We start from the raw sequence: 57671 nt of genomic DNA, 5'->3' as shown, positions 1-57671 counted from the left end.
TCAGGTACTCGCCCCGCTTCGCATCAATGGCTGCCCCTTCTTCTGCCCAGACAGAATAGTTGGGCATGGCGAGCAATAACAAAAGCAGGGCTTTACACAAAGCCCGCCTGAAAGGAGGGCTTGAACCCATCGGCTATCGTCCTGTTTCTTCTATTTTTTCACCTGCCCCACTGCATTGGGACGACAGCTGCGATTCAACTCGCCACGATAAAGGCCACACACAGTGTCTGCAAGCCGGATAATATTAAAATGAACCTGCTAGTCTACTTTTAGCATTGAGGCCTTCTATTCAATGCTTATCCAAAACCTTTACGTATTGCTTACGTAACCCAGCTACCTGAATGCGTCACCCCGTACGGCTACGGATTATTACTGTCGCGCAGTAACAGCCCCTGACTAAACGTAGCTATACGAGACGCCTTGTTTATCCAGATATTATCGCTTGGGTACAAAGCCGTCTGGTTTACGTGACAGCCACTCCACAAACGTACGTATCCGCTCATCCTCCATGAGGCGCTCACGGTTGTTATAGGTAAGTGCCAGTTCTTTCTCATCAAACGTGGCATGAATGTGGTTATGGCACGGGCGACACACCCATAGCGTTGCCGTAATACGCTCCGTACGACCGAAGCGCTTTTGCACGTAAGGTTTGTCATGCAGAGACTTGGGAATCAAATGATGCCGAGTTAGCGAAGCCTTTCGCCTGCAAAGCTCGCAGGTGTCAGGCTGAGGCGGTAATCGAATAGCATCTGGCATGAACAGAGAGAAAAGTGTGTGTTTATATCAGATTCGACTCGCCTCTCTGGAGTTCAAAGCCCCTTGCTGAGATCAGAGGCGTCCTCCAGCAGAACTGCTGGCAAGGTTAGGTGCGACCAGTACACGTTTGGCATCAAGGTAAGATTTTTGCCAGTAATGGGTACTGAGGCTGTCCAGCCTGACTGTCCCCCCAGTACTGGGAGCATGCACGAAACGCCCTTCGCCTACATAGATACCGGCATGGCTGACCTGCTTGCCTCCGGCCGTTGCAAAGAAAATGAGATCACCGGGCTGCAAGGCTGACTGGGAAATGGACGGCGTATCCAGACTGATCATTTCCCGTGTAGACCGTGGCAAGCGGATTCCCATCACGTCACGGTACACAAAGTTGATCAGACCGCTGCAATCGAATCCGCTATCCGGTGTGTTGCCACCATAACGGTAAGGCGTTCCCACAAGTCCTAGCACACGAAATAAAACATCATCAGCCGCCTGAGCGTTGGCATCAAGCTGAACCCTGGAAACAGGTATTGGCGCAGGGGGTGACGGAGGTGGAGTGCCAGCACATGCGGCCAGCAGAATGGTAAGAGCAGTTAGTACGATACGAGCCAAAGCAGGCATAGGACAATCCATTCACTCTTGCATTCCGCCTGATCGCGCAGCGTTGATCGCACTACGCGATCAAAGCCCCGTTAGCGCAATATGCGCTTTCCTTCGAGGAAGCTGACCTTCCAGTAATGATCTTCAAGACTGTCGACACGAACGCCGCCGCTACGATGGCTGGAAGAGTGGATGAACTTCCCCTCACCCATGTAAATAGCCGTGTGGCTGACACGACCTCGGCCATTGCGATTGAACAGCAGGATATCGCCAGGCTGCAGGTCGTTCTTGCTTACAACCGGCACATCGAGATCAATGATCTGACGGGTAGAACGGGGCAGCTGGATACCGGCTTTTTCGCGGAAGACGTAATTGACGAAACCACTGCAATCAAAGCCCTTGAGAGAACTGCCGCCTGTACGATAAGGCGTTCCAACAAGCTCTTCGGCACGCGTGAGAATGCTATCGGCCAGGGTAGGCATCGGTTGCGTAGAACCGACTTCATGCTCCCAATTCAAAGGTTGGCGGGATGCATGAGTGCCACCTCGGATAGCTTTGGCAGAGAGCCAGTGAATCGGCTTACCCGATTGCTTACCCTCAACGGCGCCTGATTGCTCTTGGGCCGAGGCTAAAGGTTGTGCCTGTTCAGGCTTTTGTTGTTGTGGAGTGTTGGCGCAGGCCGCCAGTAACGCAATAAAACTTAGGGGCACGAGGGGTGCTAAGCGAGTCCGTAGCATGGGCACGACCGTGTCGAAATTCAAAAGTTGCGACACTTTGCCGGTTAGTCCGCGAACAGGCAAGATTTTTTTAATCGGGCATGTGACTTAAAATAATCGATAAAACGTCTACGGCCCTTTCCTGGAGCCTGACGGTTACCGATGCACTTAAATCGGTCATCGTTGGATTGATCTCAGCGACGAAACCGCCGTCGTTGAGTGTCTGCAAGGCCGGCTCGATGATGTAGGGAAAACTTGCCGTAGTCCCAATGAGCAAAACAACCTCATAGCCTATAGCATTCTGCTGTACCAAAGTGGATACCGCCTTAGCAGGTAACGCTTCTTCAAACAGCACGACAGGCGGTCGTAAAACGCCCCCGCAACGGTCACACCGGGGTGGCAGAGAATGCGTGAGTTTTTCAGCAACAGGAATATTGCCAATCTCACAGGCTGAGCAAACCAGTGGCCCCATCTCACCATGGATTTCTATTACCCGGTCCATGGGCGAGCCCGCACGACGGTGAAAGCCATCGATGTTCTGGGTTAACACCCAACAGTCGGGTTTGCGTCTTTGCAGCTCAGCAATAGCATCATGGCCTGCATTGGGCTGTGCATTCAAACAAGCCCTGCCCAACTCCGCCAGGTACTTCCAACAGACGTCCGGCCGATGTCGAAACATCGTACCGGAGAGCGCAGCCTCGATCGGAATACCCTCCTCGGTCTTTCCGTTATACAAACCATTCAAACCACGGTAGGTGGGCAGCCCAGAATCTGCCGAGAGTCCAGCGCCTGTAATCACAAGAATACGTCGGGCGCTTTTCAGCGCCTGGGCGATCTGCCTTACCTTATCCATCAATGATTTACCGTCTGCGCAAGCATGACTGACAACTGACACAACGGACGATTGCTTTCCGCTTGCCACTGATTGAAAGCGGCTTGCATGGCAGCTCGATCGCGCTGATTGGTTGGCTCCTTATCAAGGATCTTCTGAGCCTTGAGCGCCGCCACAACGTCCTGTGTGGCCACAAACGTATCCTTGCCCGCCATCCTTAGAAAGCGAGGCGCAGAAAGACCACCTAACTGACTGCCTCGTTTGAATAAAAGCTGCCACAGCCCCACGATATCATCCGCAGGCCAATCCGCCAGGAATTGGCCAAAGCCACCATGCTCACGCTGTATGTCCAGAATGAACTGAGCATTACGCGGCACGCTCTTCAGCTTGCCTAGATGCCGGATGAGGCGCGTGTCCTGCATGAGCCGCTCCAACCATTCGCCTCCCATCAAGACGACTTTCTCTGGATCAAAACCAAAGAAAACCTCTTCAAAGGCAGGCCATTTCGCGTCGACCAGGCTGTGCTTGAGACCTGCACGAAAAATTCGCCGAGTCATTAGGGACAGATAACGATCAGCCGACACTCCAGCCAGCGATTCAGCCGATGCAGGCTGAGGCAGTATCGCCTCGAGGGCTTGGGCGGATCCGAAGCGGTTCAGGCAGAACTCATGGAGCCAAGCATAATCACGCATGGAAAACAAACAACCTTAGAGATTCATAACGTCCAGAAAACGCGGCGTAGCGTCTTCATCAATGCGCAGGTTCACAAAATCGAACAAATTACGGTCAGCCAGCTGCGAAGGAACTACATTTTGCAGAGCCCTGAACATAATTTCAGTCCGTCCTGGCGTCTTGCGATCCCATTCCTGCAGCATCTCCTTCACGACTTTACGCTGCAAGTTTTCCTGGGAGCCGCATAGATTGCATGGAATGATCGGGAACTGTCTGAGTTCTGCGTAGGCCTCAATATCCTTTTCACTGCAATAGGCAAGCGGACGGATTACAACATTGCGCCCATCGTCTGCCAGCAATTTAGGCGGCATGGCCTTGAGGGTTCCGCCATGGAACAAATTAAGGAAAAAGGTTTCTACTATATCGTCCCTATGATGGCCAAGAGCCATCTTAGTCGCTCCAATTTCATCGGCATAGGTATAAAGCGTTCCGCGACGCAGACGCGAGCAAAGCGAGCACGTCGTTTTGCCTTCAGGAATCTTTTCCTTGACGATCGAATAGGTATCTTTTTCGATGATGTGATACGCAACACCGATAGATTCGAGATACGCCGGCAACACATGCTCGGGAAAACCCGGTTGCTTCTGGTCCATATTGACCGCAACGATCTCGAATTTGATAGGCGCGACCTTTTGCAGGTACAGCAATACGTCAAGCATGGTATAGCTGTCTTTACCACCAGACAGACAGACCATGACCTTGTCGCCATCTTCGATCATATTGAAATCGGCGATGGCTTCGCCAGCCAGACGTCGCAGACGTTTCTGGAGCTTGTTCTGATTGACAGAAAGGGTGCTCATGGATGAATCCAAATCAGGAAATGCACGAAAAGGACTATTTTACGCGTAAAGCTCGGTTTCCCCTACCCTGCTCTGCACAACCCGCTTATTGGTATGGGCCATGACTGCTTTTCACTCAGCCCCGAATGAAGCGCTCATTCAACAGCTACATGCATTACTCAAATCAGCGCCTGCGGGCCTGTCTGAATATGACGTCATCCAACGATTAAGAGCAAACAAATCGCCCTTTGTGCCTCAGGAGCCATTACTGGATAAGTTGGTGCTGTTTCGCACTCATTTTATCTTGTTCAATGCGCTGTATATCTTGCGTGACCGGCTCTGGGCTGACGCCAGCGCTCACTTAGAAATTCATGCCCTGCGCATCCAGCTGCAGGACTATCGCCGTGCCAAACCCGGTCTGATCGTAGCGGACCCGCTGCGTAGTTATTATCTGGATATTGAACAGCTCGATACAACAACACTGGAGGACGTAGAGGCATTACTGGAAAGCTTCTGGACGCGCCAGAATGATGAGGGTGGCATCAAGTCTGCGCTTGCGCTACTGGATCTGGATGAGTCCGCGTCGTACTCAGCCATTCGCCATCGATACCGGCAATTGGTTAGCCGTAACCATCCAGACCGGGGAGGCTGCACCGCAACGTTACAGTCTCTTAATGGCGCAATGGAGGCGCTCAGGCAACGCCATCAGCGCAATGAAACTGAAGCTCTCAGTAAGTAGGCCGCTTGCCTGTTAGCGGCTCGCTTGGGCAGCTAATATGCTTTGACGCATAATAGGCTTGATACGGAGAATGCGAATGTCTCAAGCCTTACTCGCTCGTGTCGAAGACTGCTATCAGCTGGCCGAGCATTTTTTCAAAAAATCGTTTATTCGTCCCGATGTAAGCCTTCGTCTGCGAGGACAGAAAGCCGGGGTTGCACACCTGCAGGAAAACCGGCTGCGCTTTAATGAAGCGCTTTACAAGCAGAATCAGGAGCACTTTCTAAAGCATACCGTTGCACATGAAGTAGCTCATTTGGTGGCGCACCAGCTATTTGGTAGCCGGATAACCCCACATGGCAAAGAATGGCAGCTGATCATGCAAGGGGTCTATGGTTTGCCGCCTAGCAGATGTCATACCTATGAAATCGAGCGCCCTGCGCGCAAGGTCTATCTTTACCGCTGTGGCTGCCCGGAAAGCACACTTTCCTTTACCGCACGCCGTCATAGCCTGGTTAAAAAAGGGTATCGCTACGCCTGCCGTCGCTGCCAGAGTCCATTAATTTATACAGGGCAGACACGGCTCGATAATAACTAGCAAAAAGCAATAAAAAGCCCCGCCTAGGCGGGGCTTTTTATTGGGACTGGAATCAGGCCACCTTGTGGGCTTCTTCTTCCTCGATACGCGTTGGGCCATTGGCCAGCTCGCGGTGCAGTTGGCCCTCATCCAGCTGGTTACACCATTTGGCAACCACAATGGAGGCGACACCATTACCTACCAGGTTGGTTAACGCACGCGCTTCAGACATGAAGCGATCGATACCTAGAATCAGAGCCAAACCTGCAACAGGCAAGTGACCTACCGCGGACAAGGTTGCAGCCAGAACAATAAAGCCACTGCCTGTTACACCTGCCGCACCCTTGGAGGAGATCAGGAGCACCAGCAACAGCGTAATCTGGTGCATGATGTCCATATGCGTATTGGTAGCCTGAGCGATGAACACAGCAGCCATGGTCAAGTAGATGGAAGTACCATCCAGGTTAAATGAGTAACCTGTGGGAATTACCAGACCGACTACCGACTTCTGCGCACCCAGCTTTTCCATCTTGGTCAACATGCGAGGCAGTGCAGACTCAGAGGAAGATGTGCCCAGCACGATCAGCAGCTCTTCACGAATGTATTTGATGAACTTGATAATGCTGAAACCGTGCGCGCGGCAAATGGCACCCAGCACGATGAGCACGAACAGTACGCAAGTGACGTAGAAACACAGCATCAGCTGACCAAGCTGAACGAGCGAGCCCACACCATACTTGCCGATAGTGAACGCCATGGCACCAAAGGCGCCAAGCGGAGCCAGCTTCATGATCACGTTGATGATGTTGAAGAAAACGTGAGAGATGCGGTCAATAAAGTTGAAGATCAGCTCGCCCTTCTCGCCCATGCGATGCAGTGCATAGCCGAATAAAACAGCAAAGAACAACACCTGTAGAATTTCACCCTGAGCAAAGGCATTAACAACTGTTGATGGAATGATATTCATCAGAAATTCAACAGTGCTTTGCTTCTCGCCCGCAGCGGCATAGGCAGCAATACTCTTGGTATCCAGGGTAGCAGGGTCAACGTTCATGCCGGCACCAGGCTGGACAACGTTCACGACAACCAAGCCAATGATCAATGCAATAGTCGACACAATTTCAAAATAGAGCAGCGCATAACCGCCGGTTTTACCAACGGCCTTCATGCTCTGCATGCCGGCAATTCCCGTTACTACGGTACAGAAGATAATCGGTGCGATCACCATCTTGATCAGCTTGACGAAACCATCACCTAGCGGCTTCAGAGCAGCACCGGTATCCGGGTAAAAGTGACCAATCAAGATACCGATAGCAATGGCTACCAGAACCTGAACATACAAGGACTTATACAACGGGGGTCTTGCAGCAGAAGGCACTGCAATCGTTTCCATTTTTGCTGTCATGGGAATCATTCCATGGTGCTTACGCTTACATCCATGCAACGCGTAAAGCCAATCGCGTTCTGCCCCTCATCCAGGGAGCTTTTGTTGTGGACTAAGGCCATGCCTAGATCTTGCAAGACATAATGCAAGCCATGTGCCACCTAAAACCAAAAAATAAAACCCTTTATTTTTCAAATAGATGCATTATAAATTTTTTAAAAAATGGATTTAAAGGGCGAATATTCGCCTGAGATGGCGGTTTTCCCCCAACACTGCTCGGGTGGAAAACCGCCACATTGTTATGGCTTCACTTATGATTAAAATTTTTGGCGAAGTCGTTACACCGTGCGCTGGGTTTAAAAGCCTGTGAGATTGGCCTTGCTCCCATAAAGAAGCCCACCGACGAGCACAGGCTATGTGTGAACAGTCATCAGGCACTGAAGACTAACGACGGCAACCCTTGGCGGATGGTCTACAGCGCGGCAGAATGCCGTTATGAATGAACACTACCCTGGCGATATTTTTCCCACTGCTTATTGGCCGTTTCCGATCGAGCGGCGGGGAATGGCGCTCTACTCCACTCGCTTTGTTCCTACCCCACTGGCTGCCGAGGATTTCGGTTGCCTAGACATGGCGTCACCCGCCTCACTGTTAAAAGCAATACCGAAGCGGCAGACAGAATTTCTGGCTGGCCGTTTGTGCGCCCGCGCGGCATTAGCCGAAATGACAGGCGCAGCGCAAACGCCTCTTGTTGGCAAGGATCGTGCGCCTGTCTGGCCAAGGGGTTTTTGCGGCTCCATTACTCATAGCCACGGTTGGGCAGGAGCAGTAGCGGCCACACTGGAGGATTGGCAAAGTATTGGACTGGATGCCGAAACGTTATTGGCCCCAAAACGGGCGGCAAGGCTAGCCAGTGAAATCCTGACTGCTCATGAACAGAAAAGCCATGAGGCTGAAACAGCCTTCTACATCACAGCGGTTTTTTCGCTCAAGGAAAGCCTGTTCAAAGCCCTGTATCCCCTGACAGGCATACGCTTCTACTTCCAGGATGCGGAGCTGGCAGAGTGGGACCCGTCAGGCTATGCCCGCCTGCGTATTATAAAGACGCTCTCACCTCAGTGGCAGCACGGCCAAGAGCTTGAAGCGGTACATATACTTGAAGAAGATCGCTTTCTAAGCATGATCCGGGTACCTGCACCATAATAAAAAAGCGGAGCTTAGCTCCGCTTTTTCATCGTGACTTGCCTTTCACATCATCATGCTACGGGCATCAGCCACAGGCGCCGGTGGAATGGGATCAGGCACCGTAGGCTCGCCAGGCTCAACGGGTTGCGATGGCGGGGATATCGGCTCAGTCGGCACACCGGGCTCAATAGGTTGATCGCCACCCATCCATACTGGAATGAATGCCAGAATGGTTTCGTCCTCCTCCACCTGTCGTACTACTTGGATACTCAAGGTCATAGCTTGCTCTCCTCCTCGACCGGTATTACCGGATTCATCCGGGCTGTAACAAATAGAGCCCTGCAAAACCTGGAAATTCAGAAATTCCGGTGAATGGTTGTTTTTTCACGCTGGGGGTTAGTGAGCCTACAAGCCTTGGACGGATTAGAGGCCTTGTTTGACAAGAGCATGCCTACGCAGGATGTCGGGCGCATGACAACCTAATGATGATGTCCCTTCAGTGCATGATTTTTTGCAAACACATCCTCACCCATCGCCTCTATCTGCCTCTCGATCAGCGTCTCGAAAGGCGCAAGTAATGTATCGAAGCACGTAGGCGGTTCTAGCGTGTTCAAAGCTGTCACAATGGCCTCGATGGTCGAAACTGCGCCAGGAGCGGGCGCCTTTCGGAGGCGATAACGCGACGACAGGCCACTAGGCAAACTAACCCGAGGTAACGCTGCCACCAGAGGATTGAGGTGTAACAGCTTGCGTGCCTTCCGCCATGTGCCATCAGGCACAACAAGCAGGGGCTTTCCAGATAACCCGTGCTTTTGTTTCACCTGTTCAAGGGTTCTGGCCTGATCACCAGGAAACAGCAGCCATGGGGCATAACCTGCCCAGTGAGTTTCGATATCATCAAAATGTTCGCCAATAAGCAACTCACTATTTATCAGTCCCAGGGCTGCCAGGCGCGCTGTATTCAGGGCGTGCCGGGTTTCATCGGGATGCTGCAGGATCAGTATGCGAGTCGCGCTGGAAAGTCTTGGAACAAGATGGCATAAACAATGGCTTTCTGGACGCTGGCATGCAACACAACGTGGACGGGGCATACAACCTCTAGGTAGACCGATAGCAGATACCAGTCTACCTCAAGCCCTCTTAGCGGTTGAAACGCTCAGCCAGATCGCTTAGATACACAGCCATTTGCTCAAGCTCACCACTCAACGCAGCACCTTGTTGTGACTGCTGGGTACTTTGATCAGACAGTTCAGCAATACGGGTAATCTGCTGATTGATATCCTCGGCCACATGGCTTTGTTCCTCTACCGCCGTGGACATCTGCTGACTCATGGCCGTGATCCGTATGACCGCCTGGCTGATTCCTTCAAGCGCCTCACGTACAGCCGCCGTATGCTCTTCGCTCTGCCGTGACGCCTCTTCACCTTTGGCTGCCGTAGCAACTGCACGCTGCGCACCTGAGCGCAGATTTTCAATAATCTGGTGAATCTGCTGGGTAGAATCGCGTGTACGCGACGCCAGGGAGCGGACCTCATCTGCAACAACGGCAAATCCACGACCCGCTTCACCTGCCCGGGCAGCCTCGATCGCAGCATTAAGCGCCAGCAAATTAGTCTGTTCGGCAATGGAGGTAATCACGTCAGCAACGCTGCCAATTGACTGCGTTGAATCAGCAAGCTCCCCGACTGCCTGTCCAATTTCGCTCACGGCGCCAGCCAATTGTCTCATTGAAGCCAAACTTTCGTCCGCCACGTCACGGCCATGCAGGGCTAACGACTCCGCTTCGCCAGCAGCCTGTGCTGTCTGGTTAACATTTTGCGAAACCTCCTGAATGGTGGCTGCCATTTCGTTGATTGCGGTAGCAGACTGGTCGGTCTCGCTACGCTGGCGTTCAAGAAGATCAGCCTGTGAACGTGCCAGGCGCAGCGACTCTTCTGCTTTGCCCTGTACGCTTTTACCTGTATCCACCAGACGTGTCAGTGCCGTTTGCAGGCGCGACTCCTGACTCTGCAAGGCAAGATCCATCTGACCCGCCGCACCGAATTGATTACTGTATGTGGGCGCTACAATAGCACTGGTGAACATCTTCGGATTGGCCCCGAAGATCTTCTCGATAGCCCAGCGTTGACGCTTGAACTGCCAAAAGGTAATACCCAGCGCACTAGCAACGATGACACTCGCCTGAGCGATATCATTAAAATAGAAATGCCCCCCAAGAATTACAGCGCCGCTAAACAGCGTCGGCCATGCAATCTTGCCTGCATGCTTTATGGCTTCAGTAACCGGTACTGCACGCTTGCCCTCACGCAGCCGCGCATACATAGCCTCAGCGCGTCGAATCTGCTCGGCTGAAGGTAGTACACGTACCGACTCGTAGCCTGCAATTTGACCGCTTTCCCAGATCGGCGTGACATAGGCGTTAACCCAGTAATAATCGCCATTCTTGCATCGATTCTTGACGATGCCCATCCAGGCCTTGCCTTGCTTGAGGGTATCCCACATATGGCCAAAAACGCTTTCTGGCATATCTGGATGACGCACCAGATTATGCGGACTGCCAATAAGCTCGTCACGAGTAAAACCACTTATTGCTATAAAAGCATCATTGCAATAAGTAATCTGTCCTTTGAGATTCGTCGTTGAAATAAGACGCTCACTTTCCTTGAATGTACGAGCTTGTTGTGTCACTGGCAGATTTTTGCGCATGGCAGAGAAGCCTTCTGAATCCTTAAATAAATGACGTCCTTTTCAAATGATGGCAATTGGCACCCATATATTAGTTGTCATCAATTTTAACGTCGTTTATTTATCGGCACGCCGCATATGAGCTTTAAGAATTCTTTGAAATGTTTGGATTAAACTTTCTCGACTTCGGCCCCGACGAAAAATAAGTGAGAACGGCGCTTGATAGCCGAACATTGCTGGTTGTAGGGCACGTAACCGACCCTGATTTACCCACGCATGAACATAATGCTCGGGCAAATAACCTATATAAGCCCCTGAAAGAATTAATATTAACTGAGCCTCCATACTTTCAACTGTGGCAGCACTCTCCTTAAATCCATGCCGAGCCAGTTCAGCCTGACTCCAATATCCTCTTCTTACCATTCTCTGTTGTGTAATAAGCTCTTCTGGGATATGCCGCTCCTTGAATAAAGGATGCCGGTCACTGCAATAAAGCCAATGTTGTTCGCGATAAAGCGGTTGATAAACCACACCGTTCATTCGGGCAGAAAACGCACCAATAGCAAGATCCAACCGGTTCTCAAGAATGGCTAGCTGAAGGTCATAGGGACTCATGACAGTCAGATGGATATGTACTGCGGGGTATTCTCCTGTGTAGGCGCCAATCACATCAGCTAGCGACACGGCAGGCTCGTTAGCTAATGAGTCCAGCATACCTAGCTTGAGCGTACCGCTCAGCTCCCCCTTGAGTGATGCGGCATATCGTTCGAAACCCTCCATCTCGCCCAGGATTCTTAGCGCTTCCTGATAGAACATCTCACCCTTGCTGGTCAGTCCAAACCCACCTCGCCCTCGATGGCACAACGAAATACCCAACTGGCTTTCCAGCTGACTCATGTAGGTGCTTATGGCTGACGTGGAGAGGTTCAATTCGCGCTGCGCTGCCGCGAACCCCTGGCTCTGGACGACAGTAGCGAAAATTTTAAGCAATCGAATATCGTGAAGGGCATTGGCCATGGACAGAATCCGTTGTCTTCTTTTATCCAGCCTATCCGATAGTTTAGAAATCCCTTAACTGATTTTGCATGTGCCGATTTTTCAGGCTGCATTTCCTTCACACCATCAGGCCATCGCTTCACAGGCAGGGTATCGATTGTGCAGAAAAAGCTTTATCGCCCTCTGGGTGGCAACGAGAGACCTCGCTTTGCAGGCGCCGCCTCTGTCACCTTGAATCGCTTGATAGACTTGACGCAGCCTCCGTTCACCTTACCCGAGCGGGTCAGAGCAATAGAGGCAAGCATAGAAATTATTCTGGCTCTTTGAAATAGCCATGGAGACGGCAGGAACAGCACACCGTTGCACTGCTGGGTATAGGCATTTATACGCAGACTTCATCAAGCTTGCCCAAGGTTTTGGGCTACGAGGCGTAAAGATATTTGATTATCAACATCCGAAGCCATTGCTTCCTAAAGCGCCACCAGGCAGGCCTTTTTCAGAATAGAAATTACTAAAGTCCCGCCTTTACTCCTTGCTGATCAGAGGCTCTCACAGCGGACTTTACCCACGGGCGAGATAACGCATCCCCTCCTCCAGACCTTCTAGAGTCAAAGGGTACATATGGTCCTCAACCAGCTCACGAGTGATCTGGATAGAAGACGTATACTCCCAGGCGCGGCGCGGATAAGGGTTGAGCCAGATAATCTTTCTGAACTTGTTCTTGAAGCGCTCCATCCAAATGGACCCAGCCTCCTCGTTCCAATGCTCCACACTGCCGCCGGGCTGAAGAATTTCATAAGGGGCCATGGAGGCATCACCTACAAATACAACCTTGTAGTCATCACCATAACGATGAAGAAGATCCAGCGTAGGTGTAAGTTCGCTCATACGGCGCTGATTATCCTTCCAGACAGCCTCATAAACGAAGTTATGAAAATAGAAATGCTCTAGATGCTTGAACTCGGTACGGCAGGCCGAAAACAGCTCTTCACAGACCTGAACGTGCATGTCCATCGAGCCGCCGATATCAAGCAGCAGCAGAAGCTTTACTGCGTTGTGGCGCTCGGGCCGCATGCGAATATTCAAAAGCCCTGCATCACGCGCGGTATGGTCAATAGTGCCTTCAATATCAAACTCATCTGCCGCTCCCTCCCGGGCAAACGTGCGTAGACGCCGCAGGGCGATATTGATATTCCGGCGTCCCAGTTCCGCCTGACCATCCAGATTACGATACTCACGTTGCTCCCAGACCTTGACAGCCCTCCCTTGTCGCTCGCCTGCATCACCTACTCGAATACCTTCAGGGTTGTACCCCCCTGAACCAAATGGGCTGGTACCGCCTGTACCAATCCATTTATTGCCTCCAGCATGCCTGCCTTTCTGTTCAGCCAATCGCTGCTTGAAGGTTTCGATCAGTGTATCCAAGCCACCTAGCGACTGAATCTGCGCACGCTCCTCTGGCGTAAGTGAGCGCTCGAATGCCTTACGTAGCCATTCCTCAGGAATCAGTACCTCCAGCGCCTCGTCAAGGGACTGCAACCCTTCAAAGTACATCGAAAAAGCCTTGTCGAAGCGATCGAAATGACGCTCGTCCTTGACCAGTATCGTACGGGCCAAAAAGTAAAAGGCATCCATATCCGCAAATACGATACCCTCCAGCAGCGCCTCATGCAGATCCAACAACTCACGCAGGGAAACAGGAATTCGCGCAGAACGCAGCTCATGGAAGAGATTTAGCAGCATTGGATATCCCCGTCTGAAGCAAAGCTACTCATGACGAGCCGGATCTCGATACCATGCCGCCTGGACCTCGGTATAGATCTCGTCGACAGGCAAGGCACCCAGTGCAGAGTCCAACGAGCCTAACGCCAATCCCAAGGTTTCCCGTCCATCCCTCAAAAATTGCAGATTTGATCCGCACCGCCTGCAAAACGTCCGGACCACTTCAGGAGAAGAGCGATAAGCCGCAACATCGGTCTCCCCGGACGTAAAGCGAAAGCTGTTTTTAGGCACCGTCGTATAGGTGGCAAAAGCTGCTCCGTGGGCTTTGCGACACATAGAACAGTGGCAATGCGTGGCTTTCTCAAGCAAGGTGTCGACTTCATAAGTCACCGCACCGCATAGGCAGCTACCCTTGAGCATAAGGCCTCCTTATCGATAGCCATTTCGTCGTGTCATGAAGGCCAGACGCTCTAGCAGCTGAACATCCTGCTCGTTCTTGACCAAGGCCCCCGCCAGAGGCGGGATAGCCTTTCGAGGGTCTCGCTCATGCAGGACCGCCTCACCCACGTCATCGGCCATCAGCAGCTTCAACCAATCAACCAGTTCTGACGTAGAGGGTTTTTTCTTAAGTCCAGGTACCTGCCGGATATCAAAGAAGATCTCCAGGGCCTCATTAACTAACGTCTGGCTGATGCTTGGGAAGTGCACGTCTACAATACGCTTCAAGGTATCGCGATCAGGGAACGCAATATAATGAAAGAAGCAACGACGCAGGAATGCATCAGGTAGCTCCTTCTCATTATTGGACGTAATAATGATTATGGGACGGTGCCGGGCACGAACCGTTTCGCCGGTTTCGTACACATAAAACTCCATACGATCCAGCTCCTGCAGCAAATCGTTTGGAAATTCAATGTCCGCCTTGTCGATCTCATCGATCAGCAGAACGACACGCTCCTGCGCATCAAATGCTTCCCAGAGCTTACCTTTCTTGATGTAGTTAGCGATATCATGGACTTTATCGACACCAAGCTGGGAGTCACGCAAGCGGCTGACGGCATCGTACTCGTATAGCCCCTGATGCGCTTTCGTAGTGGACTTGATATGCCAAGTGATCAAACGTGTATCAAGTGCTTGAGCCAACTGCTCCGCCAGTAACGTCTTGCCTGTACCCGGCTCCCCTTTCACCAGCAGCGGACGCTGCAGGGTAATCGCAGCGTTTACAGCCAGCTGGAGATCAGCGGGCGCGACATAATCCGCCGTACCTTCAAATTTCATCAGTGACCCTCAGGCTTGATCAATATCAGATGATAATAGGCATTAAGCGTACTCGATACACTAACCCCGATCTTCATACTGAGCACTGAATGCCTGTATGAAGGCGTTACGCAAAATCGAAAAGAACGCTTGCAGCGGATTGATATTTTGCTGCTTGACGCTGCCCTGCAACTCAACACGGGTTGCAAATTGATCCTTACGCTGGTTTTTCAATAAGGTCTGGCTACCGCCTACTACGGCTTCCCAAAGCCCACGGAAAAAGCCTTTGTCTTTATTTTCAACATCCTGGCGCCAGTCGAAGACATCCACATTTTTAAACAATGGCTTGATGTAACCACTGAGCTCTCCGTTATTAGCCTTGGCATCGATTACCAGATCACCGCTACCGGACTTAAAGTCAAACTTGCCATATGCCTTGGCAAAATCATTGATTTTAGGTAGGTCCACCTGGGTTACGCGGAGTCGAAACAAAAAATCGCTGAAGTCACTGAAAGGGTCAAACTCTGCCGACGCTTCCAACGGTGCGTTATCCAATACCGTGGCCTTACCTTCAAAGCGCGCCACCCGCTTGCCCTGCGCATCGGCTGCATTGGTTAGGTTATAAAGACTGGCGTTTACCTGGGTTGCCTGCAGGTTAACTGGCGGCGATGAGCTGAAGTTGCGGAAACTGAGCTTACCATCCTCAACACGAACCTCGTTCAAAGTAATCGAAACGATCTTTTCCAGCTGAGCACGCCAGTCTGTGCCCTCACCTGTTTGTGAGGACTTAGGGTCATCCCCCCCATCGACAAAATTGAGCTCAGGCCGCTCGAAAATGATCCGACCGACAATGGCATGGTCCTTCCATAATGCTTGTCCACTTACGGCAATGTCTATACTAGGCGCGTCCAGAAACGGCACAGGCACCTTGCCTGTCACCTTCTCGATCCTGAGTCCATCAATACGGTAAGCACCGCGCCACCACGCCAAATCGACATCTGTAATATGGCCCCGGTAGTCACCCATGTCAGCCAGCTTGGTATTGAGGTAATGTCGTATGACATAAGGCAGTGCAAGCTGCACGACGATCAATAGGGCAACTATGCTCAAGAGGATAAGTGCAGGTGTTCGATAGCGCAGCTTCATGGCTCGGTTCCCTTTGGCATGTCTTTCATGGACCGACCATGCCAGCGTCAGTTTCCTCAGGCTGGACGCCCTGGCTCCGTAGCCTTAGGCTGAACCCATATATGTTGACCCACAGAGGGATCTTTAGATGAGCCGAATTTTTGCTGATAACGCACAATCCATTGGCAATACACCTCTGGTGTACATCAACCGCCTTGGGCCTAAAGGGGTCACTATTCTGGCCAAGATCGAGGGCCGTAACCCAGGCTATTCAGTGAAATGCCGAATCGGCGCCAATCTTATCTGGGATGCAGAGGCCAATGGCAGGCTTAAGTCCGGCATGACGCTCATTGAGCCTACCTCAGGCAATACGGGTATTGGCCTTGCCTATGTAGCAGCTGCTCGCGGCTACAAGCTCATCTTGACCATGCCCGCCTCTATGAGCCTGGAGCGACGCAAGGTTCTTAAAGCGTTGGGGGCTGAACTGATACTGACAGAACCGGCCAAGGGCATGAAGGGTGCCATTGAAAAGGCCAAGGAGATAGCTGAAAGCGACCCTGCTCGCTACTTTATGCCTCAACAGTTCGAAAACCCTGCAAATCCGGCCATTCATGAGAAGACCACTGGCCCGGAAATCTGGAATGATACTGACGGGGCTGTCGATGTACTTGTTTCAGGGGTTGGTACTGGCGGCACCCTGACTGGTATTTCTCGCTTTATCAAAAACACCAAGGGCAAGCCTATCCTTTCGGTCGCTGTAGAACCGGAAAGCTCACCCGTCATTACTCAGACTATGGCAGGGCAGGAAGTCAAACCTAGTCCTCATAAAATTCAAGGTATTGGCGCAGGCTTCGTGCCCAAAAACCTTGATCTCTCCATGGTAGACCGAGTGGAGCGGGTCAGCGATGAGGAGTCCAAGACCATGGCTCAACGCCTCATGCGCGAGGAAGGCATCCTGTGTGGTATCTCATGCGGAGCTGCCATGGCAGCTGCAGTGCGTCTTGCTCGCGAGCCAGCGATGCAAGGCAAGACCATCGTTGTCATCCTGCCTGACTCAGGTGAGCGCTACCTTTCCACTATGCTCTTCGATGGTCTGTTTGAAGAACAGGAAACGGTTCAGTAAGACTACCCGGCTCGCCATCCAGGCGGGCCTTTTGTTTTTCCCTGCCCTACTTTTGACTGCTAGAACGGCATCAGCAGCTGAGCTACTATCGTGCCAAGCGTAAAAAATTTCACACAGGGAATGAATATGCCGAACACCCCTTACCCCAGCTCCTACTATGCGGCCTCTGCTCATCCTGCTCCTCAGCGTCCTGTGCTGGAGGGTGAACGCATCGCTGACGTTTGTATCATTGGCGCTGGCTATACCGGCCTCTCAACGGCTATTGCATTGCTCGAAAGAGGCTACAGCGTTGTTATTCTTGAGGCTGCCAAAGTGGGTTTCGGGGCTTCCGGGCGCAATGGCGGTCAGATCGTCAATAGCTATAGTCGAGATATAGACGTTATCGAGCAGACTCTGCCTGCTAAAGAAGCACACCTAATTGGTCAAATGGCATTCGAGGGGGGCCGCATCATCAGGGAAAGAGTGGCCCGTTACGGCATTCAGTGTGATCTCAAGGATGGCGGTGTATTCGCAGCATTCAACGCCAAGCAAATGCACCATTTGGAAGCCCAACAGACATTATGGGCCCGTTACGGACACCAAGAGTTGGAAATGCTGGATAAGGCTGCTATTGAGCAGGTTGTGGGCACCCATCGTTATACGGGTGGCATGCTGGACCGTAGCGGCGGCCATATCCACCCGCTAAACCTTGCCCTAGGTGAAGCAGATGTCGTCGAATCATTAGGTGGGACCATTCACGAACATACTCCGGCCATTCGAGTTGAACGCGGCGCCAAACCCGTTGTGCATACCAACCAGGGATGTGTGAAAGCTACCTATGTTGTGGTGGCAGGTAACGCCTATTTGGGTAACCTCATTCCAGAGCTGGCAGCCAAGTCTATGCCCTGTGGAACACAAGTAATTGCTACCGAACCGTTATCCGAGGAAATGGCAAAACGCCTATTGCCGCAAGACTACTGCGTCGAAGATTGCAATTATCTGCTGGATTACTACCGTCTCTCAGCTGATCGCCGGTTAATCTATGGCGGTGGCGTCATATACGGTGCGCGTGATCCAGCCGATGTCGAGAAAATCATTCGGCCTAAACTAGCGAAAACGTTTCCTGAGCTGGCTAACGTTAAAATTGATTATGCATGGACTGGCAACTTTCTATTAACGCTTTCCCGCCTCCCTCAGCTAGGTCGACTGGGAAACAATATTTATTATTCACAGGGTTGTAGCGGTCACGGCGTTACGTTTACCCATCTGGCCGGCAAAGTGCTCGGCGAGGCATTGGCAGGCCAGGCAGAACGCTTCGATGCATTCGCCCAACTACCTCACTACCCCTTTCCTGGCGGTCGCCTGTTTCGCATTCCTTTCACCGCTATGGGGGCTTGGTATTACGATATCCGGGATAAATTCAACGTTTAAAAAAGAAACCCCGCTAAAGCGGGGTTTCTTTTATTTACGATTTAGAAATCAAAGATTCTTGATCTCTGCGTTGGACTCCAGCGCACGACGATAGGCAGCAAAGTCCTCCTGACCACTACGTGAAGAGAGGAATCGGCGATACATGGCCTTCTCCTCATCCGTAAAGGTCCCTTGAGGAACGCTAACGCCTGTCAGGCGAATGACCGTGTAAGTACCATCAGCCAAATTGACACCCGCATAAGTAGGTGTGGAGTTGTCCCCTGGCTTATTCATACGGAATACCTGCTGAAGAACCAAAGGCTCGACACCCTCTTGGTTACGGGTAGCAGCCTCGACAACTTTCCAGCCCTTGATTGTATCAGCCTTGCCTGCTTTCAGATCAGCAATTAGCGCCTCGCCTTGCTTACGAGCCATGTCGGCCACTTTTTGCTTGGTCAGCGTATTTCGAATATTATCCTTAACATCATCAAAGCTCTGCTGAGCAGGCTTTCGGTGCTCCTTGACACGCAAGATTACGGCAGTCTCGTCGTCTAACTGGATAGCGTTGCTATTAGCACCATCTTCCAAAACTTCAGGACTAAAAGCTGTCTGGATAACCTGGCGATTGGCAGTAATACCTTCATCACTACCCTCACGTCCGAACGGCTTACTGGTTTGTACCTTCAAGCCCTGCTCCTGTGCAGGCTGACTCAGATCAGAAGCCTCGAATGCGGAGCTTTCAAGCGTACGGATAGCCTCTACAAACAGGCGATCAGCCTCACGAGCCTTAAGCTCAGCTTCAAGACGTGGCTTCATGCTTTCCAAAGAAGGAGCTTTGGCTTCCTGAACACCTAAAAGCTTGATCAGATGCCATCCAAACGCCGAGCGTACCGGGGCAGAAACATCTCCCTTGTCCAAGCCATACAAGGCGTCTTCAAAGGCTGGATCATAAACCCCACGACCTGCGTAGCCTAGTTCACCGCCCTTATTGGCTGAGCCAGGATCCTGAGAAAACTTCTTGGCTAAAGCAGCAAAGTCTTCGCCCTTATCCAAACGAGCCTTGATCTCATCAACCTTGGCTTTGGCTTGCTCATCGTTCACCTTATCGTTTACTTCGATAAGGATATGAGCCGCGTTACGCTGTTCAGACAAATTAGCTGTTTCGGACTGATAGAGTGCTTGTAGATCTTCAGCCTTGATTTGCGCCTTGTCTGCAAATGCGCCTTTTTTCAATTCAATGTAATCAATAACTACCTGGTCAGGCGTCATGAGCTCACTACGATGGTCATCGTAATAGCTCTGTAGTTCATCGTTGGTCAGCGTAACTTTCGAAGCGTCGGCCTTCACCACATGGGTTGCGAAGTCACGGGTTTGACGCTCCAAAGCCGCAAATGCATTTAACTCAGCATCCGTTACAAAGCCAGTGCCTGCAATACCGGCGCGCAATTGGCCCATGAGCATCTCTTGCTTCAGCATCTCGCGGAACTGAAGACGTGAGTAGCCCATTTGAGCAATGGTCTGATCAAAACGCTGAGCATCGAATTTTCCGTCAATCTGAAACTCGGGTGTCTGGAGAATAAGCTGATCCAAGGCAGCTTCAGAAAAGGCGAACTTATTTGTCTTAGCATCCTGAAGCAGTAATTGACGCTCAGTCAGCGCCTTTAAGGCCGCGTCGCGTAATCTGCTTTCATCCAAGAGAGCAGGATCAAAATTAGGACCTAGACGTTGCGCCAGAGAGCGACGTTGCATCTCTACAGCCTGATTGAGATCGGTTTGGCGTATTTCCTCACCATTAACCAGTGCTACAGCACCTTGGTGGCTACTGGCACGAATAATTGCCTCGAATCCGGTCAATGCCATTAATAGGATAATGACGCCAATAATGACCTTGGCTATCCAGCCTTGTGAATGTTCCCTGATGTTCTGCAGCATGCGCCCCCCCAAACGGCTGCATCTGGCCAAAGGCTAGGCAGCATGGGTGAATTGCGAATAGAGAAAAGGCGCATCAGAGGATGCGCCTTCTGTTAAACGGGGCTTTGGCGAGTCTTCGTGCGGAATGAACCAAGCGGTATCACGTGCTAAAACTCAACAGACAAACGCCTGTTGAACCAAAACCCTTAAGCACTCAGTTCACAGCATCCTTGAGCGCTTTGCCGGGCTTGAAACCGGGGATCTTGGCAGCTTCGATTTCAATCGGCTTACCAGTTTGCGGATTGCGGCCAGTGCGCGCTGCACGCTCTTTGACAGCGAAAGTGCCGAAACCGACAAGCACAACCGGATCACCGCTCTTCAGGGCATCAGTGATAGATTCGATCACTGCGTCCAAAGCGCGTCCAGCTACAGCTTTCGGGATATCAGCAGATGCAGCAACGGCATCGATCAGTTCCGACTTGTTCACTCTAAGTCCCCTTGTTCATTTCTGATAAGAATATATTACGTGTGTAGGCAAAAATGGGTGCTGTGAAGCATACCTGACACTTAAAAGAGCCGCTTTATATCAAGGGCTCGAAAAAAGTGTCAAGAAAGCTCTGGCTAGTGCGTGCTAATTCGTTCTTTTGAATCCTGCTCGCGCTTTTCTTCATTCGTGACTATTTCAGGAGCCGCATCTGGCAAGGGCTCCGGCGCATATTGCAACGCAACCTGGAGGACCTCGTCAATCCATTTGACAGGCTTAATCACCAAATCGGCCTTAATATTGTCTGGAATGTCGCGCAGATCGCGTACGTTTTCCTCTGGAATGATAACCGTACGGATTCCACCACGGTGAGCAGCCAGTAATTTCTCCTTCAAGCCACCAATGGCAAGCACCTGACCACGTAGCGTGATCTCACCTGTCATGGCCACATCAGCGCGTACTGGAATCTTCGTAGCAGCCGATACCAGTGCAGTACACATACCAACCCCTGCACTCGGGCCATCTTTGGGCGTTGCACCTTCAGGTACGTGAATATGAATATCATGCTTCTCATGGAAGTCTTTAGTGATACCCAAACTCTTGCCACGGCTACGTACAACCGTTAGTGCTGCTGTAATGGATTCTGCCATTACATCACCCAGCGAGCCGGTCTTGATCAGCTGCCCTTTGCCGGGCACTACTGCCGCCTCGATTGTCAGCAACTCACCACCTACCTGAGTCCAGGCAAGACCTGTCACTTGTCCAATCTGGTCCTGCTGCTCTGCGAGACCGTAACGGAACTTGCGTACGCCCAAGTAATGCTCAAGCGTCTCACTGCTTACTACCGCCTGCTGAGATGCTTTTTCCTTCGCATGCTCCTTAACGATCTTGCGGCAGACTTTAGCCACCTGACGCTCAAGACTACGGACACCTGCTTCGCGGGTGTAATAACGCACCATATCTCTTAGAGCAGATTCGTCAAAGGTTACTTCGGTTTTTTTCAAACCGTTGGCTTTAACCTGCTTGGGTATCAGGTATTTGGTCGCAATGTTGACCTTTTCGTCTTCCGTATAACCTGGCAGGCGAATCACTTCCATACGATCCAGCAGCGGTGCTGGAATATTCATGGAGTTGGCCGTACACAGGAACATGACGTCGGACAGGTCGTAGTCAACTTCCAGATAGTGATCATTAAAGTTATGGTTCTGCTCTGGATCCAATACTTCCAGCAAAGCAGAAGCAGGATCACCACGCATGTCGTTACCCATCTTGTCGATTTCATCAAGCAAGAATAATGGGTTACGCACACCAACCTTGGTCATTTTCTGAATCAACCGACCCGGCATGGAGCCAATGTATGTACGGCGATGACCACGAATTTCAGCCTCGTCACGCACTCCACCGAGCGCCATACGAACAAATTTCCGGCCTGTAGAACGTGCAATGGACTCAGCCAAAGAGGTTTTACCCACGCCTGGTGGACCTACCAAACATAATACCGGGCCGCGCACTTTCTTAACTCGCTTCTGGACAGCGAGGTATTCAAGGATGCGCTCTTTGACCTCTTCAAGACCGTAATGATCTTCATCAAGAATGTCTTCGGCCTTGCCAAGATCCAAACGAACCTTACTCTCAGCCTTCCATGGGACATTAACAAGCCAGTCAATGTATGAGCGTACTACAGTAGCTTCCGCAGACATTGGAGACATCTGCTTGAGCTTGTTCAGCTCAGCGGTGGCCTTAGCCAACGCTTCTTTGGTCAGCCCCGCATTATCGATACGCTTCTTCAGGTCATCGATTTCGCTATGACCTTCGTCGATATCACCCAGCTCTTTCTGGATGGCCTTCATCTGCTCGTTTAAGTAGTACTCGCGCTGGCTGCGTTCCATCTGCTTCTTGACGCGGCCACGAATACGCTTTTCAACTTGCAATAGATCAATTTCTGCATCCAGCAACGCGAGAACATGCTCAACGCGCTCAGCCAGATCCACAATTTCCAAAATTTCCTGCTTCTGCTCAAGCTTGAGAGCCATATGAGCAGCCATCGTATCGACCAGGCGACCTGGATCGTCGATACCATTAAGCGAAGACAATACTTCCGCGGGCACTTTTTTGCCGAGCTGGACATACTGCTCGAATTGGCTCATCAGACTACGAACAAAAACTTCCGATTCGCGGTCTGGAGCCTCGGTATCTTCGATTAGCTGAACTTCAGCGCGAGAGTAACCTTTCGCCTCTACAAAACGCTCAATGTTGCCACGCTGCTCACCCTCTACCAGGACTTTAACTGTGCCATCAGGAAGTTTAAGCAGCTGCAAGACGGTGGCGACTGTACCCATACGGTACAAGCCATCGGAATCTGGATCATCGTCAGTAGGATTCTTTTGCGCAAGCAGCAGAATCTGCTTGTCGCTGGCCATGGCAGCTTCCAGGGCCTCAACAGATTTTTCACGCCCAACAAAGAGCGGAATTACCATATGCGGATACACCACTACATCACGCAGTGGCAAAAGAGGCAATTCAATCGTTTTATTCATGGTTTCAGCTCTTGGCATTCGACTGGCCGCATAAGCACGACCGTAAGGCATGTTTTTCTAACATGCGGCCTAATCGATCAGAAAACAAGGCTAACTAATGCGAAGGGGCCCTCAAGGGCCCCTTTTCATTTATGCATCCGGTGCCGCTTTGACCGGGTCGTTGTTTTCATAAATCAACAGTGGCTGGGAGGCGCCTTCGATAACGCTCTCGTCAATAACGACTTTGCTAACCTCCTTCTGAGAAGGGATCTCATACATCGTATCGAGTAGAACGCCTTCTAGGATGGAGCGTAGACCGCGAGCGCCTGTTTTACGTTCCAGCGCCTTACGGGCTACTGCCTTAAGGGCATCTGGACGGAACTCAAGATCTACCTCTTCCATTTCGAAGAGCTTGCCGTATTGCTTGGTCAATGCGTTTTTGGGCTCGGTCAGAATCTGCATAAGAGCAGCTTCATCAAGTTCATCCAGCGTCGCAATCACAGGCAAACGGCCTACGAACTCAGGAATAAGACCAAACTTGACCAGATCCTCGGGTTCGGCTTCACGAAGTGACTCGCCGATTTTCTTACCCAACTCCTGGCTACGCACCTCGGCATTAAACCCAATTCCACCTGCCTTGGTGGAGCGGCTCTGAATGACCTTCTCCAGACCGGCAAATGCACCACCGCAAATGAACAGAATGTTACGCGTATCCACCTGCAGGAATTCTTGCTGGGGATGTTTGCGCCCACCCTGGGGAGGTACAGAGGCTACGGTGCCTTCGATAAGCTTGAGCAACGCCTGCTGTACACCTTCACCCGACACATCGCGGGTAATAGAGGGGTTATCAGACTTACGCGAAATCTTGTCTATCTCATCGATATAGACAATACCCATCTGGGCTTTTTCAACGTCATAGTCGCATTTCTGCAACAGTTTCTGAATGATGTTTTCAACATCCTCACCCACATAACCTGCTTCGGTTAGCGTAGTGGCATCTGCAATGGTAAACGGTACGTTCAACAAGCGCGCCAGCGTTTCAGCCAGCAACGTCTTACCAGAACCCGTAGGCCCAATAAGCAGAATATTACTCTTGCCTAACTCAACGTCATCTTTCTTTTCACGTTGGTTTAGGCGCTTGTAGTGGTTATAAACCGCTACAGCTAATACTTTTTTGGCACGTTCCTGACCAATCACGTACTGATCAAGAATCGTACTGATTTCTTTAGGTGCTGGAAGTTTATGTGCACTGTTCTCGGCCTGGGCTTCCTGTACTTCCTCACGGATGATGTCATTGCACAGGTCGACACATTCATCGCAAATAAAGACTGAGGGACCGGCAATCAACTTACGCACTTCATGCTGGCTCTTGCCGCAGAAAGAGCAATACAACAGCTTGCCGTTGTCGTCACCGTTGCGAGTATCTGTCATTCGATCAATCCAATCGGGTTACTTACAGGAACAAGATGAAGGCAAATCCATGCATTTTCAAGCCTGCCACTTAGTAATCATCACTTTATGGCAGGCTTGCCGACTCAAGCGGGAATATTGCGCTTTTCCAACACCTTGTCGATCAGGCCATATTTCACAGCCTCATCACCGCTCATGAAATTATCGCGATCGGTATCACGTGCGATAACATCCATGGGTTGACCCGTATGATGAGCCAACACTTTGTTTAGACGCTCACGGATCGTTAAAATTTCACGTGCGTGAATTTCAATGTCCGATGCCTGCCCCTGGAAACCACCCAAAGGCTGGTGAATCATCATGCGAGAGTGAGGCAGGCAATAGCGTTTGCCGCCAGTACCACCTGCCAACAGCAAAGCGCCCATGCTGCACGCCTGCCCTACGCAAATTGTTGAAACATCAGGCTTGATGAACTGCATGGTGTCATAAATAGACATACCTGCGGTCACCGAACCACCGGGAGAGTTGATATAGAGGTGAATATCCTTGTCAGGATTTTCCGCTTCCAGAAACAGTAGCTGAGCGACTACTAGGTTAGCCATATAGTCCTCGACTTGGCCAACCAGGAAAATCACACGCTCTTTAAGCAGACGCGAGTAAATATCATACGCGCGCTCGCCACGAGCAGATTGTTCGACCACCATAGGCACCAGGCCACCAGCGGCTTGAACTTCGGGCATTGTTTGCATGAACGAATTGCGGGACATGTCCTGCGATCACTCCCTATCAGGATGGTCTTGCCTTAAGACGCATAAGCCAGCACGAGGCTGGCTTATGTGATTCGAGGCGGGTAAAGATCAGGCTGCTTGCGAGGCCTCGGCCGGTTTGACCGCGTCCTCGTATGAAACCTGCTTATCGGTCACTTTAGCCTTTTCAAGAACAGTATCTACGACTTGTTCTTCGAGTACAACTGAACGAACTTCGTTCAATTGCTGTTCGTTTTGGTAGTACCAGGCAACTACCTGCTCAGGCTCCTGATAGGCAGAGGCCATTTCTTCGATCAGGGCACGCACACGCTCATCGTCAGGCTTAAGCTCAAATTGCTTGACCATTTCAGCAATGATCAGGCCTAGAACTACGCGGCGCTTGGCTTGCTCGGTAAACATTTCAGCCGGCAGCTGATCAGGCTTGATGTTACCACCGAACTGCTGAACAGCCTGAACGCGCAGTCGATCGACCTCACTACTGATCAGAGCGGCAGGAACTTCGATCGGGTTAGCCGCAATCAAGCCATCCATAACCTGGTTCTTGACCTTGTTCTTGATTGCCTGACGCAGTTCACGATCCATATTCTTGCGAACTTCAGCACGGAAACCTTCCAGAGTAGATTCCTGTACGCCGAACTGAGCAAAGAACTCCTCGTTCATTTCAGGCAACTGAGGAGCAGAGACCTTGGTGACCGTTACCGTGAACTCAGCAGCTTTGCCTGCCAGATCCAGGTTTTGGTAATCCTCAGGGAAGTTTAGATTAAGAACGCGCTCTTCGCCTGCCTTTGCACCAACAAGACCGTCTTCAAAGCCAGGAATCATGCGACCGGAACCCAGCACTAGCTGCGTACCACTTGCAGAACCGCCCTGGAAAGCCTCACCGTCAATTTTACCGACGAAATCAATGGTGACCTGATCATCATTGGCTGCTTCGCGGTCAACTTCCTCATAGCGGGTGTTTTGCTTGCGCAGGATCTCAAGCATGTTATCCAGATCGCTATCTGCTACATCAGACTGCAGACGCTCAACCTGGATGTCTTCCAGACCCTTCACTTCAAACTCAGGGAATACTTCGAACGTAGCGACGTATTCAAGATCCTTGCCCTTTTCGTAAGCCTTAGGCTCAACAGAAGGCGCACCTGCCGGGTTCAGTTTTTCCTGAACAATGGCCTCATAAAATGTTTCTTGAATCAGATCACCGAAGGCTTCCTGACGAGCAGTAGCTTCGTAGCGCTGACGGATAACACTCATCGGTACCTTACCAGGACGGAAACCAGGCACTTTAACGCGGCGAGCAGTTTGCTGCAGACGCTTGGCGACTTCGGTCTCGATACGCTCGGCCGGCACGCCTACGGTCATTCGGCGCTCGAGAGCGGAGGTGCTTTCAACAGAAACTTGCATGGATAATCCTCATGGCACAGACATAGGCCGGCCGTTCCGGCCCCCAGAAACAGGGCAAGCATTCTAGTAGCAGAGGATACGGAAGTCATCCTGCATAAAGCAGGTATTGGTCACCAAGCATGAAAAAAGCCTGCAACCCCTCTCGCTCATACCTAAACATGCTTGCCATTTCCAATGGCAAAAAAAAAGCCGACATCGCTGTCGGCTTTTCACTATGGTGCGGACGGAGAGACTCGAACTCTCACACCTTGCGGCGCTGGAACCTAAATCCAGTGTGTCTACCAATTCCACCACATCCGCGTAACACTTAAAACGAGTACCAGGCGTTAAGCCTAGCACTCTCAATATGGGGTGGACGATGGGAATCGAACCCACGACACCAGGAGCCACAATCCTGTGCTCTACCAACTGAGCTACGCCCACCATATTGCATTGCTTGCGCCGAACCGCCAATGGCGCGCCCGGCAGGACTCGAACCTGCGACCATCCGCTTAGAAGGCGGATGCTCTATCCAGCTGAGCTACGGGCGCTTTATTGCGCAGCAACCGTTGCTTACGAAACAACTTCCTAAGAAGCTGAGCCGGTTCGCATCGCCTTCCAATCTCGCTTCAGGCTGTGCTCGGCAAGCGGGGCGTATATTACGAATCACTCGACCACCCGTCAACAATTTTTTTAAAAAAATTAAGAAGATAGGTTCACTACCCTCTTACGAAGGCTTCTTCCTTTGGTGTGTACATGCGAAAATAAGCATCCTCTTCCATTAGCAAGACCTATCTGCATATGACTGCTCAACTGATCGACGGCAAAGCGATCGCCGCTTCTCTCCGCCAAGAAATTGCCCAACGCGTTGCCCAACGGCGTCAACTAGGGTTACGCGCCCCTGGCCTGGCAGTCATTCTGGTAGGTGACGATCCAGCCTCTACGGTATATGTCACTCACAAAAGAAAGGACTGCGAGGAAGTAGGCTTCGTATCCAGGGCATACGACCTGCCCAGCACCACAACGCAAGAAGAACTGGAAGCATTAATAGACTCGCTAAATGCAGATACCGCTGTTGACGGTATCCTGCTTCAGCTTCCTCTCCCTGCTCATCTTGATGCATCCAATCTGCTTGAGCGCATCAGTCCTGACAAGGATGTTGATGGCTTCCATCCATTCAACATAGGCCGACTCGCTCAACGCATCCCCCTGCTCCGCCCCTGCACACCCAAGGGCATCATGCGTCTTTTGGAAAGTATTGGAGCAGACCTGTATGGAATGAATGCAGTGGTTGTAGGGGCTTCCAACATTGTTGGCCGACCTATGGCACTGGAGCTACTTCTGGGAGGCTGCACCGTCACGGTTACTCACCGCTTTACCCGGGACCTGGCCGCTCACCTTAGCCAGGCAGATCTAGTCGTTGTGGCAGCCGGCAAGCCTGGTCTTGTAAAAGGCGAATGGATCAAGGAGGGCGCGATTGTCATTGATGTCGGCATTAACCGTCAGGCAGACGGCAAATTGGTTGGCGACGTTGAATACGAGACAGCCCTTGAACGCGCCAGTTGGATCACCCCTGTGCCCGGCGGCGTGGGCCCCATGACACGGGCGTGCCTGTTAGAAAACACCTTGTATGCAGCTGAGCAATTGCACGCGGAGTAAGCACACATAAAAAAGGCCGCTGATGCGGCCTTTTTAAATGCAGATAGAACTCAGTTAGCCAAACGCCACGTCGTCCCACCCTTTCCGTCTTCAAGTACGACACCCATGGCTGTCAGCTCATCACGAATACGATCAGACTCCGCCCAGTTCTTTGCAGCACGCGCGTCAAGACGAGCCTGAATCAGTCGCTCCACAGAAGCCTCATCAATCTTGCCTTCGGCACCTGCGCGCAAATAGTCATCCGGCTCAAGTTGCAGAACTCCTAAGACCTCAGCAAGCTGCTTTAGCCAAGAAGCGAGCCCGGCTGCAGTATGGACATCCTGATCGCGCAGACGATTGACTTCCCGGGCCATTTCGAACAATACCGCACACGCCTCGGGCGTATTGAAGTCATCATCCATTGCCGCTGCAAAGCGCTCCGTATAGACCTCGCCACCTGCGGGCGCGGCCGTGGGGAGTCCTTTCATGGCATGGTAGAAGCGATCCAAAGCCCCGCGAGCCTCACGAAGGCTTTCTTCAGAGTAGTTGATCGGGCTACGGTAATGACTGGAGACCAGCAGATAGCGAACCACCTCAGGATGATATTTTTCCAGCACCTCGCGAATAGTGAAGAAATTGCCTAACGATTTAGACATTTTCTCACCGTCAACTCGCACAGCACCAGCATGCATCCACGAGGCTGCATAAGTCTTTCCGGTAGCCGCTTCGCTCTGGGCAATTTCATTCTCATGGTGCGGGAAGACCAGATCAGGCCCGCCACCATGGATATCAAACGTATCACCCAAGCAGCAGGTAGACATGACCGAGCACTCAATATGCCAGCCCGGACGCCCTGCTCCCCATGGTGATTCCCAGCTAGGCTCACCCGGCTTGGCCGCCTTCCACAACACAAAGTCCAGAGGATCTTCTTTGGACTCATCTACCTCGATACGGGCACCGATGCGAAGATCTTCGATCTTTTTGCGTGACAGCTTCCCGTAACCGACAAATTTTCCTACTCGGTAATACACATCACCGTTTCCAGGCGCATAGGCATACCCCTTGTCTATCAGGGTCTGGATCATGGCAAACATGCCTGGAATATGGTCCGTTGCGCAGGGCTCCACGTCAGGACGCTGAACACCCAGGCGTGTTTCATCCTGGTGCATTGCTTCAATCATGCGCCCAGTCAGATCCTTGAATGTCTCGCCATTTTCCTGAGCACGCCGAATAATCTTGTCATCGATATCCGTAATGTTGCGTACGTATGTCAGGTCATACCCCGACTGGCGCAGCCAGCGAGCGATGACATCAAACGCCACCATGACCCGCGCATGACCGATATGACAGAAGTCATATACCGTCATCCCGCAAACATACATGCGAACGTTATTGCCCTCGAGCGGCTTGAATGCTTCCTTTGACTTGGTCAGCGTGTTGTATATCGCAAGTGGCATTATTGCCCCCAGGAATCGCGTAAGGTAACAGTACGATTGAAGACCGGCGCACCAGGCTTGGAGTCTTTCAGATCAACGCAGAAGTATCCCTCACGCTCGAACTGGAAGCGGTCTTCAGGCTGAGACTGCGCAAGCGACGGCTCAGCACGACATCCCGTCAGCACTTGTAGTGACTCTGGATTGATGTTGTCGAGGAACGTCTGGCCTTCTTCCGCCTTCTCAGGCTGCGGCGAACGGAACAGACGGTCGTACAGGCGGACCTCACACTCAACACTGCCTTCAGCAGGCACCCAGTGAATAACCCCTTTCACCTTACGCCCCTCAGGGTTCTTGCCGAGGGTCTCAGGATCATAAGAGCAGCGCAGCTCGATGATATTGCCCGCTTCGTCTTTGATGACCTCATCGGCGCGGACAACGTAACTGCCCCGTAAACGCACTTCGCCATTGGGCTCGAGACGCTTATAACCCTTAGGGGGATCAATCATGAAATCGTCACGATCGATATAGAGTTCACGCGTGAACGGCAGCGTACGCACCCCCATATCCTCTTTAGGATGGCGCGGCAATTCCAACTGCTCTACCTTACCCTCGGGATAATTAGTGATGACAACCTTAAGCGGTCGCAATACACACATGGCGCGAGGCGCATTTCGATCCAGGTCTTCACGAATACTGAATTCAAGCATGGCAATATCGACTACGCCATTGGAGCGCGCGACGCCCACCATCTCGCAGAAATTGCGAATCGAAGCAGGCGTATAACCACGGCGGCGATAGCCAGACAACGTGGACATGCGTGGGTCATCCCAACCACTTACATGACGCTCATCCACTAGCTGCTTCAGCTTGCGCTTGCTGGTTACGGTGTAGTTGAGGTTCAGACGAGCAAATTCGTACTGCCGTGGCTGTGCCGGTACAGGAAGATTTGCCAGGAACCACTCATACAACGGGCGGTGATCTTCAAACTCGAGCGTACAGATGGAGTGAGTAATCCCCTCGATCGCATCTGACTGACCATGCGTGAAGTCATAGCTCGGATAGATGCACCACTTGTCACCCGTCTGATGGTGGTGAGCGTGGCGGATGCGATACAAAATCGGATCGCGCAGGTTCATATTTGGCGAGGCCATGTCTATTTTAGCACGCAGCGCTCTTTCACCATCCTTGAACTCGCCCGCCTTCATGCGCGTAAAGAGGTCCAGGTTCTCTTCAACGGAGCGATCGCGAAACGGACTATTCTTACCCGGCTCAGTTAGGGTGCCACGGTACTCACGCGCCTGCTCAGGGGTCAGATCATCCACATACGCGTTGCCCGTCTTGATCAGGTGTATCGCCCAGTCATAGAGCTGATCGAAATAATTGGAGGCATAGCGCTCCTCACCGGCCCACTTGAAGCCCAGCCACTCGACATCATTTTTGATGGCATCGATGTACTCCTGGTCTTCCTTGGCTGGGTTCGTATCATCAAAGCGTAGATTGCACTCGCCGCCAAACTCTTGAGCCAGCCCGAAATTCAGGCAAATCGACTTGGCGTGGCCAATGTGAAGATAACCGTTAGGCTCTGGCGGAAAGCGTGTCACAATCTTTGTGTGCTTGCCGGCATCCAGATCAGCCTGGACGATCTGACGAAGAAAATTCGCTGGAGTAGCGGGAGTTTCTGGCTTGCTCATGGGGTCCTTAATACTGTGTTGTTCGGCTTAAGGGTAGGCCGACTAAATCAAAGTCCGTATCATAGCCGAACCCGTCAAGACCCTGACAAACTTCCTATCTGACCACGGACGTGAATTCCATGATCAAACTGCATACAAACCACGGCGTCATCACTCTTGAACTGTTTGAAGACAAGGCTCCTGAAACAGCAGCCAATTTCAAAGAGTACGTAAAGAGCGGTCACTATGACGGCACTATCTTTCACCGCGTAATCAACGGCTTCATGGTCCAGGGCGGCGGTTTCGAGCCCGGCATGAAGCAAAAGTCCACTCGCGCACCGATCAAGAACGAAGCGAATAACGGCGTTTCCAACCGCAATGGCACTGTTGCCATGGCACGCACCATGGATCCGCATTCAGCGTCCGCTCAGTTCTTTATCAACGTGTCCGATAATACCTTCCTGGACCACACCGCCCCTACTACGCAAGGCTGGGGTTATGCTGTGTTTGGTCAGGTTGTTGATGGCATGGATGTCGTCAATGCCATCAAGGGTGTAGCGACTACATCCCGCGCCGGCCATCAGGATGTCCCGGCTGAAGATGTCATTATCGAGCGTGCCGAGATCGTTGAGTGATACTGCTGATCTCTGATCTGCATCTCGAACCTGAACGCCCGGATATTTCCCGGGCGTTTTTGCATTTTCTCGAGACAGAGGCCATTCACGCCGAAGCGCTCTATATTCTAGGCGACTTTTTTGAAGTCTGGATTGGCGATGACGCCATGGACGAATTTCAGCTAGGCATTGCGCAGGCCTTAAAAACCCTATCCCAACGTGGCACACGCATTTTTTTGATGCATGGCAACCGCGACTTCCTGCTTGGCAAGGACTTTTGCCGACTGGCAGGATGTACGCTGCTGGCTGACCCGACCGTCATCGAGACCGAAGGAAAGCGCCTTTTGCTGATGCATGGTGACAGTCTGTGCACACGGGACGAGGCCTACATGCGATTACGCCGCTGGCTTCGCAACCCGATTTCATTGTGGATCTTGCGTCATCTTCCGCTAAAAAAGCGCCGCGAGCTGGCCAGGAAATTACGTAACGAGAGCAAGGTACAGACTCGGCAGAAAGCCATGGACATTGTGGACGTTACACCTGAAGAGGTTGAGGGTGTCATGCGGCGCACCCGCACTCAGACCTTGATTCATGGGCACACTCATCGCCCTGCCACACATGAATTCATGCTTGATGGCAACGCTGCGACGCGAATTGTATTGGGTGACTGGGACCGTTACGGCTGGGTCCTGAAGATTTCCCGTGACCGCGTGGAGCAGGAACGCTTCGAGCTGGCGTGATACGGCTCGAAGCGTAATTTGCGGTTAAGCCGCGCGCGGCACACCGCTATGAAAGCGCATTTCCGTATCCGCCGAGGCAATAAGCTCGGCCTCCAGCGCTCTGATCTCCTGAATCTTGGCGGTTACATCCTGCTCGTCACCATACAGATATGCCAACTTCAGATAATCCTGATAATGGCGCGCTTCCGACTTGAGCAGTCCGCTGTAGAACTTGCTCAATTCTTCATCCAGATGTGGAGCGACTGCAGAAAAGCGTTCGCATGAGCGGCATTCGATAAAGGCTCCTACGACAAGCGAGTCCGTTAGTCGATAGGGCTCATGATTACGGCATAACTTGCGCATAGCCCCGGCATAACGGGCTGACGTAACGTTTTCATGCGCGATGCCCCGCTTTTTCATGATGTGCAGCACCTGCTCGAAATGCCGTAGCTCCTCACGAGCGATCCGAGACATCTTGTTTACCAGATCCAGCTTGTTGCTATAGGTAAACAGGTAGTGAAACGCAGCGCCTGCTGCTTTCTTTTCATTATTGGCATGATCGATCAACAAGGTAGGCAGATCCTGTAGAGCAGCCTCTACCCAGGCCTCCGGCGTTTTGCACGCCAGGAACTCATCCATTTCAGGCAACAACATAACACGAACCCTTTAAACGACAGACGGCTGATTTCAAGTCATCTGTTCCAAGATCAAGAAGAGCACACCCGCATGGGGCGGCTGCATTGGCATATGAAGCCATTATACGGCGTGCAGTATCAGACTCGAACGTCCATTCCCTCAAGCAGGAAGCGTGGCGCTATATAGCGCTCATAATGAGCCTCGGAGAGTATGAAAAACTCCTGATCGATGGCATCACGCAGCTCCATCAATGGGCGCTCTCTAAATTCAGGAAAAAGGTATATGCCGTATGCATCGACCTGTTGGATATGACGAGCGCCACGTGAAATCAGCTGATACGCCCAGCAGTATTCAGACTGCTCTGGAATGAAGCGAATTTTCCTTTGCTGCAACTGCTCTTTCAGGCGCAGGGGGTCAAATACTTCAAGTTTGGCAGAAACCACTTGGGTTAGAAGCACCTCAAGGCGCGCCCAAACAGCTCGCTTTTCGTCATCGCTATAAGCATTCCAGTTCACGATCTCGTGATGGAATCGTTTGCAGCCCCGGCAGACCTGATCGCCAAAGACTGTTGAGCAAAGTCCGACGCAGGGCGTCTTTATGCGCTGGTTGGACATAACCGTTCCGATTAAGCAAAAGACTATTTTAGCCTTTCGTCTAACCAAGGTCAGCGTCGTTTAGTCGCATGTTCAGCTTAACTTTAGAGAAACCTTGGAGTAGAATTCGTACGCCCTAAGGGGCGCCATGTCCGATACGAAGCTGTTTTCAAAGCGTCACGAGCATAATTATCCGGCAGGTTTTTTGATCAGAGTGCAACGTACTCATCACACGTTTGCACCTTGATCCTACGCGCAATACCGCTGGCGTAAAACTTTGAAAACAGCTTCGCACCGGAGCCTGAATGACGTTCGCGTTGGCTCCTGCCTCTTGCCAGCGATTCCTACGCCGCCATTTAAGCTCATGGGATCTCCCAGATTCCGGACGTTATTATTGGACCACTGATGAGGGTCATATTGTGCTTGAAGCCTATCGTAAACACGTAGAAGAGCGTGCCGCGCAGGGTATCGTTGCCCAGCCGCTTAACGCCGAGCAGACCGCGGGTTTGGTCGAACTTTTGAAGAATCCGCCCGCAGGCGAAGAAGAATTCCTCGTTGATCTGATTACCAATCGCGTTCCGCCGGGTGTTGACGAAGCCGCCTACGTCAAGGCTGGCTTCCTTTCCGCACTCGCCAAAGGCGAGGCCAGCTCCCCGCTGATCAGCAAGCAGCGTGCGGTCGAGCTCTTGGGCACCATGCAGGGCGGTTACAACATCGCCACCATGGTCGAACTCCTGGACGATGCCGAACTTGGCACCATTGCCGCTGGGCAGCTCAAGCATACATTGCTGATGTTTGATGCCTTCCATGACGTTGCTGAGAAAGCCAAGGCAGGCAATGCCAATGCCAAGGCCGTGCTGCAATCCTGGGCAGACGGCGAATGGTTCAAAGCTCGCCCGGCCGTTCCGGAAAAAGTCACCCTGACCGTTTTCAAGGTGCCCGGCGAAACCAACACCGACGACCTCTCCCCTGCACCTGACGCCTGGTCGCGTCCTGACATCCCACTGCATGCCCTGGCTATGCTGAAGATGGCTCGCGATGGCATCGTACCGGAGCAGCAAGGCAGTATCGGCCCGCTGAAGCAGATCGAAGAAGTTCGCGCCAAGGGCTTCCCGGTTGCGTACGTAGGTGACGTAGTAGGCACGGGCTCTTCCCGTAAATCCGCTACCAACTCGGTGCTTTGGTTCTTTGGCGACGACATTCCTTACGTCCCCAACAAGCGCGCAGGTGGTTTCTGCTTTGGTAGCAAGATCGCTCCGATCTTCTATAACACCATGGAAGATGCAGGTGCCCTGCCAATCGAGTTCGACGTTTCCGCACTGGAAATGGGCGATGTGATCGATGTCTACCCTTATGCAGGCAAAGTGACCCGTCACGGTAGCGACGATGTAGTTGCCACCTTTGAACTGAAGACACCGGTCCTGTTGGACGAAGTACGCGCTGGCGGCCGTATCCCACTGATCGTAGGTCGCGGCCTGACTGAAAAAGCTCGTACTGAGCTGGGCCTGGGTCATTCAGATCTATTCAAGACGCCCGAGCAGCCCGTTGATACCGGCAAGGGTTATACCCTGGCCCAGAAGATGGTTGGCAAGGCCTGTGGCGTGACTGGCGTTCGTCCAGGCACCTACTGCGAGCCGAAGATGACAACGGTAGGCTCGCAGGACACTACCGGCCCGATGACTCGTGATGAGCTGAAGGATCTCGCCTGCCTAGGCTTCTCCGCTGACCTTGTGATGCAGTCCTTCTGCCACACAGCGGCTTACCCCAAGCCCATTGACGTCAAGACGCACCACACACTGCCGGATTTCATCCGTACCCGTGGTGGCGTATCCCTGCGTCCAGGCGATGGCATCATTCACAGCTGGCTGAATCGCATGTTGCTACCTGACACCGTTGGTACCGGTGGCGATTCGCATACCCGCTTCCCGATTGGTATTTCCTTCCCGGCTGGTTCTGGCCTGGTAGCATTTGCCGCGGCAACCGGTGTTATGCCGCTGGATATGCCGGAGTCGGTCCTGGTACGTTTCAAGGGCAAGATGCAGCCGGGAATCACCCTGCGTGATCTCGTGCATGCCATCCCCTATTATGCGATCCAGAAAGGCTTGCTGACCGTCGAGAAGAAAGGCAAGAAGAATATCTTCTCTGGCCGCATCCTCGAGATCGAAGGCTTGCCGGACCTGACTGTAGAGCAGGCATTCGAGCTGTCTGATGCGTCGGCCGAGCGTTCAGCTGCAGGCTGCACCATCAAGCTGTCGAGGGAATCCATTGCCGAGTACCTCCAGTCCAACATTACCTTGCTGCGCTGGATGATCAGCGAAGGCTACGGCGATGCCCGTACGCTGGAGCGCCGCGCTCAAGCAATGGAAGCCTGGCTGGCCGATCCTCAGCTGATGGAAGCCGATGCTGATGCCGAGTACAGCGAGATCATTGAAATCGATCTAGCTGAAGTGACTGAGCCGATCCTGTGTGCCCCCAATGACCCCGACGATGCGCGTCTGTTGTCTCAAGTGGCTGGCGACAAGATCGATGAAGTGTTCATCGGCTCCTGCATGACCAACATCGGCCACTTCCGTGCGGCAGGCAAGCTGCTTGACAAGGTTAAGGGCGCCATCCCGACTCGCCTGTGGCTGTCTCCGCCTACCAAGATGGACCAGCACCAGCTGACCGAGGAAGGCTACTACGGCATTTACGGCAAAGCCGGTGCGCGCATGGAGATGCCAGGCTGCTCACTGTGCATGGGTAACCAGGCACGTGTTGCGTCTAACTCCACGGTAGTATCGACCTCGACTCGTAACTTCCCGAACCGACTGGGTGATGGTGCCAACGTGTACCTGGCTTCAGCGGAGTTGGCGGCTGTTGCCTCCATCATGGGTAAGCTGCCGACGACGGAAGAGTACATGCAGTACGCCAAGGACATCGACAGCATGGCCTCTGATGTTTATCGCTACCTGAGCTTCGATCAGATTGCTGAGTTCCGCGAAAGCGCAGCCAAGGCTAAGATCGACGCGGTTGAGATCGTCTGATCCAATCGGTAGATTAAAAAACGCCCCGGATAAACCGGGGCGTTTTTATTTGGATGGCTTAACGGCTCTCAGCGGCTTTACGCAGCCCTTGCAACGTATTGAAAGGCGCATCGACGACAAAACTGTTAGCCAGCCAGGAAGGTATACTTCCGCCCGGCTCGCTCTGTGCTTCGTAGGTGACTTCCACCGTTCCTGCAGCCTTTGGCAAGACTTGCCACTTACCTTCGAAACTGCTGACACGCACATAACCGTCTGCAGGGGGCGTATACGTAGGCTCGCCTTTCAAGTAGCGAATAAAGCCTCCAGTACCAGCCTGTTCTGTTTTGATATGGAGTACTACATCACGCGCTGCGACCGGCCAAGGCATTTCAATGCGCATGTAGGTCCAGCTGTCCTGACCTTGGTGCTTGAGCACTTTAAGCTGCTGACAGCGATACAGCCATTTACAGGAGTTGGTAGTGTCCTCCTGAAGCTGCTCAATACGCTCAGGCGTAGCCTTTATAGTGACAACACCACGGTAAGCCTTGTACTTTGATCCCTCTACGCTACGGGTATAAACCTTTACCCCATCCTCATCTTTTGCAAGCTTCCATTCATCAGCAGATACGCTTGTACAAAGCATTGAAACCAATGCCGTTAAAACAGTCGTTTTAAAAAAAGTATGCATTGAACCTTCCTCTTCTTGTTATGAGCATAAGCCTATATGGGCGGGTGGATCAGGCTGCAGTCACGTCTTCCAGATACGCTATCAACATAAGCGCTTCATCACGGCTTTGACCACAGACGAAGGGATCTGCTGTAAAGGCGCCACACACCCGTGGGCGCTCAGGTTTACCAAATAAATCGCATAGATTGACTTCGTTCAGATGCGCACACCGCACACCCGCAGGCTTACCCTCCGGCATCGCAGGCAATGGCGTAGAAATAGAAGGCGCAATGCAACACGCACCACAGCCAGCACGGCATTCCATATGTGTAAACCTAAATAAAGAATATAAAAATCATAAGGCTGATTACCCCAGACGCCAAGCGCTGCTCAAACGTTTGTTCAAACTGCTGACGTATAGCCTCAACCAATATCGACCCAGACAGAAGAGCAGCCACACCCTTTGTCAGAAGGGCCTCAAAATATACATAGCCATACAGTAGCGCCTGAAACTTGCCTATCTTGATACAGGTCTTTGCCTTTGGGGTGCCAAACCGTTACCAGGGTGCCTTGTCCTCTTACCTACAAGAAGCTCTTTGGAGGCGCGATGAAGTACTGGCTGGTCATCGACCTGGAAGCCACGACCGATGAAGGTGGATGGCCTGTCGAAGAAATGGAAATCATCGAGATCGGCGCCGTGTTGATTGATAGTACTGGACAGGAGCTTGATCACTTCCAAAGCTATGTAAGGCCCTTACACCGCCCTCTGCTGACCACCTTTTGCAAATCACTTACGCATATTACCCAGGACAAGGTAGACAGCGCGGCGCCTCTGCATACCGTCTGGCAAAGCTTCGAAACATGGCTAAGCCGTCATGAAGAGCATTTGGCAGGCTGGTGCAGCTGGGGCGATTATGATCGCCGCCAATTACAGCGTGACTGGCGTGAACACAGGATCAGTACGCTTCTGGCTCGCACGCCACATATGAATCTCAAGCAGCGCTTTGCCAAATCCAGGCAATTATCCCGTCCTGTAAGCCTGGGATCAGCCTTGAGCCTTGCAGGATTTTGCTTTCATGGACAACCACATAGAGCATTGGAAGATGCACGTAATACAGCACGGTTACTACCCATAACCGTGCACTAATGGCTTAGTGGCGGCAACTTAAAGCTTTCGGCATACTGGCTTCACGTTTAAAAACAATCCCAAGGAAAGCCATGTTCAAGGTCAACGAGTATTTCGACGGCACAGTCAAGTCCATCGCCTTTAATTTGAGCAGCAAGCCAGCCACAATTGGAGTAATGGCACCCGGCGAATACGAATTCGGGACAAGTCAACTAGAAGTCATGAACGTAGTAGCCGGCGCGCTGACCGCTAAACTGCCAGGCAGTGACAATTGGGAAACGTTCGAAGCAGGCCAGAAGTTTACTGTCCCAGCCAACAGCAAGTTTCAGCTCAAAGTCAGTGTGGAAACCGCCTACCTCTGCGAATACCACTAATACGAGACGGTGCGTAGTAGCGCCTACGCACCCCCATGCGGCACTTTCGGAAATCACACGCTATCATATTTTCTTAACCTGCCTTGGCTAGGTTGGACTTATACGGCAAAGGAGACTGAAATGACCGTTCAGAACACTTCTCAGCATTCAAGCTCTGATCATACCCAACACTTGGGTGGCGCACTCATCGACGATAAGGGCCGCGAAATCCCTATCACCGAGGCCATGATTCAACAGGCATGCCGCGAGCTAGACGACTCGCTTAAGAAACCTGCACGCCCTGAATGATCACAGGTTTATAGCGCCTAACGCTTCAACGACCCGGGAAAGCGCCGGGCTTGCCCCAGCATAAACGCGAAGCCCGGTAATTTCCCGGCGCTGAGGATAGTACTTTCTGAGTTGATCGAAGCCTGATCGGCGCTCCTGAGCGGCCCCCTTTAATGATAGGCGAAAGGCTGCATCATCATTGCGAGGATCGTAAACGGCTCGGCATAGCAGTTTTAAAGCTTGGTCAGGCGTTGCGTTAGCCGAGAGCTCAAGCTTTGACAACCATTGCTCAGGCAAAAAGTCTTCCAGGCTTTTTTCAGGTACCTGTTTCTGCCAGGCGCAGAAAGCTGCATAGATCATTGCTGTACCACGCCACTTGCCTTCCAGGCTATGGCCTGCGATATGAGGCGTTGCCAGACGGCACAGATGGGCCAACTCGACATCGACTTCAGGCTCACCCTCCCAGACATCCAGAACGACTTCCAGATCAGCCCCATCGGCCAGGTGTTTACGAAGCGCCGGATTGTCGATGACTTCCCCACGACAGGCGTTGATGAGCCATGCCCCTGGCTTTAACGCGGCCAGACGCTTCGCATCAAAGAGGTGATAAGTTGGCTCAGGACCAGACCGTACCAGAGGTGTATGCAGGGAGATGACATCGCATGCTTCCACCAAAGTTTGCAGCGAGACAAACTCGCCCGACTCAGAAGCCGCACGTGGCGGATCGCATACCAAGACATTCAAGCCCAGCCCTTTCAGGACCTCTACCAGACGGCTTCCAACCTGCCCGGCCCCTACAATTCCATACGTGCGATCGCTAAGCGATACTCCCCGTGCATCGCTTAGGGCCAAAAGCGCGCCCAGAATGTAATCGACGACTCCACGCGCGTTGCATCCTGGGGCGCTGCTCCACGCAATGCCGGCAGCGTCCAGATACTCAATATCCAAATGATCTGTGCCAATGGTGCATGTACCTACGAACCGGACCGGTGAGCCATCCAGTAGCGCCCGATTGACCGGCGTTATAGACCGCACAATAAGGGCATCAGCCTCGCCCACTGCAGCCTTATCCATGGCTCGGCCCGGCATGCGGCGAATAGGTCCGAAAGCACCAAAGAACTCATCCAATAGGGGAATATTTTCATCTGCGAGGATGCGCATCTTTAACTCCAGTCAGCAAGACACGCACTTTAACAGCCCTTGGGCTTGTGATGGATTTCTCGACGTCTCAAAAGCGTCGTACACTGGTCAGCTTTCCCTCACATGATAACTTCGTGGACATGAGACTTACGCGACGGCAACGGGTCCGTCATGAGCTGACCGCTCTGCTCGCACTGGCAGCGCCAATTATCATTGCGCAACTGTCGCACTCTGCCATGGGATTCGTGGATGCAGTCATGGCGGGACGTGTTGGTCCACTGGATCTGGCAGCAGTAGCGCTCGGTAACTCCGTTTGGGTGCCCGTCTTCCTTTTAATGACCGGGACCTTATTGGCGACTACGCCAAACGTGGCGCAGCATCATGGCGCCAAACAACCGGAAAAAATTGGTCCGCTTGTTCGACAGGCGCTCTGGCTGGCTGCTGTCATTGGATTAATCGCTAGCGCACTCTTGTGCTCAGCAAGGCCGTTGCTGATTGCCATGCACGTTAGCCCTGAACTGATCCAGCCAACCATGACCTACCTGCACGGCATTGCCATGGGTATCCCAGCGGTTGCGCTGTATTACGTGCTGCGCTGTTTCAGTGACGGGCTCGGACGCACTCGGCCCAGCATGATTATCGGCTTGGCGGGCCTGACACTTAACGTTCCGCTAAACGATCTATTTATCAACGGTCGCCTGGGTCTACCGGCGATGGGCGGTCCGGGTTGTGGATTTGCCAGTGGCGTAGCGATGTGGCTGATGTTCCTAGGCATGTTCGCCTGGGTGCGACGTGCCAGAATCTATCAGGCTTGTGGTATTTTCAGCCGTTTTGATGCCCCGCAGTGGCCCGTTATTTGGCGTCTACTTTCAATCGGTGCCCCTATTGGAATCGCGGTCTTTGCAGAATCCAGTATTTTCTCGGTCATTGCCTTGCTCATCGGCGAGCTAGGCGCAACGGTCGTGGCAGGCCATCAGATTGCGCTCAACTTCGCATCACTTACCTTCATGATTCCATTGTCGATTGGAATGGCCATTACAGTACGGGTTGGCCAGTCACTGGGCCGTAGTGAGCCGCGTGAAGCACGATTTTCAGCCGGTATGGGTGTTGCGGTAGGCCTGTCCTGGGCCTGCATCTCTGCCAGCATTATGTTGCTTTTCCGCACCCCTATCGCAACGCTCTATACACAGGATCCAGCGGTAGTGAGCCTGGCTGCGTCGCTCATTGTATTTGCCGCTCTCTTCCAGTTCTCGGACGCAGTGCAGGTAACAGCTGCGGGGGGATTGAGGGGTTATCAGGACACACGGGTAACCATGGTCATCACATTGCTTGCCTACTGGGGCATAGGTTTGCCGGTCGGCTATGTACTAGGCCTGACCGATTGGGTGGGGCCGGCACGGGGGCCGGCGGGCCTGTGGCAAGGATTGGTGGCTGGCCTTACCTGCGCCGCCGTGTTGCTGGCTATACGCTTAGCGCGTAGCGCGCGACGCCGAATAAGAAATGCAGCCCAGTAATGCCTACTCAGCCTTCTTGCGAATCCAGTAAAGGTATTTGCCGCCGCCCTCTTCCTGCTGCACCAGCTCATGTCCTAGAAACATGCAAAACTTAGGGATATCCCGCTGGGTAGAGGGATCGGTTGCGATAACTTTGAGTAGGCTACCGCCCGCCAGGTCACGTACCTTGTTGTGCAGCATCATGACCGGTTCAGGGCAATTTAGCCCACTCGCGTCAAGAGTCGCGTCAACAGTAAGAGTCATGCTTTTCTCCATTTTCTAGCAACAGCGTTCCACACCATGGGCACTGTTTGCATCAATACGTTTTAAACCTTGAATGTTCTATCGTGATCATCTCACGCGACGGAGGTGACAAATCCCCTCTTCGCGCTCATGCTCGAGCTGCTTACAGGTGGTAGAAACAGGCTTTCCTTTGCATTAAATAAAGGCTCAACCAATCACGGATGCGCTTGATTTCAGCATAGCGCTGCTGTACAGGCCAGCCCTCAACGGTATCGCACATCATCCATTCAACCTCTTTGCATGAACGATAGGCATAGCCGTCGACCTGCAGGCGCTCAATCAGGTCTGAGTTTATCAGGGACTTTGCCATGGGTCCGTTATCTACTACGGCCACTAGCCTATCCTGGCTGACCAACTGCTACGCCCAGCCACCGGGCGCAGCCCCAAACCCATTATTAGCCCACACACACCTTTGCAGACAAATAAGCCTGTAAGTGTTGAAGAGTGATCTCTACACGCTCCTGCCCGGGCAGCGTAACAAAGCTTTCGCCTTACGCCCACTAACGTGCAAAGACGAGATCAGCAAATGGCAGGCGTTCCATAAGGCGTTCGCACTATCTGCTTCACTGTAAATAAATTTGGCAAAAATGCTGGCAGGCTTGCCCTACGCATAATCTGAATCCCGACTGTGCAACCGGTTCACTAAGCTCGGCACAGACCTCGCATTCAAAGCCAAGTCGGCAAGGTAGCAACCACGTCTTGCCGAACACTCAAGAGCGATACAGTAATGCCTTGCAGTAAGTTGCGCCCAGCACTGGAGTTTGCAGGATTAAGCGGAACAGGGAACGTAAAAGTTGTCGATCGGTCCAGTATTGGAGAACAAACGCAAGACGACCCCTGGTCGACAAGCTGATGCAGATGTCCGCTGCTGTTGATACCGATCAGAACCCATGACGCTCGGTTAGACGTTTTTACCGAGAAGACCATTGGCAGGCCTTTCGGTGTTTCCTCGGAGCGGGCCTGAGCCGGGATTAGCGAAGGCCGCGTCGTCTTGCACAAGGCCGAACCGTCGTGCCGTCTCAAGCCGAGAGGAGATTCACTGTCATGCCTGCACTGGATAGTTTGAAATGTCGCCGCACCCTAGAGGTCGACGGCCGTACCTATCATTATTATAGCCTTCCTGAAGCCGCCAAGAGCCTGGGCGATATTTCTCGCTTGCCCGTGTCGCTAAAGGTTCTATTGGAAAATCTGCTGCGCTGGGAAGATAACAAAACCGTTTATCGTGAAGATCTGCAGGCCTTGACTGACTGGCTCAAGGAGCGCACCTCTGACCGAGAGATTCAGTACCGCCCAGCGCGCGTCCTGATGCAGGACTTCACCGGCGTGCCTGCAGTCGTGGATCTGGCAGCCATGCGTGATGCCATGGCCAAGGCTGGGGGCGATCCTGAAAAGATTAACCCGCTGTCCCCTGTCGACCTGGTAATCGATCACTCGGTAATGGTGGACCGTTACGCCTCCGAGCATGCTTATGAAGAAAACGTAGCCATCGAGATGCAGCGCAACGGTGAGCGCTACGAATTTTTACGGTGGGGCCAGCAGGCCTTCGACAACTTTAGCGTCGTGCCGCCGGGTACTGGTATTTGCCACCAGGTGAATCTCGAGTACTTGGGGCGCACTGTTTGGACCCGTGAGGAGAATGACGAGGTTTACGCTTTCCCAGACACATTGGTAGGTACTGACTCTCATACCACCATGATCAATGGCCTAGGCGTGCTAGGCTGGGGCGTAGGCGGTATCGAGGCTGAAGCTGCCATGCTAGGTCAACCGGTATCTATGTTGATACCGGAAGTGATCGGCTTCAAGCTCACCGGCAAGCTACGCGAAGGCATCACGGCTACCGACCTGGTGCTGACCGTCACTCAAATGCTGCGCAAGAAAGGTGTAGTCGGCAAATTTGTCGAATTCTACGGGGACGGTCTGGCAGATCTACCGCTGGCAGACCGCGCCACTATTGGCAACATGGCCCCGGAATACGGTGCCACCTGTGGCTTCTTCCCGGTTGATCAGGTCACCGTAGACTTTCTCCGCTTCTCAGGCCGTCCTGAAGAGACCGTCAAACTGGTTGAGGCCTATTCCAAAGCTCAAGGTATGTGGCGCGAAGCCGGAGACGAACCAGTCTTTACTGACACCTTGCATTTGGACCTGGGCGATGTAGAGTCCAGCCTCGCAGGTCCTAAGCGTCCGCAGGATCGTGTATCGCTCTCCAAAGTGAGCGAAGCGTTTGATCAGTTCATGAGCTTGCAGCTCAAGCCCACCGCCCCGAAAGGCAATGGACACCCCGTTACGCCCGGGGGCTTGGATGACTCCGTTAAGGGTGATCCTAAAGCTGACGGCGTTGACTATGAATTCGAAGGCCAGACGCATCGCTTGCAAAACGGCGCGGTGGTAATTGCGGCCATTACCTCTTGTACTAATACCTCCAACCCTAGTGTCATGATGGCTGCAGGCCTGTTGGCGAAAAAAGCGGTTGAAAAAGGGCTTACTCGTAAACCTTGGGTCAAGAGCTCGTTAGCACCTGGCTCCAAGGTCGTAACCGAGTACTATAAGGCGGCTGGGCTTATGTCCTATCTGGACGAGCTGGGCTTTAACCTGGTGGGTTATGGCTGCACCACATGCATCGGTAACTCCGGCCCGCTTCTCGAACCCATCGAAAAGGCGATTCAGGAAGCCGACCTGACAGTGGCTTCGGTTCTCTCCGGCAACCGCAACTTTGAAGGCCGTGTACATCCCTATGTGAAGACAAACTGGCTAGCCTCGCCTCCCCTGGTAGTGGCCTACGCCCTGGCAGGCAGTGTCAGACTAGACCTATCCAAAGACGCCTTGGGTACTGACAAGAATGGGCAGCCAGTCTATTTGAAAGATATCTGGCCAACTCAACAGGAAGTGGCCGATGCGATGGAGAAGGTTAACTCAGAGATGTTCCGCAAGGAATATTCCGCAGTCTTCGAAGGCGACGAAAACTGGAAGGCGATTCAGGTTCCAGCCTCCAAGACCTATACCTGGCGGAATGACTCGACCTACATCCAAAATCCGCCATTCTTCGAAAACATCGGTGGCAATCCGCCGCGGGTAGCAGATATTCATGACGCGCGGATTCTGGCACTGCTAGGCGATTCGGTTACAACCGACCATATCTCTCCGGCTGGCAATATCAAAAAAGACAGCCCGGCGGGTCGCTACCTCATTGAGCACGGTGTCTCCTATGAAGACTTCAATTCCTATGGTTCCCGTCGCGGCAACCATGAAGTCATGATGCGTGGCACCTTCGCAAACATTCGTATCCGTAACGAAATGCTGGGCGGTGAAGAAGGTGGTAACACCATTCATGTCCCTACTGGCGAAAAAATGGCCATTTATGATGCGGCTATGCGTTATCAAATAGACAGCACACCGCTGGTCATTATTGCCGGTAAGGAATATGGCACAGGCTCCTCTCGGGACTGGGCAGCCAAAGGAACCAACCTATTGGGCGTCAAGGCTGTCATTACTGAAAGCTTTGAGCGTATCCACCGTTCGAACTTAGTGGGCATGGGCGTATTACCGCTGCAGTTCCAGAATGGCATGGATCGAAAGTCACTGGGTCTTACTGGCAAGGAAAAGATCAGCATCTTTGGGCTGGATGGTGTTGAACTACGTCCGCGTATGCCACTGACGCTGGAGATCACCCGCGAAGACGGCAGTATCGAAACGGTAGAACTCCTCTGCCGAATCGATACGCTTAATGAAGTAGAGTATTTCAAGGCGGGCGGTATTCTGCACTATGTGTTGCGCAGCCTGATGTAAATGCCTTTATCAAAAGCCCGCAGCAATGCGGGCTTTTTTATGCCTGGGCACTTGCCAGAAAGTGCGCTATCGACGCAGCGCTCTTTTCAATGCTTTGTGAATGGGTCAAGCCTGAGCTTTTGAGCGGTTTTAGATCGTGATTGGCTGTCGATATCCATTCAATTCGGATTTGATTCGAGAGTACATATTGCTCAACCGTTTCTCGATTCCCCAAGGCGTCACGTTCACCCTGGATAATCAATGTAGATGTCTGAAGGCTGGCAAGGTGTTCAATCCTAGGCCTTTCAGGTCGCCCCGCTGCATAAAATGGATAACCCAGACATACCAACGCAGCAGCATTGCATTCATCTGCTATGAGGCTGGCCATCCGCCCTCCCATCGACTTACCACCGATAGCAACAGGCGCGTGGGTGGATTGCCTTACCAAGTCGATAACCTGTTTCCAGGTATCAAGCAACTGTACCTGCGGTGATGGAGGCCTTTTCTTGCCAGAAACTCTTCGCTCAGCCATATAGAGAAACTCAAACCGCACGACTTCAATGCGCTGCGATACAAGCGCCTCGGTTATCTGCTCCATAAATGTACTGTCCATGGGAGCACCCGCCCCATGCGCCAGAACAAGCGTGGCAACTTTCTGATTCACCCTGCTCCAGAGAAGCGGGACCTCTTCCTGATCAACTAACGTTTCTGGCATTTGTTTTCCTAGCGCTATCTTATATGGGCTGGTATTACATAATACGAAACTACCTGAAAAAGTGCATGACGCCTTTCATCGCCTGACCAATCCTCACCCTCTCGCTATTGATATAGGTCAAGATGCCACTACCGGCTTACTTCTAAACTGAATGTCATAGTTTTATGGAGTATGGTCATGCTCGACGCCATCGATTGGAAATCAGAATTAATCCAGCGCTACGACATGGCGGGCCCTCGCTATACCTCTTATCCGACTGCGGTGCAGTTTCATGATCAAATCGGCTCGTTCGATCTGATGCATGCGTTGAGGCATAGCCGCAGTGCCAAGCGGCCACTGTCGCTGTATGTTCATGTGCCATTCTGTGCACATATTTGCTACTACTGCGCATGCAACAAGGTGATTACCAAGGAACGTAGCCGTAGTGCGCCCTACCTCGCTAGTCTGATAAAGGAAATTCAGCTTATCAGTCGTCATGTAGGCGCAGAGCAAACGGTGGAGCAGCTGCATTTCGGTGGCGGTACACCGACCTTCCTCAACCCTGAACAGCTACGCCAGTTGATGTCCGAATTGCGTCAGCGCTTCAGCCTGCTGGACGACGACTCTGGTGACTACTCAATCGAGATCGACCCGCGCGAAGCAGATTGGGCCACGATGGGCCTGTTGCGTGAATTGGGTTTCAACCGGGTCAGCCTGGGTGTACAGGACATCGATACGAATGTTCAGTTGGCGGTAAATCGCCTGCAAAGCCTTAACGAGACCCGCGCCATCATTGATGCAGCCCGTACGCTCAGCTATCGCTCAATCAATATCGACCTGATTTACGGGCTCCCCCGCCAGACGCCGGAAAGCTTCGCCAAAACCGTCGAGGCAGTGATTGACCTGCAACCGCATCGCTTATCCGTGTTCAATTACGCACACCTCCCTACCCGCTTTCCACCACAGCGGCGGATCGAGGCTGCTGAGCTGCCAAACCCTGCACAAAAGCTGGAGATGCTCCAAAGGACAACCGAACAGCTGATCGCTGCAGGTTATCGCTACATTGGCATGGATCACTTCGCGCTGCCCGATGATGAGCTGGCCATTGCCCAGGAAGATGGCTCATTGCAGCGCAACTTCCAAGGCTATACAACCCATGGTCATTGCGACCTGATTGGGCTGGGAGTATCCGCTATCAGCCAGGTAAATGATCTTTACTCTCAAAACACGGTGGATATTTCCGAATACCAGACTAGTCTGGATAACGGTCAACTTGCTGTACGTCGAGGTTTGCACTGTGAACGGGATGACCTGATTCGCCGTGCCGTGATCCAGCAGCTGATTTGTCATTTCCAACTCGACTTTGCTGAAACGGGTCGAGCACTGGGAGTTGATTTCAAGGATTACTTTGCTGATGTCATGCCAGCGCTTGAGCGCATGTCAACTGATGAGCTTATTCGTCTGGATGAAAAAGGCATAGATATCTTGCCGGCCGGGAGATTACTCGTGCGATCAGTGTGTATGTTGTTTGATCGTTATTTGCCCCAGCAAAACACACAACGTTTTTCGCGGGTCATCTAATAAATTCAGTAACAGCTTTCATCATCATGCGTGCAGTAATACCCTTGGCTTACTAATGGAATAAATCGAAAGCCATGTCCGAGACTTTGAAAATGCGTGTCGCCTCGCAAGCCCACTGTAAAGATTGCAGTCTGGCCCCCTTATGCTTGCCGCTATCATTGAATCTTGAGGATCTGGACGAGCTTGACAGTATCGTCAAGCGCGGCCGGCCACTTAAGAAAGGCGACTATCTGTTCCGACAGGGTGACGGCTTTGGCTCTGTCTTCGCTGTTCGCTCCGGTGCGCTCAAAACCTTCAGTGTGACTGATAATGGTGAAGAGCAGATCACAGGCTTTCATCTACCCAGCGAGCTGGTGGGTTTGTCAGGAATGGATACAGAATTGCATCCAGTTTCGGCACAAGCCCTGGAAACCACCTCGGTATGTGAGATTCCCTTCGAGCATCTCGATGAATTGGCCGATCAGCTTCCTCAGCTGCGTCGTCAGCTGATGCGCGTCATGAGCCGTGAGATTCGGGATGATCAGCAGATGATGCTGCTCTTGTCGAAAAAGAGCGCGGATGAGCGGATCGCAACATTTTTAGTGAATTTGTCTGCACGCTTTCGCGCACGTGGCTTTTCGGCCCAACAGTTCCGCCTGTCAATGTCCCGCAATGAGATTGGTAACTACCTGGGTCTGGCAGTAGAAACGGTTTCCCGCGTTTTTACACGCTTTCAGCAGAGCGGCATCATCGAAGCTGAAGGCAAGGAAGTACACATCCTTGATTCCATCAAACTGTGTGCTTTGGCTGGCGGCCAACTAGAAGGCTGAAATAAAACGGGCGGCTCCAAGGCCGCTCGTTTTATTTGAAGAGCTAACTTTCGACAGGGTTAAAACTTGTAGCTAACCGTGGCGGTAACGTTACGCTCCTCGCCGTAGTAGCAATAGGAAAGACTGTTGCACGCAGCTACATATTTCTTATCGGTCAGGTTATTGGCGTTGATCCGCAAGTCCACGCCTTTTAGACCTACATTGCTTAGGTCATAACTGGCTGATGCATCAAATAGAGCGTAGCCCGGCACACGCTCGGTGTTTTCTGGATCTGCCCAGCTCTTCCCAACAGCACGTATACCGCCTCCTAAGCTTAGGCCTTGCAGGGAGCCTTCCTTAAAGGTGTAGTCACCCCAGAGGGAAGCCATATGGCGCGGCGCAACGTTAGGTGTGTTGCCCTTGTTGTCGATGCCAACACTAGTACTAGCGGTGCTAGGGGTCGACTTGACGTACTCTACATCGGCAAATGTGTAACTGCCTAAAACACGGAAGTTATCAGTCACCTGCATATGGGCTTCTAGCTCAAAGCCTTGCGAGCGCACTTTGCCCACAGGACGATAAAACTGCTCCTGCGCCTGTTTTGTGGCCAAGTTTTCTTGGGTAATGTGGAAGACCGATGCGGTAAAGATATTGTCCGTGCCAGGCGGCTGATACTTGATTCCCGCTTCCCACTGCTTGCCTTCGGTTGCTTTTAGCGGAGTGCCACTCTGGTCAGTAAATGAATTAGGGTTAAATGACTCCGAGTAGCTGATGTACGGAGCGATGCCATTATCAAAGAGGTACAGTGCACCTACTCGCGGAGTAACCTTATTTTCCTTATAGTTTTTCTTACCCGCACCGTACAATTTATCTTCAGAAGAAGTCTCCACCCAATCCTTTCGCAAACCTAGCGAGAAGCGCCACTTATCCAGATCAATCAAATCTTGCATGTATAAGCCAGTTTGCTCCATACGTCGCAGATCACTGGTTTGCCATGCCTCAGTAACATCTGGATTACCGTAAACAGGATCGAAAGCATCAATCGTGGAAGCTGATCCGCCTGCATAATCGACTTTGGCCTTACGACGCTGATAATCCAGCCCCATCAAAAGGGTATGTTTAGCAGCCCCGGTATTAAATTCAGCCTGTGCCATGTTATCGACAATCCAGGCATGCAACCGCTCTTTGCCTTCAGTGGTTGCACGAGCCAGTTCATTAGATCCCACGCTTGACCAACCCGCCGCATAGGCTTGCCGCATATCGACTTCGCCATCCAGATAGCGGAAATTCTGTCGTGCCGACCAGACATCATTGAAGCGATGCTCGAACTGATAACCCACCATCTGCTGGGTACGTTCGAACTTGTCGAAGTCGGAGTCGCCTTCAAAGAAGTGCTTTGAAATATACCGCTCGTTGTGACGATAGAGTGTGCCATCTGCAGGAACACCCCCGTGATATCCGCCCTCAGGGTCATGCTGAAGATAGGCTTGCAGGGTCAACGTGGTATTTTCATCGAAGTCAATGGCAACAGTCGGCGCAATGGCGTAGCGTTTTTCCTCTACATGATCAAACTGTGTGTCGGATTTGTCTGCCAAGCCCACCAGCCGGTAGGCAATTGTTTGATCTTCATTTACCGGGCCGCTGAAGTCGAAGCCCATGCCTCTCTGCCCCTGCGTGCCTACTGTAGCCTGGATTTCATGGTAAGGCTCATACAGAGGCTTTTTGCTGGTCAGCGCTACCAGGCCGCCGGGATTACTACGGCCATAAAGTACGGAGGATGGGCCTTTCAGAATATCAATACGCTCAAGGAAATACGGGTCCACCTGCATGCTGCTATAGGTGCCGCTATCCCCCATGGTTTTAAGGCCATCAAGGTAGATATTGTCTACCGACCCATCGTTAAAACCGCGCATGGCCACATAGTCGTATCGGTGAGTTGCACCATACGGGTTAGTCATAACACCAGGGGTATAGCGCAACGCCTGAGAAACGGTTTGGGAGCCCTGGTCATCCATCTGATCACGTGTGACGACGGATACGGACTGAGACGTTTCCAGAATCGACTTGCTGGTTTTGGTCGCGATCTGGCTGTGGGTAGCGTTGTAGCCTTCTACCGTTCCCAACGCATTGCCTAATGCAAAGTCGGTTACAGTCGTAGTGGAGAGCTCGGAGACATCGCCGCCAACACTCGCTGACCTGGCCAACGAATAACTGCCGTTACCTGCGTTGATAATTTGTAAACCGCTGTTCCTTAGCAGCTCTGTAAAGCCCTGCTCAACGCTGTATTGCCCATTAAGGCCTGAGCTCTGCTTGCCTTCTGTCAATACTGCATCGGTAGATAACATGACGTTCGCTTCGCCAGCGAAACGGCTCAACGCAGTCGATAATGGGCCAGCAGGTATATCGTAATTACGTACTGCCTGAGCCGTAGCCGCTGTTTCGGCCGCAGTACCTGTAAGCGGCACTAAGGCCAAACTCATGGGCACAGCGAGCGCAGCAGCATGCACCGCCTGACGCAGAGGACTCCGCTTGAAAAAAGCCTGATACGAACGACGCGAATCCATTACTCATCCCTTTTCGTGTTCAACAGTGATGGCTTTCAGCCTGTTTGAGACTAAAGCCAGTCGAAATTTAAAAAAGGGAACCGCTAATGATAATATTTTTTATTAAGATTCAGGCGGGCCGTGCAGAAATGGACGTCCACCAGGGTAAAGGCCGCCTGATACTAACGGGCAGGCTTTGCTCAAGCGCTGCGAGAACCCGATCAGTATCCTTTAGTGGGTAAGCGCCTACTATGCGCAAGTCTGCTACCTTTGGATCACATGCCAGATGCCCTGTGCGATAACGCGCCAACTCATCAACAAAATCGCCTAACCGCATGTTATCTGCCAACAGCGTACCTTTAACCCAAGCCTTACGGCGTTGCTCAATAGCCTGTGCCGCAGAAATCGCGTCAGCTGTGAAGCGCACCTGCTGTCCTGCCTTTATCGTGACCGATGCAGACGCTACTGGTGCAAGCTGTACACTTCCCTTGAAAACCGTCAGCTCGCCAATGCTACCTCGGTCATAAATACTGAATTGTGTATCTCTGGCCAGTAACGCACCGTAGGCGGTATCAAGCACCAACGGATAGCTTGAGTCCTTATTTCGGTCAGTAGACGATACCAAAACCTCACCCTTGTAAAGGACCAGGTGCAGGCGATCCGGCTCGTTCGAGACATCCATTGCCGTATCAGTGTTCAGGCAGAGATGCGAGCCATCGGCGAGTTGGAAATCCTTGATCTCACCAACGCGCGTTTGGTAACTGGCATACCATTGCTTCCAGGAAAAAGCTGAAGAGGCGCTCCAGGCTAATACTCCTGCGCTGCATAGCAGAGTCATCAGTTTTAGCGTTTGACGCCGTGTCTGCCCTTTTCCTTGTAGAGCCTGCCTCGCTCCGTGGCGCTGCCCGGAGGGTATACGCTGGAAATGATGACTGATTATCTCGACGCGCTGCCATGCCAAGGCATGCTGCGAACTCTCTGCCAACCAGAGCTGCCACTGTGCCCGCTCCTGATCGCTGACATCATCAGCGCTGAGCACAGCGAACCATTCAGCCGCCTGCTCGAGCACAGCAAAATCACACTCCGCCTCGGGCACCTGCGTAGCAGCCTGCATGGTCTATTCCACCTCAATGGTCAGGCAGTGCAACATGGCCTGAGCCATATACTTTTTGATCATTCGTTCCGACACCCCTAGCACTTCGGCTATGGCAGCGTAGGTCTGTCCCTCCAGCTGAGACATCAGAAAGGCCGAGCGAACCTTTTCCGGCAGGCGATCCAGCATAGCGTCGATCTGAACAAGACTTTCAACGATCATCTCACGCGCTTCAGGAGACGGCGCGTAATACTCGGGACGAGCCGCCAACGCTTCGAGATAGCTTCGCTCAATGTCCTGGCGGCGCCAGTGATTGACGAGCAGTGAGTGGGCAATAGTAGATAGGTAAGCGCGCGGCTCTCGAACAGAAGGAAGATCACGGCCCTTGGCCAACAGCCTGAGAAATGTATCCTGGGCCAAGTCAGCCGCATTAAACGAACACCCCAACCGCTTGCTCAGCCAGCCATGCAGCCATCCATGGTGCTCGTTATACCAATCATGCAAGGCGTTGGGTGAGGACACTTCAGCCGCGCACATGTCAGGACCTATCAAGATGGCAATGAGATATTGCTAATGATAATACTTCTCAAGAATAGGTCTATGCTTTTTTAGTTCAATTTGCAGGTAGCCGATCAAAGTGTAATCGGCTTGCGTCCAGCAAAGGCATGCGTAAGAGTGCCGTTGTCTACCAGATCAAGCTCACCACCCAATGGCACACCGTGAGCAATACGGGAAATGGTCAAACCGCGCGGTTTCAATAGTTGCGCGATGTAATGCGAGGTTGCCTCACCTTCTACTGTCGGGTTGGTCGCGATAATGACTTCCTGGAAGGTACTCTGTTCAATACGCTCCATAAGCTCTGGAATACCGATGGCTTCCGGACCAAGACCATCCAAGGGAGACAGATGCCCCTTGAGCACAAAATAGCGTCCGCGGAACCCCGTCTGATCAACAGCAAAAACATCCATGGGCGACTCTACAACGCAAAGCAGCAAGTCATCCCGGTCTGGATCAGCACACTGAGGACATAATTCGTTCTCCGTCAGGGTACGACAATGCTTGCAATGTCCTACTCCCTCCATGGCTGCCTGCAAGGCACTCGACAAGCGCAGGCCACCGCTCCGGTCACGCTCAAGCATCTGCATGGCCATACGCTGGGCTGACTTCTGGCCCACCCCAGGCAAAATGCGTAGCGCGTCGATCAATTGTCGAATGAGAGGACTAAAACTCATGAAGAAATCTCGAGTGGAGAGAGATAAAAGTATAGACAGGCTATCGTCTCATGACGTGCCTGGATTGCCGCCAGCCAGAACGGCCAGCGGCATGGCCATAAGCCTTTTAGATGCTTAGAACGGCATCTTGAATCCGGGCGGCAATTGCATGCCTGCGGTCATGCCAGACATCTTTTCCTGGCTGTTCTGCTCGATCTTACGAACTGCATCATTTACGGCAGCCGCGATAAGGTCTTCCAGAATTTCCTTGTCTTCCTGCATCAGGCTGTCATCCAGGGTGACACGCTTAACATCGTGGCGCCCCGTCATGACAACGCTAACCAGCCCAGCGCCGGATTGACCGGTCACTTCGGCATTTGCCAGTTCTTCCTGGGCCTTCTGCATTTTTTCCTGCATTTGCTGAGCCTGCTTCATCAGGCCGGCCATGCCACCTTTTAACATGTCTGTTTACCTCGTCTGGTTTTAGAACCCGATCATTCCTTGGAATTGACCGGCTCGATAGTGTCTGCGCGGACGACCGCCGCGAATTGCTCCATCATCTGCTGGATCAGCGGATCATTCTGTATGGAGGCCTCTGCCTCCCGTTGCCGCTCCGCACGTTTGCGAGCGGCAGCCTGTGCGGGCGTCTCTTGCTCGGGCATCTGGAGCGTAATATCCAGTTTGATCGTACGCCCTTGATATTGATTCAGTGCATCGTTCAACCGACGGTGCTGGTTCGTATTGAATAACGCGCTCTGACTAGGATCCAAATGAAGGTGCCATGCATCATTTTCAACCGATACCAGGGTGCAGTTCGCTGCAATACTTGCAGTCATTCCTCCTAAGCCTAGCTTAGGTAGCAATTCGATCCACTCGGCGGCAAGTCCTGTTGCAGGTTTGGCAGCTGCCACAGGCTCAGAGGCAGCTGCTGGCTCCTCGGTCAAAACGCCTTCTGTTAGTTCGTCCAGGTAACCATAATCGGACTCAGCGTTGTAATAATCATCTGCAGGGGGCGGCTCATCATCTGCTGCATCGTCACCCTCATGATCATCAACCATGCGATCAATTACCGTAGCATCCGGCGTTTCGGTTGCCACCGGAACAACCTGTGTTGGCTCTACAGGCCTCTTGATAGCTGTTGCAGGTTCATCCCAAGGTAAATCAACAGGCTCGCTTGCCTTGGGTGCCTCTTTCTCTTGGACCTTAGGTGGCGCAGGTACTCTTACCGGCTCAGGCTGAGGTTCAGCCCTGGCCGGGGTGTGTCTGGGTATTGCTGCATGCTCAGTGTGAGCTACTGGTGCAACAGGTATTGGGGCTTGTGCTGCTACTGTGGATTGAGCGGCCACCGGTTCAAGCTTGGAGTCAGTCGTGGCCTGGCTGGCTCCTACCGTCTTTAATGCTGACTTAGGTGCGTTATTACCACCCTCGGCCGGTCGAAAGGCCAACATTCTCAGCAGCACCATCTCAAAACCGCCACGCGGATCAGGTGCTAGTGGCAAGTCGCGGCGTCCAATTAGTCCCATCTGGTAGTAATATTGAACATCCTCAGCTGGCAGTGTCTGGGCCAAGGCCAAGACCTGCTCACGATCACCCTGGCCATTATCAATGGCCTCGGGCAACGCCTGAGCAATCGCCACACGGTGCAAGACATTAAGTATCTCGCCTAGCACGCCAGCCCAGTCGGGACCTTGTTCAGCCAGATGGCGCACTGCTTCAAGCAGCGCACGGGCGTCTCCGTCCAGCAAGGCCTGCAAAACACCATAAACCTGCCCGTGGTCCAGCGTGCCCAGCATGGCACGCACATCGGCAGCCAGGACGCGTCCCTCGCCGAAGGCAATTGCCTGATCGGTCAGGCTCATCGCATCGCGCATCGAGCCGTCGGCAGCGCGACCAAGCAACCATAAGGCGTCCTGCTCGAAAGAAATCTCTTCAGCGGTCAAAACTTGAGTCAGGTGTTCGACCACACGCTCAGGCGGCATGTTTTTCAGAGAAAACTGCAGGCAGCGGGACAGGATAGTGACAGGCAGCTTTTGCGGATCAGTTGTAGCTAACAGGAATTTGACATGAGGCGGCGGCTCTTCCAGCGTTTTCAACAAGGCATTGAAGCTATGCGTAGAAAGCATATGCACCTCGTCGATGAGGTACACCTTGTATCGGCCACGGCTGGGCGCATACTGCACGTTGTCGAGCAGCTCACGCGTGTCCTCAACCTTGGTACGGCTTGCCGCATCCACCTCGATCAAGTCGACAAAACGGCCTTCGTCGATTTCACGGCATACAGAGCACTCGCCACAGGGTGTTGAGCTAATGCCGGTTTCACAGTTGAGGCACTTGGCCAGGATGCGTGCAATGGTAGTTTTACCTACCCCACGCGTACCGGTAAATAAATACGCATGATGAAGGCGCTGGTTATCCAGGGCATTGATCAGGGCTTTAAGCACATGGGTCTGTCCGACCATTTCACGGAAAGAGCGCGGACGCCATTTGCGAGCGAGAACCTGATAACTCATCGATACCTGACACGGCGAAGGAAAAGAAGTCGGCTAATGCTAGCGAAGCAAGGGGTAAATTGCATCCAAAAGCCTATGACTTGCCTCATATTCCTATATCGAGTCATGTGCCGAATACCCTTTAGCCAAGCTCTCAAGATGGGGCCTACGCCAGGGAAATCAAGGTATTCGAGGGAAAACCCGGCCTGAATGACCGGGTTATAGAGAGCAGATTAATGCGAGTGTCTTGGCACTTCAGACCCACGACAGCCGACCAGAAAATCGAAATCACAGCCTTCGTCAGCCTGTAGCACGTGATCCACGTACAGCTTGCGATAGCCACCGCCAATCATCTTGGCGTTCGGGTCCTGCCAATCCGCCAGACGAGCCTGCAGCTCTTCGTCCGAGACTTCCAGATGCAAGCGGCCATTCTCGCAGTCCAGCTCAATCATGTCTCCATTGCGCACCACAGCCAGCGGACCACCTGCTGAGGCTTCCGGTGCCACATGCAGCACTACCGTGCCGTAGGCCGTACCGCTCATGCGGGCATCGGAGATGCGTACCATGTCGGTGATACCCTTGGCCAGCAGCTTGGGCGGCAGGCCCATGTTGCCAACTTCAGCCATGCCCGGATAACCCTTCGGCCCACAGTTCTTGAGTACCATTATGCAGGTCTCGTCGATGTCCAGGTCTGGATCAACGATACGCGCCTTATAGTCCTCCAGGTCTTCAAAGACTACCGCACGGCCTCGATGCTGCATCAGCTCAGCGGTAGCAGCCGAAGGCTT

53 protein-coding genes, 3 tRNA genes and 3 pseudogenes (1 of these 59 running past the window's edge) are annotated in these 57671 nt (G+C 52.4%); 16 read left to right on the top strand and 43 right to left on the bottom strand.

The window, feature by feature from the left end; all coding sequences use genetic code 11:
• The 7 genes from IEX86_RS18425 to ttcA all read right to left on the bottom strand — a co-directional run.
• On the bottom strand, positions 1-67 hold the beginning of the coding sequence (locus IEX86_RS18425) for a c-type cytochrome (protein WP_229685410.1). The gene continues 1121 nt to the left of window position 1, outside the view; 67 of the gene's 1188 nt are visible here — the first part of the coding sequence; the start codon lies at positions 65-67; the stop codon falls past the left edge of the window.
• A 368-nt stretch (positions 68-435) separates the two neighbouring features.
• Positions 436-756 (bottom strand): hypothetical protein, encoded by a 321-nt coding sequence (locus IEX86_RS18420; RefSeq protein WP_188867609.1) that lies wholly within the window; start codon positions 754-756, stop codon positions 436-438.
• A 72-nt stretch (positions 757-828) separates the two neighbouring features.
• Positions 829-1377 carry a C40 family peptidase gene (locus tag IEX86_RS18415; protein ID WP_188867608.1) on the bottom strand — a complete coding sequence of 183 codons (549 nt, stop codon included), beginning with the start codon at positions 1375-1377 and terminating at the stop codon, positions 829-831.
• 71 nt (positions 1378-1448) lie between these two features.
• Positions 1449-2093: a C40 family peptidase gene (locus IEX86_RS18410; protein WP_188867607.1), complete on the bottom strand. Its 645-nt coding sequence runs from the start codon at positions 2091-2093 to the stop codon at positions 1449-1451.
• 70 nt (positions 2094-2163) lie between these two features.
• Positions 2164-2925: an NAD-dependent protein deacylase gene (locus IEX86_RS18405; protein ID WP_188867606.1), complete on the bottom strand. Its 762-nt coding sequence runs from the start codon at positions 2923-2925 to the stop codon at positions 2164-2166.
• Entirely contained in the window at positions 2925-3596 is a 672-nt protein-coding gene (locus tag IEX86_RS18400) for a DNA-3-methyladenine glycosylase I (RefSeq protein WP_188867605.1), read from the bottom strand. Before IEX86_RS18400 ends, IEX86_RS18405 begins: the two co-directional genes overlap by 1 nt.
• Before the next feature lie 15 nt (positions 3597-3611).
• The gene (ttcA, locus tag IEX86_RS18395) at positions 3612-4436 is read right to left on the bottom strand and encodes a tRNA 2-thiocytidine(32) synthetase TtcA (RefSeq protein WP_188867604.1); all 825 of its coding nucleotides are present in this window, start codon (positions 4434-4436) and stop codon (positions 3612-3614) included.
• Between the two features lie 100 nt (positions 4437-4536).
• Between ttcA and IEX86_RS18390 the strand changes: the two genes are divergently transcribed.
• Together IEX86_RS18390 and IEX86_RS18385 are read left to right on the top strand one after the other, a co-directional pair.
• Positions 4537-5154: a DNA-J related domain-containing protein gene (locus tag IEX86_RS18390; protein ID WP_188867603.1), complete on the top strand. Its 618-nt coding sequence runs from the start codon at positions 4537-4539 to the stop codon at positions 5152-5154.
• A 76-nt stretch (positions 5155-5230) separates the two neighbouring features.
• The gene (locus tag IEX86_RS18385; protein ID WP_188867602.1) at positions 5231-5731 is read left to right on the top strand and encodes a SprT family zinc-dependent metalloprotease; all 501 of its coding nucleotides are present in this window, start codon (positions 5231-5233) and stop codon (positions 5729-5731) included.
• A gap of 52 nt (positions 5732-5783) precedes the next feature.
• Here the strand turns inward: IEX86_RS18385 and IEX86_RS18380 are convergent, their stop codons facing one another.
• A complete protein-coding gene (locus IEX86_RS18380; RefSeq protein WP_188867742.1) occupies positions 5784-7103 on the bottom strand; it encodes a dicarboxylate/amino acid:cation symporter in 1320 nt (439 codons plus the stop codon).
• 486 nt (positions 7104-7589) lie between these two features.
• On the opposite strand from IEX86_RS18380, the gene IEX86_RS18375 reads away from it, so the two are divergent.
• On the top strand, positions 7590-8297 hold the full coding sequence (locus tag IEX86_RS18375; RefSeq protein WP_188867601.1) for a 4'-phosphopantetheinyl transferase family protein: 708 nt from the start codon (positions 7590-7592) through the stop codon (positions 8295-8297).
• A 45-nt stretch (positions 8298-8342) separates the two neighbouring features.
• Here IEX86_RS18375 and IEX86_RS18370 read toward each other — a convergent pair whose 3' ends face one another.
• The 9 genes and pseudogenes from IEX86_RS18370 to IEX86_RS18335 all read right to left on the bottom strand — a co-directional run bounded on the left by IEX86_RS18370 (position 8343) and on the right by IEX86_RS18335 (position 16085).
• Complete coding sequence (locus tag IEX86_RS18370) at positions 8343-8558, bottom strand: hypothetical protein (protein ID WP_188867754.1); 216 nt, start codon at positions 8556-8558, stop codon at positions 8343-8345.
• A gap of 200 nt (positions 8559-8758) precedes the next feature.
• On the bottom strand, positions 8759-9370 hold the full coding sequence (locus IEX86_RS18365; protein WP_188867600.1) for a tRNA-uridine aminocarboxypropyltransferase: 612 nt from the start codon (positions 9368-9370) through the stop codon (positions 8759-8761).
• A 49-nt stretch (positions 9371-9419) separates the two neighbouring features.
• Positions 9420-10370: pseudogene (locus tag IEX86_RS25810) on the bottom strand (methyl-accepting chemotaxis protein); the annotation flags it as partial.
• A gap of 339 nt (positions 10371-10709) precedes the next feature.
• Positions 10710-10985 (bottom strand): annotated as a pseudogene (locus IEX86_RS25805) (PAS domain-containing protein); the annotation flags it as partial.
• Positions 10986-11081: 96 nt separating this feature from the next.
• Positions 11082-11981: a LysR family transcriptional regulator gene (locus IEX86_RS18355; RefSeq protein WP_188867598.1), complete on the bottom strand. Its 900-nt coding sequence runs from the start codon at positions 11979-11981 to the stop codon at positions 11082-11084.
• Positions 11982-12521: 540 nt separating this feature from the next.
• On the bottom strand, positions 12522-13703 hold the full coding sequence (locus tag IEX86_RS18350) for a vWA domain-containing protein (RefSeq protein ID WP_188867597.1): 1182 nt from the start codon (positions 13701-13703) through the stop codon (positions 12522-12524).
• Between the two features lie 24 nt (positions 13704-13727).
• Entirely contained in the window at positions 13728-14102 is a 375-nt protein-coding gene (locus IEX86_RS18345) for a GFA family protein (RefSeq protein ID WP_188867596.1), read from the bottom strand.
• A 9-nt stretch (positions 14103-14111) separates the two neighbouring features.
• Positions 14112-14960: an AAA family ATPase gene (locus tag IEX86_RS18340; protein ID WP_188867595.1), complete on the bottom strand. Its 849-nt coding sequence runs from the start codon at positions 14958-14960 to the stop codon at positions 14112-14114.
• 60 nt (positions 14961-15020) lie between these two features.
• Positions 15021-16085, bottom strand: coding sequence for an AsmA family protein (locus IEX86_RS18335; RefSeq protein ID WP_188867594.1), 1065 nt, complete (start codon positions 16083-16085; stop codon positions 15021-15023).
• 127 nt (positions 16086-16212) lie between these two features.
• Here IEX86_RS18335 and cysK point away from each other — a divergent pair, with 127 nt between their 5' ends.
• A complete protein-coding gene (gene cysK, locus IEX86_RS18330; protein ID WP_188867593.1) occupies positions 16213-17187 on the top strand; it encodes a cysteine synthase A in 975 nt (324 codons plus the stop codon).
• A 126-nt stretch (positions 17188-17313) separates the two neighbouring features.
• Positions 17314-18597, top strand: coding sequence for an NAD(P)/FAD-dependent oxidoreductase (locus tag IEX86_RS18325; protein WP_188867592.1), 1284 nt, complete (start codon positions 17314-17316; stop codon positions 18595-18597).
• Between the two features lie 48 nt (positions 18598-18645).
• On the opposite strand, the gene IEX86_RS18320 is transcribed toward IEX86_RS18325, so the two are convergent.
• The 9 genes from IEX86_RS18320 to IEX86_RS18280 all read right to left on the bottom strand — a co-directional run bounded on the left by IEX86_RS18320 (position 18646) and on the right by IEX86_RS18280 (position 27595).
• On the bottom strand, positions 18646-20508 hold the full coding sequence (locus IEX86_RS18320) for a SurA N-terminal domain-containing protein (RefSeq protein WP_188867591.1): 1863 nt from the start codon (positions 20506-20508) through the stop codon (positions 18646-18648).
• A 193-nt stretch (positions 20509-20701) separates the two neighbouring features.
• Positions 20702-20974, bottom strand: a complete 273-nt coding sequence (gene hbs / locus IEX86_RS18315; protein WP_188867590.1) for a non-specific DNA-binding protein Hbs — start codon at positions 20972-20974, stop codon at positions 20702-20704.
• A 134-nt stretch (positions 20975-21108) separates the two neighbouring features.
• Positions 21109-23508: an endopeptidase La gene (gene lon, locus IEX86_RS18310; RefSeq protein ID WP_188867589.1), complete on the bottom strand. Its 2400-nt coding sequence runs from the start codon at positions 23506-23508 to the stop codon at positions 21109-21111.
• 129 nt (positions 23509-23637) lie between these two features.
• Positions 23638-24918, bottom strand: a complete 1281-nt coding sequence (gene clpX / locus IEX86_RS18305) for an ATP-dependent Clp protease ATP-binding subunit ClpX (protein ID WP_188867588.1) — start codon at positions 24916-24918, stop codon at positions 23638-23640.
• A 104-nt stretch (positions 24919-25022) separates the two neighbouring features.
• Entirely contained in the window at positions 25023-25664 is a 642-nt protein-coding gene (gene clpP / locus IEX86_RS18300) for an ATP-dependent Clp endopeptidase proteolytic subunit ClpP (RefSeq protein ID WP_188867587.1), read from the bottom strand.
• Between the two features lie 90 nt (positions 25665-25754).
• Positions 25755-27065 (bottom strand): trigger factor, encoded by a 1311-nt coding sequence (tig, locus tag IEX86_RS18295; RefSeq protein ID WP_188867586.1) that lies wholly within the window; start codon positions 27063-27065, stop codon positions 25755-25757.
• Positions 27066-27280: 215 nt separating this feature from the next.
• Positions 27281-27365 (bottom strand) — tRNA-Leu (locus IEX86_RS18290).
• A gap of 47 nt (positions 27366-27412) precedes the next feature.
• Positions 27413-27488: transfer RNA gene (locus tag IEX86_RS18285), tRNA-His, on the bottom strand.
• A gap of 30 nt (positions 27489-27518) precedes the next feature.
• A tRNA-Arg gene (locus IEX86_RS18280) sits at positions 27519-27595 on the bottom strand.
• 250 nt (positions 27596-27845) lie between these two features.
• On the opposite strand from IEX86_RS18280, the gene folD reads away from it, so the two are divergent.
• Positions 27846-28703, top strand: a complete 858-nt coding sequence (gene folD / locus IEX86_RS18275; protein WP_188867585.1) for a bifunctional methylenetetrahydrofolate dehydrogenase/methenyltetrahydrofolate cyclohydrolase FolD — start codon at positions 27846-27848, stop codon at positions 28701-28703.
• A 50-nt stretch (positions 28704-28753) separates the two neighbouring features.
• On the opposite strand, the gene cysS is transcribed toward folD, so the two are convergent.
• Positions 28754-30139: a cysteine--tRNA ligase gene (gene cysS, locus IEX86_RS18270; RefSeq protein WP_188867584.1), complete on the bottom strand. Its 1386-nt coding sequence runs from the start codon at positions 30137-30139 to the stop codon at positions 28754-28756.
• On the bottom strand, positions 30139-31809 hold the full coding sequence (locus tag IEX86_RS18265) for a glutamine--tRNA ligase/YqeY domain fusion protein (protein WP_188867583.1): 1671 nt from the start codon (positions 31807-31809) through the stop codon (positions 30139-30141). Before IEX86_RS18265 ends, cysS begins: the two co-directional genes overlap by 1 nt.
• Before the next feature lie 119 nt (positions 31810-31928).
• Here IEX86_RS18265 and IEX86_RS18260 point away from each other — a divergent pair, with 119 nt between their 5' ends.
• Together IEX86_RS18260 and IEX86_RS18255 are read left to right on the top strand one after the other, a co-directional pair.
• Positions 31929-32423 (top strand): peptidylprolyl isomerase, encoded by a 495-nt coding sequence (locus IEX86_RS18260; RefSeq protein ID WP_188867582.1) that lies wholly within the window; start codon positions 31929-31931, stop codon positions 32421-32423.
• Entirely contained in the window at positions 32420-33142 is a 723-nt protein-coding gene (locus IEX86_RS18255; RefSeq protein ID WP_188867581.1) for a UDP-2,3-diacylglucosamine diphosphatase, read from the top strand. Before IEX86_RS18260 ends, IEX86_RS18255 begins: the two co-directional genes overlap by 4 nt.
• 24 nt (positions 33143-33166) lie before the next feature.
• Here IEX86_RS18255 and IEX86_RS18250 read toward each other — a convergent pair whose 3' ends face one another.
• Together IEX86_RS18250 and IEX86_RS18245 are read right to left on the bottom strand one after the other, a co-directional pair.
• Positions 33167-33775 (bottom strand): MiaE family protein, encoded by a 609-nt coding sequence (locus IEX86_RS18250; protein ID WP_188867580.1) that lies wholly within the window; start codon positions 33773-33775, stop codon positions 33167-33169.
• A 119-nt stretch (positions 33776-33894) separates the two neighbouring features.
• Positions 33895-34371, bottom strand: coding sequence for a DUF1289 domain-containing protein (locus tag IEX86_RS18245; protein WP_188867579.1), 477 nt, complete (start codon positions 34369-34371; stop codon positions 33895-33897).
• 398 nt (positions 34372-34769) lie between these two features.
• Between IEX86_RS18245 and acnB the strand changes: the two genes are divergently transcribed.
• The gene (gene acnB / locus IEX86_RS18240; RefSeq protein ID WP_188867741.1) at positions 34770-37373 is read left to right on the top strand and encodes a bifunctional aconitate hydratase 2/2-methylisocitrate dehydratase; all 2604 of its coding nucleotides are present in this window, start codon (positions 34770-34772) and stop codon (positions 37371-37373) included.
• Positions 37374-37431: 58 nt separating this feature from the next.
• Here acnB and IEX86_RS18235 read toward each other — a convergent pair whose 3' ends face one another.
• Complete coding sequence (locus tag IEX86_RS18235; RefSeq protein WP_188867578.1) at positions 37432-38040, bottom strand: START domain-containing protein; 609 nt, start codon at positions 38038-38040, stop codon at positions 37432-37434.
• 49 nt (positions 38041-38089) lie between these two features.
• Complete coding sequence (locus tag IEX86_RS18230; protein ID WP_188867577.1) at positions 38090-38344, bottom strand: YkgJ family cysteine cluster protein; 255 nt, start codon at positions 38342-38344, stop codon at positions 38090-38092.
• 282 nt (positions 38345-38626) lie between these two features.
• Here IEX86_RS18230 and IEX86_RS18225 point away from each other — a divergent pair, with 282 nt between their 5' ends.
• From IEX86_RS18225 to IEX86_RS18215, 3 genes are all read left to right on the top strand, one after another.
• On the top strand, positions 38627-39166 hold the full coding sequence (locus IEX86_RS18225; protein WP_188867576.1) for a 3'-5' exonuclease: 540 nt from the start codon (positions 38627-38629) through the stop codon (positions 39164-39166).
• Between the two features lie 71 nt (positions 39167-39237).
• Positions 39238-39519, top strand: a complete 282-nt coding sequence (gene ppnP / locus IEX86_RS18220) for a pyrimidine/purine nucleoside phosphorylase (RefSeq protein ID WP_188867575.1) — start codon at positions 39238-39240, stop codon at positions 39517-39519.
• 120 nt (positions 39520-39639) lie between these two features.
• On the top strand, positions 39640-39807 hold the full coding sequence (locus IEX86_RS18215; protein WP_188867574.1) for a PA1571 family protein: 168 nt from the start codon (positions 39640-39642) through the stop codon (positions 39805-39807).
• Here the strand turns inward: IEX86_RS18215 and pdxB are convergent, their stop codons facing one another.
• Positions 39808-40947, bottom strand: coding sequence for a 4-phosphoerythronate dehydrogenase PdxB (gene pdxB, locus IEX86_RS18210; RefSeq protein WP_188867573.1), 1140 nt, complete (start codon positions 40945-40947; stop codon positions 39808-39810).
• Positions 40948-41066: 119 nt separating this feature from the next.
• Here pdxB and IEX86_RS18205 point away from each other — a divergent pair, with 119 nt between their 5' ends.
• Positions 41067-42440, top strand: a complete 1374-nt coding sequence (locus IEX86_RS18205) for an MATE family efflux transporter (protein ID WP_188867740.1) — start codon at positions 41067-41069, stop codon at positions 42438-42440.
• A gap of 3 nt (positions 42441-42443) precedes the next feature.
• On the opposite strand, the gene tusA is transcribed toward IEX86_RS18205, so the two are convergent.
• Positions 42444-42683: a sulfurtransferase TusA gene (gene tusA, locus IEX86_RS18200; RefSeq protein ID WP_188867572.1), complete on the bottom strand. Its 240-nt coding sequence runs from the start codon at positions 42681-42683 to the stop codon at positions 42444-42446.
• Between the two features lie 142 nt (positions 42684-42825).
• Positions 42826-43056: a hypothetical protein gene (locus IEX86_RS18195; RefSeq protein WP_188867571.1), complete on the bottom strand. Its 231-nt coding sequence runs from the start codon at positions 43054-43056 to the stop codon at positions 42826-42828.
• 710 nt (positions 43057-43766) lie between these two features.
• Between IEX86_RS18195 and acnA the strand changes: the two genes are divergently transcribed.
• On the top strand, positions 43767-46505 hold the full coding sequence (gene acnA / locus IEX86_RS18190) for an aconitate hydratase AcnA (protein ID WP_188867570.1): 2739 nt from the start codon (positions 43767-43769) through the stop codon (positions 46503-46505).
• 37 nt (positions 46506-46542) lie between these two features.
• Here the strand turns inward: acnA and IEX86_RS18185 are convergent, their stop codons facing one another.
• Positions 46543-47199: an alpha/beta family hydrolase gene (locus IEX86_RS18185; protein WP_229685409.1), complete on the bottom strand. Its 657-nt coding sequence runs from the start codon at positions 47197-47199 to the stop codon at positions 46543-46545.
• Positions 47200-47376: 177 nt separating this feature from the next.
• Between IEX86_RS18185 and hemN the strand changes: the two genes are divergently transcribed.
• Positions 47377-48759 carry an oxygen-independent coproporphyrinogen III oxidase gene (gene hemN, locus IEX86_RS18180; protein WP_188867569.1) on the top strand — a complete coding sequence of 461 codons (1383 nt, stop codon included), beginning with the start codon at positions 47377-47379 and terminating at the stop codon, positions 48757-48759.
• A 74-nt stretch (positions 48760-48833) separates the two neighbouring features.
• Positions 48834-49568 (top strand): fumarate/nitrate reduction transcriptional regulator Fnr, encoded by a 735-nt coding sequence (gene fnr / locus IEX86_RS18175; RefSeq protein ID WP_188867568.1) that lies wholly within the window; start codon positions 48834-48836, stop codon positions 49566-49568.
• Positions 49569-49627: 59 nt separating this feature from the next.
• On the opposite strand, the gene IEX86_RS18170 is transcribed toward fnr, so the two are convergent.
• The 7 genes and pseudogenes from IEX86_RS18170 to IEX86_RS18140 all read right to left on the bottom strand — a co-directional run.
• Positions 49628-52111, bottom strand: coding sequence for a TonB-dependent siderophore receptor (locus tag IEX86_RS18170; protein WP_188867567.1), 2484 nt, complete (start codon positions 52109-52111; stop codon positions 49628-49630).
• A 109-nt stretch (positions 52112-52220) separates the two neighbouring features.
• Positions 52221-53204: a DUF4880 domain-containing protein gene (locus IEX86_RS18165; RefSeq protein ID WP_188867566.1), complete on the bottom strand. Its 984-nt coding sequence runs from the start codon at positions 53202-53204 to the stop codon at positions 52221-52223.
• A 3-nt stretch (positions 53205-53207) separates the two neighbouring features.
• Positions 53208-53720, bottom strand: coding sequence for a sigma-70 family RNA polymerase sigma factor (locus IEX86_RS18160; protein WP_188867565.1), 513 nt, complete (start codon positions 53718-53720; stop codon positions 53208-53210).
• 95 nt (positions 53721-53815) lie between these two features.
• Positions 53816-54415 (bottom strand): recombination mediator RecR, encoded by a 600-nt coding sequence (recR, locus tag IEX86_RS18155; protein WP_188867564.1) that lies wholly within the window; start codon positions 54413-54415, stop codon positions 53816-53818.
• A gap of 114 nt (positions 54416-54529) precedes the next feature.
• Positions 54530-54856 (bottom strand): YbaB/EbfC family nucleoid-associated protein, encoded by a 327-nt coding sequence (locus tag IEX86_RS18150; protein ID WP_188867563.1) that lies wholly within the window; start codon positions 54854-54856, stop codon positions 54530-54532.
• Positions 54857-54888: 32 nt separating this feature from the next.
• A complete protein-coding gene (gene dnaX, locus IEX86_RS18145; protein ID WP_188867562.1) occupies positions 54889-56904 on the bottom strand; it encodes a DNA polymerase III subunit gamma/tau in 2016 nt (671 codons plus the stop codon).
• 212 nt (positions 56905-57116) lie between these two features.
• Positions 57117-57671: pseudogene (locus IEX86_RS18140) on the bottom strand (dihydroxy-acid dehydratase); the annotation flags it as partial.

This window comes from Pseudomonas asuensis (assembly GCF_014646755.1).
GTDB lineage: Bacteria > Pseudomonadota > Gammaproteobacteria > Pseudomonadales > Pseudomonadaceae > Chryseomonas > Chryseomonas asuensis.
This window is presented reverse-complemented; position numbering and strand designations above follow the sequence as displayed.

Coding starts and splice junctions, on each gene's coding strand:
- IEX86_RS18420 (WP_188867609.1), bottom strand. CDS start 756: ATGCCAGATGCTATTCGATTACCGCCTCAGCCTGACACCTGCGAGCTT.
- IEX86_RS18415 (WP_188867608.1), bottom strand. CDS start 1,377: ATGCCTGCTTTGGCTCGTATCGTACTAACTGCTCTTACCATTCTGCTG.
- IEX86_RS18410 (WP_188867607.1), bottom strand. CDS start 2,093: ATGCTACGGACTCGCTTAGCACCCCTCGTGCCCCTAAGTTTTATTGCG.
- IEX86_RS18405 (WP_188867606.1), bottom strand. CDS start 2,925: ATGGATAAGGTAAGGCAGATCGCCCAGGCGCTGAAAAGCGCCCGACGT.
- IEX86_RS18400 (WP_188867605.1), bottom strand. CDS start 3,596: ATGCGTGATTATGCTTGGCTCCATGAGTTCTGCCTGAACCGCTTCGGA.
- ttcA (WP_188867604.1), bottom strand. CDS start 4,436: ATGAGCACCCTTTCTGTCAATCAGAACAAGCTCCAGAAACGTCTGCGA.
- IEX86_RS18390 (WP_188867603.1), top strand. CDS start 4,537: ATGACTGCTTTTCACTCAGCCCCGAATGAAGCGCTCATTCAACAGCTA.
- IEX86_RS18385 (WP_188867602.1), top strand. CDS start 5,231: ATGTCTCAAGCCTTACTCGCTCGTGTCGAAGACTGCTATCAGCTGGCC.
- IEX86_RS18380 (WP_188867742.1), bottom strand. CDS start 7,103: ATGGAAACGATTGCAGTGCCTTCTGCTGCAAGACCCCCGTTGTATAAG.
- IEX86_RS18375 (WP_188867601.1), top strand. CDS start 7,590: ATGAATGAACACTACCCTGGCGATATTTTTCCCACTGCTTATTGGCCG.
- IEX86_RS18370 (WP_188867754.1), bottom strand. CDS start 8,558: ATGACCTTGAGTATCCAAGTAGTACGACAGGTGGAGGAGGACGAAACC.
- IEX86_RS18365 (WP_188867600.1), bottom strand. CDS start 9,370: ATGCCCCGTCCACGTTGTGTTGCATGCCAGCGTCCAGAAAGCCATTGT.
- IEX86_RS18355 (WP_188867598.1), bottom strand. CDS start 11,981: ATGGCCAATGCCCTTCACGATATTCGATTGCTTAAAATTTTCGCTACT.
- IEX86_RS18350 (WP_188867597.1), bottom strand. CDS start 13,703: ATGCTGCTAAATCTCTTCCATGAGCTGCGTTCTGCGCGAATTCCTGTT.
- IEX86_RS18345 (WP_188867596.1), bottom strand. CDS start 14,102: ATGCTCAAGGGTAGCTGCCTATGCGGTGCGGTGACTTATGAAGTCGAC.
- IEX86_RS18340 (WP_188867595.1), bottom strand. CDS start 14,960: ATGAAATTTGAAGGTACGGCGGATTATGTCGCGCCCGCTGATCTCCAG.
- IEX86_RS18335 (WP_188867594.1), bottom strand. CDS start 16,085: ATGAAGCTGCGCTATCGAACACCTGCACTTATCCTCTTGAGCATAGTT.
- cysK (WP_188867593.1), top strand. CDS start 16,213: ATGAGCCGAATTTTTGCTGATAACGCACAATCCATTGGCAATACACCT.
- IEX86_RS18325 (WP_188867592.1), top strand. CDS start 17,314: ATGCCGAACACCCCTTACCCCAGCTCCTACTATGCGGCCTCTGCTCAT.
- IEX86_RS18320 (WP_188867591.1), bottom strand. CDS start 20,508: ATGCTGCAGAACATCAGGGAACATTCACAAGGCTGGATAGCCAAGGTC.
- lon (WP_188867589.1), bottom strand. CDS start 23,508: ATGAATAAAACGATTGAATTGCCTCTTTTGCCACTGCGTGATGTAGTG.
- clpX (WP_188867588.1), bottom strand. CDS start 24,918: ATGACAGATACTCGCAACGGTGACGACAACGGCAAGCTGTTGTATTGC.
- clpP (WP_188867587.1), bottom strand. CDS start 25,664: ATGTCCCGCAATTCGTTCATGCAAACAATGCCCGAAGTTCAAGCCGCT.
- tig (WP_188867586.1), bottom strand. CDS start 27,065: ATGCAAGTTTCTGTTGAAAGCACCTCCGCTCTCGAGCGCCGAATGACC.
- folD (WP_188867585.1), top strand. CDS start 27,846: ATGACTGCTCAACTGATCGACGGCAAAGCGATCGCCGCTTCTCTCCGC.
- cysS (WP_188867584.1), bottom strand. CDS start 30,139: ATGCCACTTGCGATATACAACACGCTGACCAAGTCAAAGGAAGCATTC.
- IEX86_RS18265 (WP_188867583.1), bottom strand. CDS start 31,809: ATGAGCAAGCCAGAAACTCCCGCTACTCCAGCGAATTTTCTTCGTCAG.
- IEX86_RS18260 (WP_188867582.1), top strand. CDS start 31,929: ATGATCAAACTGCATACAAACCACGGCGTCATCACTCTTGAACTGTTT.
- IEX86_RS18250 (WP_188867580.1), bottom strand. CDS start 33,775: ATGTTGTTGCCTGAAATGGATGAGTTCCTGGCGTGCAAAACGCCGGAG.
- IEX86_RS18245 (WP_188867579.1), bottom strand. CDS start 34,371: ATGTCCAACCAGCGCATAAAGACGCCCTGCGTCGGACTTTGCTCAACA.
- IEX86_RS18235 (WP_188867578.1), bottom strand. CDS start 38,040: ATGCATACTTTTTTTAAAACGACTGTTTTAACGGCATTGGTTTCAATG.
- IEX86_RS18230 (WP_188867577.1), bottom strand. CDS start 38,344: ATGGAATGCCGTGCTGGCTGTGGTGCGTGTTGCATTGCGCCTTCTATT.
- IEX86_RS18225 (WP_188867576.1), top strand. CDS start 38,627: ATGAAGTACTGGCTGGTCATCGACCTGGAAGCCACGACCGATGAAGGT.
- ppnP (WP_188867575.1), top strand. CDS start 39,238: ATGTTCAAGGTCAACGAGTATTTCGACGGCACAGTCAAGTCCATCGCC.
- IEX86_RS18215 (WP_188867574.1), top strand. CDS start 39,640: ATGACCGTTCAGAACACTTCTCAGCATTCAAGCTCTGATCATACCCAA.
- pdxB (WP_188867573.1), bottom strand. CDS start 40,947: ATGCGCATCCTCGCAGATGAAAATATTCCCCTATTGGATGAGTTCTTT.
- IEX86_RS18205 (WP_188867740.1), top strand. CDS start 41,067: ATGAGACTTACGCGACGGCAACGGGTCCGTCATGAGCTGACCGCTCTG.
- tusA (WP_188867572.1), bottom strand. CDS start 42,683: ATGACTCTTACTGTTGACGCGACTCTTGACGCGAGTGGGCTAAATTGC.
- acnA (WP_188867570.1), top strand. CDS start 43,767: ATGCCTGCACTGGATAGTTTGAAATGTCGCCGCACCCTAGAGGTCGAC.
- IEX86_RS18185 (WP_229685409.1), bottom strand. CDS start 47,199: ATGCCAGAAACGTTAGTTGATCAGGAAGAGGTCCCGCTTCTCTGGAGC.
- hemN (WP_188867569.1), top strand. CDS start 47,377: ATGCTCGACGCCATCGATTGGAAATCAGAATTAATCCAGCGCTACGAC.
- fnr (WP_188867568.1), top strand. CDS start 48,834: ATGTCCGAGACTTTGAAAATGCGTGTCGCCTCGCAAGCCCACTGTAAA.
- IEX86_RS18170 (WP_188867567.1), bottom strand. CDS start 52,111: ATGGATTCGCGTCGTTCGTATCAGGCTTTTTTCAAGCGGAGTCCTCTG.
- IEX86_RS18165 (WP_188867566.1), bottom strand. CDS start 53,204: ATGCAGGCTGCTACGCAGGTGCCCGAGGCGGAGTGTGATTTTGCTGTG.
- IEX86_RS18160 (WP_188867565.1), bottom strand. CDS start 53,720: ATGTGCGCGGCTGAAGTGTCCTCACCCAACGCCTTGCATGATTGGTAT.
- recR (WP_188867564.1), bottom strand. CDS start 54,415: ATGAGTTTTAGTCCTCTCATTCGACAATTGATCGACGCGCTACGCATT.
- IEX86_RS18150 (WP_188867563.1), bottom strand. CDS start 54,856: ATGTTAAAAGGTGGCATGGCCGGCCTGATGAAGCAGGCTCAGCAAATG.
- dnaX (WP_188867562.1), bottom strand. CDS start 56,904: ATGAGTTATCAGGTTCTCGCTCGCAAATGGCGTCCGCGCTCTTTCCGT.